This is a genomic window from Kitasatospora sp. NPDC058965, from assembly GCF_042741245.1.
In the GTDB taxonomy this organism is placed as follows: Bacteria; Actinomycetota; Actinomycetes; order Streptomycetales; family Streptomycetaceae; genus Kitasatospora.
The window spans coordinates 1-42,301 of the sequence record NZ_JBHYKG010000033.1 but is presented as its reverse complement, the minus strand read 5'-3'; the positions used below and the strand labels follow the sequence as shown (position 1 = coordinate 42,301).

The 42,301-nt window shown below is 74.2% G+C and carries 36 protein-coding genes; 27 read left to right on the top strand and 9 right to left on the bottom strand.

The window, feature by feature from the left end; all coding sequences use genetic code 11:
- Positions 1 to 117: 117 nt before the first annotated feature.
- The 4 genes from ACFW1A_RS08670 to ACFW1A_RS08655 all read right to left on the bottom strand — a co-directional run bounded on the left by ACFW1A_RS08670 (position 118) and on the right by ACFW1A_RS08655 (position 3,472).
- Positions 118 to 1,521, bottom strand: a complete 1,404-nt coding sequence (locus tag ACFW1A_RS08670; RefSeq protein WP_380406445.1) for an MFS transporter — start codon at positions 1,519 to 1,521, stop codon at positions 118 to 120.
- Positions 1,518 to 2,321 carry a glycerophosphodiester phosphodiesterase gene (locus ACFW1A_RS08665; protein WP_380406442.1) on the bottom strand — a complete coding sequence of 268 codons (804 nt, stop codon included), beginning with the start codon at positions 2,319 to 2,321 and terminating at the stop codon, positions 1,518 to 1,520. Before ACFW1A_RS08665 ends, ACFW1A_RS08670 begins: the two co-directional genes overlap by 4 nt.
- A 115-nt stretch (positions 2,322 to 2,436) precedes the next feature.
- Positions 2,437 to 2,778 carry a DUF5713 family protein gene (locus tag ACFW1A_RS08660; RefSeq protein ID WP_380406439.1) on the bottom strand — a complete coding sequence of 114 codons (342 nt, stop codon included), beginning with the start codon at positions 2,776 to 2,778 and terminating at the stop codon, positions 2,437 to 2,439.
- A gap of 34 nt (positions 2,779 to 2,812) precedes the next feature.
- Positions 2,813 to 3,472 (bottom strand): LysE family translocator, encoded by a 660-nt coding sequence (locus ACFW1A_RS08655; RefSeq protein WP_380406436.1) that lies wholly within the window; start codon positions 3,470 to 3,472, stop codon positions 2,813 to 2,815.
- A gap of 76 nt (positions 3,473 to 3,548) precedes the next feature.
- Between ACFW1A_RS08655 and ACFW1A_RS08650 the strand changes: the two genes are divergently transcribed.
- Both ACFW1A_RS08650 and ACFW1A_RS08645 read left to right on the top strand, forming a co-directional pair.
- Positions 3,549 to 4,895 (top strand): PLP-dependent aminotransferase family protein, encoded by a 1,347-nt coding sequence (locus ACFW1A_RS08650; protein ID WP_380406448.1) that lies wholly within the window; start codon positions 3,549 to 3,551, stop codon positions 4,893 to 4,895.
- A gap of 108 nt (positions 4,896 to 5,003) precedes the next feature.
- Positions 5,004 to 5,891 carry a DMT family transporter gene (locus ACFW1A_RS08645; protein ID WP_380406433.1) on the top strand — a complete coding sequence of 296 codons (888 nt, stop codon included), beginning with the start codon at positions 5,004 to 5,006 and terminating at the stop codon, positions 5,889 to 5,891.
- A 93-nt stretch (positions 5,892 to 5,984) separates the two neighbouring features.
- Here the strand turns inward: ACFW1A_RS08645 and ACFW1A_RS08640 are convergent, their stop codons facing one another.
- Positions 5,985 to 6,785, bottom strand: a complete 801-nt coding sequence (locus ACFW1A_RS08640; RefSeq protein WP_380406430.1) for a LuxR C-terminal-related transcriptional regulator — start codon at positions 6,783 to 6,785, stop codon at positions 5,985 to 5,987.
- A 328-nt stretch (positions 6,786 to 7,113) separates the two neighbouring features.
- On the opposite strand from ACFW1A_RS08640, the gene ACFW1A_RS08635 reads away from it, so the two are divergent.
- From ACFW1A_RS08635 to ACFW1A_RS08535, 21 genes are all read left to right on the top strand, one after another.
- Positions 7,114 to 7,305, top strand: coding sequence for a hypothetical protein (locus tag ACFW1A_RS08635; protein ID WP_380406427.1), 192 nt, complete (start codon positions 7,114 to 7,116; stop codon positions 7,303 to 7,305).
- A 46-nt stretch (positions 7,306 to 7,351) separates the two neighbouring features.
- A complete protein-coding gene (locus tag ACFW1A_RS08630; protein WP_380406425.1) occupies positions 7,352 to 8,137 on the top strand; it encodes a thioesterase II family protein in 786 nt (261 codons plus the stop codon).
- A 90-nt stretch (positions 8,138 to 8,227) separates the two neighbouring features.
- Positions 8,228 to 9,106, top strand: coding sequence for an isocitrate lyase/phosphoenolpyruvate mutase family protein (locus ACFW1A_RS08625; protein WP_380406422.1), 879 nt, complete (start codon positions 8,228 to 8,230; stop codon positions 9,104 to 9,106).
- Complete coding sequence (locus tag ACFW1A_RS08620; RefSeq protein ID WP_380406417.1) at positions 9,103 to 10,029, top strand: 3-oxoacyl-ACP synthase; 927 nt, start codon at positions 9,103 to 9,105, stop codon at positions 10,027 to 10,029. Before ACFW1A_RS08625 ends, ACFW1A_RS08620 begins: the two co-directional genes overlap by 4 nt.
- Before the next feature lie 125 nt (positions 10,030 to 10,154).
- A complete protein-coding gene (locus ACFW1A_RS08615; protein ID WP_380406412.1) occupies positions 10,155 to 12,338 on the top strand; it encodes an iron-containing redox enzyme family protein in 2,184 nt (727 codons plus the stop codon).
- Positions 12,339 to 12,348: 10 nt separating this feature from the next.
- Positions 12,349 to 13,527 carry an acyl-CoA dehydrogenase family protein gene (locus ACFW1A_RS08610; protein ID WP_380406408.1) on the top strand — a complete coding sequence of 393 codons (1,179 nt, stop codon included), beginning with the start codon at positions 12,349 to 12,351 and terminating at the stop codon, positions 13,525 to 13,527.
- Positions 13,528 to 13,552: 25 nt separating this feature from the next.
- On the top strand, positions 13,553 to 14,677 hold the full coding sequence (locus tag ACFW1A_RS08605; protein ID WP_380406405.1) for a cytochrome P450: 1,125 nt from the start codon (positions 13,553 to 13,555) through the stop codon (positions 14,675 to 14,677).
- Positions 14,678 to 14,747: 70 nt separating this feature from the next.
- Positions 14,748 to 15,806 (top strand): saccharopine dehydrogenase, encoded by a 1,059-nt coding sequence (locus ACFW1A_RS08600; protein ID WP_380406402.1) that lies wholly within the window; start codon positions 14,748 to 14,750, stop codon positions 15,804 to 15,806.
- Positions 15,799 to 16,983 (top strand): saccharopine dehydrogenase C-terminal domain-containing protein, encoded by a 1,185-nt coding sequence (locus tag ACFW1A_RS08595; RefSeq protein ID WP_380406400.1) that lies wholly within the window; start codon positions 15,799 to 15,801, stop codon positions 16,981 to 16,983. The genes ACFW1A_RS08600 and ACFW1A_RS08595 overlap by 8 nt, the downstream gene beginning before the upstream one ends.
- Entirely contained in the window at positions 16,980 to 18,296 is a 1,317-nt protein-coding gene (locus ACFW1A_RS08590) for an ATP-grasp domain-containing protein (protein WP_380406397.1), read from the top strand. The genes ACFW1A_RS08595 and ACFW1A_RS08590 overlap by 4 nt, the downstream gene beginning before the upstream one ends.
- Positions 18,286 to 19,539: an MFS transporter gene (locus ACFW1A_RS08585; RefSeq protein WP_380406395.1), complete on the top strand. Its 1,254-nt coding sequence runs from the start codon at positions 18,286 to 18,288 to the stop codon at positions 19,537 to 19,539. The genes ACFW1A_RS08590 and ACFW1A_RS08585 overlap by 11 nt, the downstream gene beginning before the upstream one ends.
- Before the next feature lie 154 nt (positions 19,540 to 19,693).
- A complete protein-coding gene (locus tag ACFW1A_RS08580; protein WP_380406392.1) occupies positions 19,694 to 21,010 on the top strand; it encodes a lysine N(6)-hydroxylase/L-ornithine N(5)-oxygenase family protein in 1,317 nt (438 codons plus the stop codon).
- A 5-nt stretch (positions 21,011 to 21,015) separates the two neighbouring features.
- Positions 21,016 to 22,044, top strand: coding sequence for an NAD(P)/FAD-dependent oxidoreductase (locus tag ACFW1A_RS08575; protein ID WP_380406389.1), 1,029 nt, complete (start codon positions 21,016 to 21,018; stop codon positions 22,042 to 22,044).
- Positions 22,041 to 24,320 carry a class I tRNA ligase family protein gene (locus ACFW1A_RS08570; protein WP_380406386.1) on the top strand — a complete coding sequence of 760 codons (2,280 nt, stop codon included), beginning with the start codon at positions 22,041 to 22,043 and terminating at the stop codon, positions 24,318 to 24,320. Before ACFW1A_RS08575 ends, ACFW1A_RS08570 begins: the two co-directional genes overlap by 4 nt.
- On the top strand, positions 24,317 to 27,652 hold the full coding sequence (locus ACFW1A_RS08565) for an amino acid adenylation domain-containing protein (RefSeq protein WP_380406383.1): 3,336 nt from the start codon (positions 24,317 to 24,319) through the stop codon (positions 27,650 to 27,652). The genes ACFW1A_RS08570 and ACFW1A_RS08565 overlap by 4 nt, the downstream gene beginning before the upstream one ends.
- Positions 27,649 to 29,148 carry an AMP-binding protein gene (locus tag ACFW1A_RS08560; protein ID WP_380406380.1) on the top strand — a complete coding sequence of 500 codons (1,500 nt, stop codon included), beginning with the start codon at positions 27,649 to 27,651 and terminating at the stop codon, positions 29,146 to 29,148. Before ACFW1A_RS08565 ends, ACFW1A_RS08560 begins: the two co-directional genes overlap by 4 nt.
- A complete protein-coding gene (locus ACFW1A_RS08555; protein WP_380406377.1) occupies positions 29,138 to 29,401 on the top strand; it encodes an acyl carrier protein in 264 nt (87 codons plus the stop codon). Before ACFW1A_RS08560 ends, ACFW1A_RS08555 begins: the two co-directional genes overlap by 11 nt.
- Positions 29,402 to 29,403: 2 nt before the next feature.
- On the top strand, positions 29,404 to 30,018 hold the full coding sequence (locus ACFW1A_RS08550) for a GNAT family N-acetyltransferase (RefSeq protein WP_380406374.1): 615 nt from the start codon (positions 29,404 to 29,406) through the stop codon (positions 30,016 to 30,018).
- Positions 30,015 to 31,064, top strand: a complete 1,050-nt coding sequence (locus tag ACFW1A_RS08545; protein ID WP_380406371.1) for a C45 family autoproteolytic acyltransferase/hydolase — start codon at positions 30,015 to 30,017, stop codon at positions 31,062 to 31,064. Before ACFW1A_RS08550 ends, ACFW1A_RS08545 begins: the two co-directional genes overlap by 4 nt.
- Positions 31,061 to 31,783: a 4'-phosphopantetheinyl transferase family protein gene (locus ACFW1A_RS08540; RefSeq protein ID WP_380406368.1), complete on the top strand. Its 723-nt coding sequence runs from the start codon at positions 31,061 to 31,063 to the stop codon at positions 31,781 to 31,783. Before ACFW1A_RS08545 ends, ACFW1A_RS08540 begins: the two co-directional genes overlap by 4 nt.
- Positions 31,776 to 32,369 carry a hypothetical protein gene (locus ACFW1A_RS08535; RefSeq protein ID WP_380406365.1) on the top strand — a complete coding sequence of 198 codons (594 nt, stop codon included), beginning with the start codon at positions 31,776 to 31,778 and terminating at the stop codon, positions 32,367 to 32,369. Before ACFW1A_RS08540 ends, ACFW1A_RS08535 begins: the two co-directional genes overlap by 8 nt.
- Before the next feature lie 155 nt (positions 32,370 to 32,524).
- Here ACFW1A_RS08535 and ACFW1A_RS08530 read toward each other — a convergent pair whose 3' ends face one another.
- Positions 32,525 to 34,564 (bottom strand): hypothetical protein, encoded by a 2,040-nt coding sequence (locus tag ACFW1A_RS08530; protein WP_380406362.1) that lies wholly within the window; start codon positions 34,562 to 34,564, stop codon positions 32,525 to 32,527.
- A gap of 93 nt (positions 34,565 to 34,657) precedes the next feature.
- Between ACFW1A_RS08530 and ACFW1A_RS08525 the strand changes: the two genes are divergently transcribed.
- Positions 34,658 to 34,951, top strand: a complete 294-nt coding sequence (locus ACFW1A_RS08525) for a dTMP kinase (protein ID WP_380406359.1) — start codon at positions 34,658 to 34,660, stop codon at positions 34,949 to 34,951.
- Positions 34,952 to 35,066: 115 nt separating this feature from the next.
- Here the strand turns inward: ACFW1A_RS08525 and ACFW1A_RS08520 are convergent, their stop codons facing one another.
- On the bottom strand, positions 35,067 to 35,939 hold the full coding sequence (locus tag ACFW1A_RS08520; RefSeq protein ID WP_380406356.1) for an LLM class F420-dependent oxidoreductase: 873 nt from the start codon (positions 35,937 to 35,939) through the stop codon (positions 35,067 to 35,069).
- 229 nt (positions 35,940 to 36,168) lie between these two features.
- Here ACFW1A_RS08520 and ACFW1A_RS08515 point away from each other — a divergent pair, with 229 nt between their 5' ends.
- From ACFW1A_RS08515 to ACFW1A_RS08505, 3 genes are all read left to right on the top strand, one after another.
- On the top strand, positions 36,169 to 37,311 hold the full coding sequence (locus tag ACFW1A_RS08515) for a HEAT repeat domain-containing protein (protein ID WP_380406353.1): 1,143 nt from the start codon (positions 36,169 to 36,171) through the stop codon (positions 37,309 to 37,311).
- 171 nt (positions 37,312 to 37,482) lie between these two features.
- A complete protein-coding gene (locus ACFW1A_RS08510) occupies positions 37,483 to 38,613 on the top strand; it encodes a serine hydrolase domain-containing protein (protein ID WP_380406351.1) in 1,131 nt (376 codons plus the stop codon).
- A 162-nt stretch (positions 38,614 to 38,775) separates the two neighbouring features.
- Positions 38,776 to 39,552 (top strand): MerR family transcriptional regulator, encoded by a 777-nt coding sequence (locus ACFW1A_RS08505; RefSeq protein WP_380406348.1) that lies wholly within the window; start codon positions 38,776 to 38,778, stop codon positions 39,550 to 39,552.
- Positions 39,553 to 39,667: 115 nt separating this feature from the next.
- On the opposite strand, the gene ACFW1A_RS08500 is transcribed toward ACFW1A_RS08505, so the two are convergent.
- Both ACFW1A_RS08500 and ACFW1A_RS08495 read right to left on the bottom strand, forming a co-directional pair.
- Complete coding sequence (locus ACFW1A_RS08500; protein WP_380406345.1) at positions 39,668 to 40,828, bottom strand: hypothetical protein; 1,161 nt, start codon at positions 40,826 to 40,828, stop codon at positions 39,668 to 39,670.
- A complete protein-coding gene (locus ACFW1A_RS08495) occupies positions 40,825 to 42,246 on the bottom strand; it encodes a hypothetical protein (protein WP_380406342.1) in 1,422 nt (473 codons plus the stop codon). The genes ACFW1A_RS08500 and ACFW1A_RS08495 overlap by 4 nt, the downstream gene beginning before the upstream one ends.
- Positions 42,247 to 42,301: the final 55 nt, after the last annotated feature.

The window sequence follows — 42,301 nt, the reverse complement described above, 5'->3', positions numbered from 1 at the left end:
ACGGGTTCCGGGGTGGGGGCTCCGCTCCGGCGTTGGCTTCGACCCCGTCGGGGGCCCCGCGGGGGGGCGACTTCTAAATGCCCGCCCCCCCCCGGGGGCGGCGGTCGGGTCGGGGTGTTACAGCCGCTCGGGGACCGGGTTGCCGACGGCCTCGATGGCGCGGCGGACCGGGACCTTCATCAGGACCACGAAGCCGATCACGAAGAAGACCAGCAGCGAGATGATCGCCAGGCGGTAGCTGCCGGTGAGCTGGTAGGCGAGGCCGAAGACCAGGGGGCCCATCCAGCTGGTGCCGCGGTCGCTGACCTTGTAGACGCTGAAGTACTCGGCCTCCTTGCCCGCCGGGATGAGGTGGGAGAAGAGCGAGCGGGAGAGGGCCTGGCTGCCGCCGAGGACGAGGCCGATCATGGCGGCCAGGGCGAAGAACCAGGCGGGCTGGTGGCCGGGCATCAGGTAGCCCAGGGCGAGCGTGATCACCCAGCCGACCAGGGAGCCGAGGACGGTGCGCTTGGCGCCGTAGCGGCGGGCGATCCGGCCGAGGAGGAGGGCGCCGCCGATGGCGACGATCTGGACCAGCAGCACCGCGGCGACCAGCGAGGTCTGGCTCATGCCGAGCTCCTCGCTGCCGTACAGGGAGGCCTGCGAGACCACGGTCTGGATGCCGTCGTTGTAGCAGAGGAAGGCGGCCAGGAAGAGCAGCGTGAGCGGGTACTGGCGCATGCCGCGCAGGGTCTGGCCGAGCTCGCGCAGGCTGCCGGCGGTGGGCCGGTCGGTCGTCGCGCGGTCGGTTGCCGCCGGGTCGGTCGCCGCCCGCTCGGGGGCCACGCCCGCCCGGGACGGGAGGCGGAACAGCGGGACCAGGGTGAACAGGGCCCACCAGAGGCCGGCCGAGGCCAGGCAGATCCGCACCGCCGTGCCGGAGGAGAGGCCGAGCGAGTCCGCCTTCTCGAACAGCGCCAGGTTGGCGATCAGCAGCAGTCCGCCGCCCGCGTAGCCGTAGGCCCAGCCCTTCGACGAGACGGCGTCGCGCTCGTCGGGGGCGGCGAGGCCGGGCAGGAAGGCGTAGGAGAGCGCGACCGACACCGCGTAGGCGATGTTGGCGACGATCAGCAGGCCGCCGCCGAGCAGGTAGTGGTCGCCGCCGAGGAAGAACATCCCCAGCGTGGCGAGCGCGCCGACGTAGGCGAAGCCGCACATCAGCTCCTTGTGCCGTCCGGTGCGGTCGGCGACGGTGCCGGTCACCAGCATCACGGCGACCGAGACCAGGACGGAGAGCGAGACGGTGTAGGGGAAGAACGATCCTGCGCGGATCGTCAGGCCCAGCGGGTGCACGTCGCCGGCCGCGTCGGCCGCGTTCTTGGCCACCGAGGTCAGGTACGGGCCGAGGAACACCGTCAGGACCGTGGCCGAGAAGGCGGCGTTGGCCCAGTCGTTGATGTACCAGCCGAACTGCATCCGGCGCAGGGCGCGGGTGTCGGTGGCGGCTGCCTGGTGCTCGGGCAGGTCGGTCGCGGTGCTCATGAGGGTCCTATCACCGTGCTGGAGCCGGTGCTGCTGTCGGTCCAGCAGCCGCGCTCGGTGAGGACGTCCTTTAGGACGTCGATGCGATCGGCCATGATGCCATCCACACCCAGGTCGAGGAGAGCCCCGATGCGTGTGGGGTCGTCCACAGTCCAGACGTGAACCTGCAGGCCGAGGCGGTGGGCGGCGCGGACGAAGGCCCGGTCGACGACCCGGACGCCGCGGTGGCGCTCGGGGACCTGGGCGCAGACCCCGGCCCACCCGGCTCGGCGGCCGGGGAGCAGCGGGCCGGCCAGTGAGCGCAGCCGGAGCCGGGCGACCTCGCGCGGGCCCAGCGAGGTGGCCAGCCGGGGGCCGGCGGCGGCGCGGACGGCGGCGAGCCGGGTGTCGGAGAAGCCGCCGACGCAGACCCGGTCCCAGGCGCCGGTGCGGCGCACGGCCTCGACCAGCGGCTGGACGGCCGGGGCCGCCTTCACGTCGATGTTGAAGCGGGCCGTGGGGAACGCGTCGAGCAGGTCCGTCAGCAGCGGGATCGGCTCGGTGCCGCCGATCCGGGCCTCGCGGACGGTGCGCCAGGGCAGCTCGGCGACCGCGCCGGCCCGGTCGGTGACCCGGTCCAGGCGGGTGTCGTGGAAGGCCACCAGCACGCCGTCGGCGGTGGCGTGCACGTCCGTCTCCAGGTAGCGGTAGCCGAGGTCGACCGCGGCCGCGAACGCCGCGAGCGAGTTCTCGGGGTGACCGAGATCACCTCCGCGGTGGGCGAAGGCGAGCGGGCCTCGGTGGTCGAGGAAGGGGTGCATCTCGGACTCCGGGGCGGTGGTGCGGGTGAGGGTGGCGACCTGGGGTCTGAGACAGCATAGGGGGTTCTGTCGCAGGACCGATAGGTGGTCGAGTCCGTCGCCGCGAGCGGGCCGCTCACCAGTCCCGGGTGGCGATCAGCTCCTCGGGGTCCGCGCCGGTGAAGCCGTAGGCCTTGGCGATGAACCAGAAGTCCTCGGCGATCTCCTCGCGGGCGACGGTCTCGATCTCGCTGCCGGCCTCCTCGAAGGCCTCCTGCAGCCGGTTGAACTCCTCGGTGGCGGCGTGGGTGAGCGGGTAGAGCGCCGCCAGGTCGGCGGGCTGCTCCGCCTCGATCCGCTCGCACAGGCGCAGCAGGACGGCGCGCCCCTGGTCGAGCACGTGGTCCGGGTAGTAGTCGTCCGCGTACAGGTGGCGCAGGAAGGCGTGGTGGGCGGTCCGGTGGTTGGTGAGTGGCATGGTGCAGATCCTGGAGTGCGCCACTGACAACCGGTCAGGCCGCAACCGCTTTCGCCCGGTCGGCCGCGATGTGCAGCGCCAGGCCGCCGAGCACGGTGCCCATGGCGTAGCGCTGGACGCGCAGCCAGGCGGGACGGCGGTGCAGGAAGGCGGCGATGCTGCCGGCGCTGAGCGCGATCAGGCCGTTGACGGTGACGGCCACCGCGATCTGGGTCAGGCCCAGCGCGAAGCTCTGGGCGGCGACGTGGCCGTGGGTGGGGAGCACGAACTGCGGGAGCAGCGAGACGTACATGATCGCGATCTTCGGGTTGAGCAGGCAGGTCAGCAGGCCCATCGCGAAGAGCTTGCGCGGCGGGTCGTGCGGCAGTTCGCGCGGGGCGAAGACCGCGGTGCCGCCGGGCCGGACGGCCTGCCAGGCGAGGTACAGCAGGTAGCCGGCGCCGGCCAGCTTGAGCGCGGTGTAGAGCAGCGGCACCACCGCGAAGACCGCGGCCACGCCCAGCGTCACCGCCGTGAGGTAGACCAGGAACCCGGTGGCCACGCCGGCCAGCGAGAGCAGTCCGGCCCGCCGGCCCTGGGCGATCGAGCGGGAGACCAGGTAGATCATGTTCGGCCCCGGCGTGAGGACCATGCCCAGCGCCACCGCGGCGACGCCGAGCACGGACCGGGGAGCCACGGAGGCGAGCGGGTTCATGCTGCTGAGGCTAGGTCAGCTCGTCAGCTCGGTGCAATGACGACTTTGCACTCGGTGCAATGATGGGGGCGTGCCAGTGGAGGACTACCGCAGGATCGCCGACGAGCTCGCCGCCGCCATCGGCGCCGGGAAGCTGCGCCCGGGGGAGCAGTTGCCCACCCAGCGGGCGTTCGCCCGCCGCCGCGGGGTGGCCGGCTCGACCGCCGCGCGGGTCTACCGGGAGCTGGTGCGGCGCGGCCTGGTGGTGGGCGAGGTGGGCCGCGGCACCTTCGTGCGGGCCGGGCAGGGCGATCCCGCCGGGGCGGTCCCGCTCGCCGAACCGGCGCCGGCCGGCGTCGACATGGAGCTCAACTACCCCGAGGTGCCGGAGCAGTCGGCCCTGCTGGCGGGTGCGCTGGCAGCGATGGTGCGCCCCGACGTGCTCGGGGCGGCGCTGCGGCCGGTGGGTGCCGCCGGCACCGCGGCCGCGCGCGCGGCGTTCGCGGCGCTGGCCGAGCGCGCGGGAGGGGTGCCGGTGCGGCCGGCGGACGTGCTGTTCGCCGGCAGCGGTCGGCAGGTCATCGCCGGGGCGCTGGCCGCCCTGGTGCCGCCGGGCGGGCGGCTGGGGGTGGAGGCGCTGACCTTCCCGGTGGCGAAGGCGGTGGCCCGGCGATTGGGGATCACCCCGGTGCCGCTGCCGATGGACGAACACGGCGTGCTGCCGGCGGCGTTGGCGGCCGCGCACCGCGCCGCCCCGCTGCGCGCCGTCTACCTCCAGCCGCGGCTGCACAACCCGCTGGGGGTCACCGCGGATCCGGCACGTTGCGCTGAACTGGCTGAAACTGTGCGGAAGTTGGACCTGCCGGTGGTGGAGGACGCGATCTGGGCGTTCCTCTGCCCGGGGAGCACCGCGTTCGCCGCGCTGGCTCCGGAACGCACCATCCTGGTGGACAGCCTCTCGAAGCGGCTCGCGCCCGGGCTCACCACCGGATTCGCCGTGCTGCCGCCGCAGTTGCGGGAGCCGGTGCGGGCCGCGCTGCGCGCGGGCGGCTGGGCGCCGAGCGGGTTCGCGCTGGAGGCGGCGGTGCGTTGGGCCGGTGACGGGACGCTGGCCGCGCTGGAGCGGGCCAAGCGGGCGGACGCGGCCCGGCGCCAACGGCTGGCCCGCCGGCTGCTGCCGGGGGCGGCGCTGCGCGGCGACCCGCGCTCGTACCACCTGTGGTGGGAACTCCCTTCGCCGTGGCGGGCGGAGGCCTTCGTGGCGGCCGCCGCGGCGGCGGGGATCGCGCTGCCGCCCGCCGCGGCGTTCGCGGTCGAGGCCCGGGCGACGCCGTCGGCGGTGCGGCTGGGCCTGGCCACCGCGCCGCTGCCGGAACTGGAACAGGCGTTGCGCACCTTGCGGCGAATCGCCTCGGGAGGCCCGAGTGAGCCCGGTGGCGGGTGACTCGATCCCGTGTGCGGGTGGCGAACGTGCTGGCCAGCCGCGGAACTTGCGGGTTTCGGAGCCGTCTGACGCCCGTTCGGCGGGCCCAAACCGCGCTAGCTTGGCGCCATGGATATCACCACGACGCAAGCAACGGTGAAGTTCGACGTCAGGGTGGTCGCGGCCGCCTCGACCACGGTGGTGCTCTGGGCCTCCGCCTTCGTCGCGATCCGGGACGCGGGCGGTGCGTTCGGCCCGGGATCGCTGGCACTGGGCCGGTTGCTGACCGGCGCGGTGGCGCTGCTGGTCCTGCTGCTGGTGCGCGGCGAGGGGCTGCCCCCGCGCGCCGCCTGGCCCGGGATCCTGACCTCCGGGGTGCTCTGGTTCGGGCTCTACATGGTCGCGCTCAACTGGGGCGAGAAGAAGGTCGACGCGGGCACCGCCGCGATGGTGGTCAACATCGGCCCGGTGCTGATCGCGCTGCTCGGCGGCTGGCTGCTGAAGGAGGGCTTCCCGCGCAACCTGCTGTCGGGCATGGCCGTCTCCCTCGTCGGCGCCGTCGTGGTGGGCGCCTCGATGTCCGGCGGCGGCAGCAGTTCGGTGCTCGGCATCGCGCTGTGCGTGCTGGCGGCGGCGGCCTACGCCTCGGGTGTCGTGAGCCAGAAGCCCGCGCTGCGGCACGCCTCGCCGCTGCAGACGACCGCGTTCGGCTGCCTGGTCGGTGCGGTGGCCTGCCTGCCGTTCAGCCCGCAACTGCTGGACCAGGTCGGGCACGCGCCGCTGCGGGCCACCCTGGACATGGTCTACCTCGGCCTGTTCCCGACCGCGCTGGCCTTCACCACCTGGGCCTACGCGCTCTCCCGCACCACCGCGGGCAAGATGGGCGCCACCACCTACGCGGTGCCGGCCCTGGTGGTCCTGATGTCCTGGGCCGTCCTCGGCGAGGTGCCCGGCTGGCTGACGCTGCTCGGCGGCGTGCTCTGCCTGGGCGGCGTGGCGGTCTCCCGGCGCCGCTGACGGCACCGCGCACCGGTCGCGCGGGGGTGGGGCTCCCGCGCGGCGCAAGGCCCGTCGTGCCCCGCCGGAGCACCCGGCGGGCGCCCTGCAGCCCTACAGCACCAGGGTGGTCTCGCTGCGGCCCAGCAGGTAGCCCAGGTGCAGCCGGTTCTTGGCACCCAGGCCGTCCTTGATGGCGGCCACGTGCGCCTGCAGCGAGCGCTCGCTGATGCCCAGCCGGCGGGCGATCACCTTGTCCGAGTGCCCCTCCACCAGCAGCCGCCGGATCGACTCGCGGATCGCCGGCACCACCTCGGGTGCGGCCTGGGCGGCGTGGATGGGGACGAACGGGAACGGCTCGGCCCGGTCCCAGGAGCGCTCGAAGACGTCGCTCAGGAAGCGCACCACGGACGGCTCGGTGATCATCGAGGCCACCGTGCGGTCCTCGTTGGCGGAGATGAACACGGTGCTGCGGTCGATCACGATCAGCCGGTCGAAGAACTCGGCCAGGGTGCGCACCTGGACGCCGTGGTCGGTCACCGTGCGGACGTAGCTCTTGGTGGCCTCGTCGAACCGCGTGGTGTGCTGGTAGAGGGTGCGCATGGCCACCCCGCCGGCGATCTGACGGCGCACCGACTCCAGCGCCTCGTCGAGCACCGCGCCGGGCCTGGGGCCGTCCGGCTGGGCGGTGAGGATCTCCCGCTCGGCGTCCTCCAGGGCGGTCTGGATGGTCCGGTTGATCTCCGGCAGCCCGTGCAGGTACACCACGCCCGGTGCGGCCGGCTCCCCGGGTAACGACGCCGGGGCCTCCTTCTCCTGGTTCTGCTGCTTGGCCAACTGGGCCAGGGCCAGCTTCAGGGCGGCCTCGACCAGGTTGTCGTCGAGGCCCTGGCCCTGCGCTGCCACCTCGGGCACGAACGCCCCCCCGGCGTTGCCCTGAGCGTCCGATTTGCCCGATCCTGCTCCCATATAGACCCCTCGGTTAACTGCAATGCGAAGACCCGAACCATCCTAGGTCTGGAGCCGTGAACCCAGCCAGGGGAAGGTTGGTTGTGCGGGCGGCGGAACTCCCCGGGGGAACACGAGGGAAACCCGCCGCAGCACACGAACTCAGCGATTGCGCAAGCGAATTGAGTTTCCCTCAGTTGATCCTCGCGCAACGCGACTAATTCCGGAATTGACGCCTGGTCAGCGCTGTCCGGAAAACCTTCCCCGATCAAAGCTTTCACGAAAGAGGTCTGCCATGCGCCAGTACGCCTCCGTCCGGATCATCGCCCCGCTCTTCCTCCTGCTGGCCCCGGTGGCCGGTGTGCTGGCCGGCAGCTCGCTGCTGCACGGCACCGCCGCCGTCGCGGTGCAGAACCGGGCCGACGTGGGCTGGAACAACAACCCGGTCGGCGGCACCCCCACCCCGGCCCCGACGCCCACCGCCTGACCCTCCCGGCCACCGCCGCCAGATCCGAAGAGAGCAGCCGTCTGCCATGTCCGACTCACCGTGGTTCGTCTCCCGCCCCACCGACAGCCGGGCCCCGCACCTGGTCTACTGCTTCCCGCACGCCGGCGGCAACGCCCGGTCCTTCCTGGGCTGGCAGCAGCACCTGGCGGCGGACGCCGAACTGGTCGGCGTCTGCGCCCCCGGGCGCGGCCTGCGGCTGGACGAGCCGAGCCCGGCCACCATCGCCGAGCTGGCCGAGGGCGCCGCCCGGGCCATCGCGGCCGCCGCCGACCGCCCGTTCCTGCTCTTCGGCCACAGCTTCGGCGCCGTGCTGGCCTTCGAGACGGCCCGCCGACTGCGCGAACTCCCCTTGCTGCGCCACCTGGTGGCGTCGGGATGTGCCGCTCCGCGGTTGCTGCCGAGTGAGCGGGTGCGGCAGACGGCCAGGCTGCGCGGCCAGGAGTTCACCGAGGCGGTCGCCTTCTTCGGCGGCCTGCCGCCCGAGGTGCTCGCCGAGCCCGAACTGCAGGACCTGCTGCTGCCGGGGCTGCGCGCCGACTTCCACCTCGTCTCCGGGTACCGCTACCAGCCGGGCGAGCCGCTGCCGATCGGCATCTCGCTGGTCAACGGCCGGGAGGACCCGCACGTCGGGCCGGCCGAACTGCGGCACTGGGAGCACGAGTCCGTGCTGCCGCTGCGCTACCACTGGGCCGACGGCGGCCACTTCTACTTCGGCTCCGACCCGGCGCCCGCGGTGGATCTGCTGCGCTCACTCATTCGTGCGGATTCCGGCGCGCCGACCGCGCGGGAGGAACACGTCGAACTTATCTAGTTGTGCCGCCGGAACCACGGGTGGCAACCCGTCCGGAACCGCAGCCGGGGAAACCCCCGCAACTCGCGTCACAACAGAGAGGATCCTGCGATGCAGTCGGCAGCCGCAGACCAGTACCACCGCGCCCGGGTATTCCGGGAACTCCACGAGCGGTCCGCCGCCTTCGTGATTCCGAATCCGTGGGACGCCGGATCCGCCAAGCTGCTGGCCGGCCTCGGCTTCCCGGCCCTGGCGACCACCAGCGGGGGCCTGGCCTTCTCGCTCGGCCGCCCCGACGGCGACAACCAGGTGAGCCGGGCCGAGGCGCTGGCCAACGCCGCGGACATCGTGGCCGCCACGCCGCTGCCGGTCGCCGCCGACCTGGAGAGCGGCTACGGGCCGACCCCCGAGGACGTCGCCGAGACCATCCGGCTGGCCGCCCGGGCGGGCCTGGTGGGCGGTTCGATCGAGGACGCCACCGGGGACCCGCAGGCGCCGGTGCTGGAGCCCGCCGCGGCCGCGGAGCGGGTCCGGGCGGCCGTCGAGGCCGCCCGCTCGCTCGACTTCCCCTTCACGGTCACGGCGCGGGCCGAGAACTTCCTCTACGGACGCCCGGACCTGAAGGACACCGTCGCCCGGCTGCAGGCCTACCAGGAGGCCGGTGCGGACGTGCTCTACGCCCCCGGCCTGCCGGACGCCGACGCCGTGCGGACGGTCTGCGCCGAGCTGGACCGTCCGGTCAACGTGCTGGCCGCGGCCGGCGGCCTGAACCTGACGGTCGCGCAGCTGGCCGAGCTCGGGGTGCGGCGGATCAGCCTGGGCTCCGCCCTGGTCCGCGCCGCCCTGGGCGGGCTGCTGGCCGCGGCGGAGGAGGTGCGCACCACGGGGACCTTCGGGTTCGCCGCGCGGGCGCTGCCGTACGCCAGGGCCAACGAGATCTTCACCGAGCTCGCCGACATCCATCGACCCCCGAAGGAAGAGACGTCATGAGTGTCCTGCAGGCCCCGCGGTACGTCCTGGGAGAGGAGGAGTTGGACCACACCGAGGTCGAGTGCCTGGCCGAACGGGCCGCCGAGCTGAAGATGGTGCCCAGGGCCGCGCTCTGGGGCTGGGGGTCGGTGCGCCGCACCGGCCGAGGCCTGGCGGAGCTGGCGATCGACAGCGGCTGCGCCACGCTGCGGGCGGCGGGGGTGGACCCGGCCGAGGTGGACGCGCTGATCCTGTGCTCCACCCGGTTCCCGGGCGGGCCGCGCACCCACGGCCGGTTCGTCGAGCGGATCCTGACCGGGACCGGCCTGGAGCGCGCGGCCTTCCTCGGGATCACGCTGAACCGCTGCACCAACCTGCTGGTCGCCCTCGACACCGCGCACGCCCTGGTGGCGTCCGGTCGGCACCGCCGGATCCTGGTGATCACCACGGACCGGATCGAGGACGAGAAGGAGCGGATGGAGAGCTTCGCGCTCTTCAGCGACGGGGCGGCGAGCTGCCTGGTCTCGGCCGGGGCAGCGGTCCCGGCCGGGGCCGGGGCGGGCTACCGGATCCGGTCCACCGCCAGTGCCCAGGAGGCGGTCGCGCTGGACTGGTCGCACGAGATCAGCGCCGACCTGGCCCGGGAGGCGAACGACCGCCTGCTGGCGCCGCACGGGCTGGCGGCGGACCGGGTGGACGGGCTGCTGCACGCCAACCTGTTCCTGCCGCTGGTCACCATGAAGGAGCGTCAGGCCGGCTTCACCGCACGCCAGCTGTACACCGCGAACATCACCCGGTTCGGGCACTGCTTCGCCGCGGACCCGCTGATCAACCTGGCCGACCAGGAACGCGCCGGTCTGCTGCGCGACGGCGGCCACTACCTGGCCGCGGTGAGCGTGCCGGGTTCGCGGGTCGCGGTCCTGCTCCAGCGCGACGGCGGCTGACCCGCCGCCGGTCCCCGCCCCGAGCCGTCCGCCCGCACCCTCCAGGAACCCCCTTCCGCCGCGCTGCCCGCCGTCCGTGGGTCGCCCCGGCGCGCCCTGCCACGCCACCGTCCGATGGAGTGCCCGTGTACGCCCACCAGACCCACGACCTCGACGACCTGACCACCTCGCTGCCCGCCGGCGGCTTCGAGTTCGGCCCCGCCGCCCGGGCCGAGGCCGACGCGGTGCTGGCCGCCGGCCCGGCCGCGACCTACCACCGACTGCTCGCCGACCAGGAGTCGCAGACCACCCTGCTGGTGGCCCGCCGGGTGCTGGCCGCCTTCCTCGCCGCCGCGGACCCCGGCACCGAGCCGGTCACCGCCGCCGCGCTCACCGCCCTGGTGGCCGGGGCCCGGGCGGAGTTCGCCCCGGCCGCGGCCCGGTTGACCGCCGGACCCGCCGACCGCGCCGTCGCGCTGCGCGGCCGGGCCCCGGTCGCGCTGCTGGCCGGCTGCTGGCTGGACACCGTCTCGCAGCCCGCCACCCAGCCCGCGCTGGTGGTGAACCGCCTCTACGCCCAGTACTTCGAGCTCAAGGGCGGGGGACGGCCGCAGCAGTCGGTGCTGCAGCGGCGGCGCCGCGCGCTGGAGGACGCCGGGGTGCTGCTGCCGCAGCCCGAGGAGGTGGACTTCCTCGCCCGGTCCCAGGCCCGCCCGCTGGCCGCGCTGCACGGCGCCTTCCTGCTGGCCCTGTCCCGGCTGCCCGCCGCCTTCCTGCCCGAGGTGGTCGGCGTCCAGTACGCCTTCCACGCGCTCGGCCTGGACGACCTGCTGGCCGGTGCCGGGCCGACCCTCGCGGTGGACGAACTGCTGCACGAGTACCTGGAGCTGACCGAACGTTCGGACACCGGGGAGCAGGACCGGCGGCGGCTGGCCGCGGCGGTCCGGCTGGTGGTCCGGATCGAGCGCGAACAGCTCGCCCTGCTCGCCGAACTGGTGTCCTACCGGGCCGGGCTGTCGGTGGACGCGCGGGCCGCCGAGATCGTCGAGCGGCACCGCCCGTTCGCCGGCCGCCAGCACAAGAACGTCAAGATCGGCGGCGAGCTGCTCTCCGAGACCTTCGCCGACCCGCAGTTCGACCTCGACGCCTTCATGGCCGAGTTCCGCGCCTCCCGCCAGCTGCGCCCGCTGCGCAGCGGCGGCTGCCCGTTCACCCGGGCGGTCAAGTTCGGCGGCCCGATGTTCGGCATCTTCGACGAGACCGAGGCCGCCGTCTTCAAGGAGTGGGCCGAGGCGGTCGCCGCCGGCGAGCCGGCCGGTGCCCCGCTGCGGCCCGACACCAGCGGCGACGAGCAGGCCGCGCACTGGCAGCGGGCCGTGCTCGCCGCCGCCCCGCAGGACGTGCGGTTCGCCGAGGCGGCCCCCGCCGACGACCGCGAGTTCTTCCACCGCCTGGTCAACATCGAGCAGTTCCCCAACACCCTGCCGCTGGCCGCGCAGACCGCCGACGAGGGCCTGGCGCGGGCCGAACTCCTCTTCAGCCACGGCGCGGGCGGCCGCTACACCGACGCCAGCTGGTTCGACTACACCCCCGAGGCGCTGCTGGAGCGGGTGGACCGGATCTACTGGGACAAGCTGGTCGGCCCGTACCGCGCGCTGCAGGAGCTGCCCGACCGGGACGAGGTGATCTTCCACCAGAAGACCTTCGCGCTCGGCAGCCTGATCGACGGCACCTGGGCCTACCGGATCGGCAACCTCGGGCGCTACCACCGGCAGAGCGACGCGATGCTCTTCTCGATCTACGCCGACGAGATGGGCCGCGGCGAGCTCGCCAAGAACCACATCACGCTGATCCGCCAGGTACTGGCCAGCATGGACGTCCACCTGCCGCACATCCGCTCGGCGGAGTTCCTGGACCAGGGCGAACTGCCGGACGAGCTCTACCGGTTCTCGATCCACCAGATCTGCCTGGCGCTGTTCCCGGACCGGCTGCACGGCGAGATCCTCGGCTACAACCTCGGGATCGAGATGTTCGGGCTCGGCGAGATGCGGCTGCACGAGGTGCAGAAGCTGCGCCGGCACAACCTGGACACCGCCTACGAGGAAGCGCACCTGTCGATCGACAACTTCTCGGCCGGGCACGCCCGCCAGTCCGCCGAGATCATCGTCTCCCACCTGGACGGGGTGCGCCGGGAGGCCGGCGAGGCGGCCGTGCGGCGCGAGTGGCGCCGGATCTGGCGCGGCTACGCCTCCTTCGCCTGGTTCGTGGAGCACCAGTTGGTCAACTCGCTGGCCACCGAGGCCGACACCGCCGACGACCTGGTCATCTGAGGAGCCCGCCGTGACCCCCAACGCCTTCGACCCGGAGATCCTCCGGCTGCCCTTCTACACCGACGACCACCGCGACCGGGCCCAGCGGCTGGGCCAGTGGTGCGAGGAGCGGGCCGCGCTCTGGACCGACCTGCGCACCGACGGCCCGGACAAGGCCGTGCGCCGGGCGCTGGCCGCGCTCGGCGAGGCCGGCTGGCTGGCCTTCCTGGACGCCGGGGAACCCGGCACCGACGGCGACTACCGCTCGGTCTGCCTGGCCCGCGAGGCGCTCGCCTACGCCGAGGACCTGGCCGACTTCGCCTTCGCGATCCAGGTGCTCTCGGCCACGCCGATCCTGCGGTACGGCAGCCCCGAGCAGCGGCGGCGCTACCTGCCGGGCCTGGCGGCCGGCACCCTGGCCGGCGCCTTCGCGGTCTCCGAGGAGCAGGCCGGCTCGGACGTGGCCGCGGTGGCGCTGACCGCCGAGCGGGACGGCGAGCAGTACGTGCTCAACGGCGGCAAGGCGTGGATCGCCAACGGCACGGTGGCGGACGTGGTCTGCGTGATCGCCCGGACCGGCGAGGGCCCGGGGCCGCTGGGGCTGACCGCCTTCCTGGTCCCCGGCGACACCCCGGGGCTGCGGGTGCGCGAGCCGATCGACGCGATCGCGCCGCGTCCCTTCGCCCACCTGGCGTTCGAGGACTGCCGGGTGCCCGCCGACGCGGTGCTCGGGCGGCCCGGGCGCGGCTTCGTGGTGGCGATGGACCTGCTGGAGCGGGCCCGGATGACGGTGGGCGCGGCCGCACTGGGCTTCGCCCGGCGGGCCGCCGACGCGGCCCAGGCCCGGGCCCGGCAACGCGCCATCTACGGCGGGGTGCTGTTCGACCTGCCCACGGTCAAGTTCGAACTGGCTTCCATGGAGGTCGAGTTGAACGCAGCCGCGCTCCTGGTCGGGCGGGCCGCCTGGGAGCTCGACCAGGGCCACCGGGGGTTCGGCAAGCACTCCAGCATCGCCAAGTTGCAGGCCACCGAGGCGGCGCAGCGGATCGTCGACCGGTGCGTGCAGCTGCACGGCGCCGCCGGACTGGTCGCCGGCAGCCTGCCCGAACGCCTGTACCGGCAGATCCGGGCGCTGCGTGTCTACGAGGGCGCCTCGGAGGTTCAACAGCTGACCATCGCCGGCGCGCTGGACGCGCGCCGGGCCCGCTGACGCACTGTCAAGGAGCACCACTGCCATGCAGACCCCGGCGAACCCGGTCGAGGCCGTCCGGCACCCCGACCCCTACCCCTACTACGCCCGGCTCACCGCGGAACGCCCGTTCGGCTGGGACGAGCAGCTGCAGGCCTGGGTGGCCGCCGACGCCGCCTCGGTGACCGCCGCGCTGGCGGCCGCCGAACTGCGGGTGCGCCCGCCGGCCGAGCCGGTGCCGACCGGGCTGCTCGGCACCGCCGCCGGTGCGGTCTTCGGCGACCTGGTCCGGATGACCGACGGCCCGGACCAGCAACGCCTCAAGCACGTGGTGCTGGACGCGCTCGGCGAGGCCGATCCGGCCGAGGCGGGCAAGCTGGCCGCCGAGCGGACCCGGCAGAGCCTGGAGCGGGCCGGCGGTCCCGGCTTCGAGGAGCTGATGTTCCAGGTGCCCGCCCGCGTGGTGGCCGCCCTGTGCGGGCTCGACGCCGGGCTGGAGCCGGAGGCCGCCCGGCTGGTGGGGGACTTCGTGCAGTGCATTCCCGCCGGTGCCACCGCGGAGCAGCAGCGGGCGGCCGCGGTGGCCGCCGCGCGGCTGCAGGAACTGCTCGGGCCGGGCCTGACCGGCGCCGAGCCGACCGGGCTGCTGGCCGCCCTGGTGCGGGCGGCCGGGCGGCACGACTGGCCGCAGGTGGCGCCGCTGCTGGCCAACGCCGTGGGGTTCCTCTCGCAGACCTACGACGCGACGGCCGGACTGATCGGGAACGCGCTGCTGGCGCTGCGCGAGCAGCCGGCCGGCGAGCTCACCGCGCTGGCCCGCGAGGTGGCCCGGCACGACGCGCCGATCCAGAACACCCGCCGGTTCGCGGCGCTGCCCTGGCGGTTCGGCACGGGGACCGTGCAGCCCGGTCAGGCCGTGCTGCTGGTGCTGGCCGCCGCCAACCGGGACCCCGCCGCCAACCCCGACCCGCACGCCTTCGACCCCGGGCGCACAGCGCCCCACTGCTTCACCTTCGGCGCCGGCCGGCACCGCTGCCCGGGCGCCGACCTCGCGGTGGCGATCACCGCGGGCGTGCTGGACGAACTGCTGGCGCACGGCTTCGAGGCGGCCGCCCTGCCCGCCGGGCCGCGCTACCGCGCCCTGGCGAACGCGCGCATCCCGCTGCTCTGAGCAGCCCTGCGCCGAGTTCGGTTCCCACCGCCTTACCCCCGCACGACCACATCCAGGAAGGACGAGACCGATGGCAGAGCAGCCGCGGCTGTGGATCCGGCACGAGGTGCGCGCCACCGAGCGCCGGGCCCCGCTGGTGCCGCAGGACGCACGCCGACTGGTGGAGCTGGGGTTCCAGCTGACCGTGGAGGACTCCCCGCAGCGGGTGTACCCGCTGGACGAGTACCTGGCCGCCGGGTGCCGGGGGGCCGAGGCCGGCTCCTGGACCACGGCCCCCGAGCCGGCCTACGTCCTCGGGCTCAAGGAGCTCCCGGACCTGCCGGAGGAGCTGACGCACCGCCACATCTTCTTCGGCCACGCCTACAAGGGCCAGCAGGGCAGCCGCGAGCTGCTCGCCAGGTTCGCCCGCGGCGGCGGCGAGCTGCTCGACCTGGAGTACCTGGTGGACGACGCCGGGCGCCGGCTGGCCGCCTTCGGCTACTGGGCCGGGTACGTGGGCGCCGCACTCGGCGTGCTGCAGGCCCGCGGCCGCCTCACCGCCCCGCTGCGCCCGCTGGCCAAGAGCGAGCTGGACCGGCAGCTGCGCCACTCGATCCGCGACGGCGCCCCGGACGCGCTGGTGATCGGCGCGCTCGGCCGGTGCGGGCGCGGCGCGGTGGACGCGCTGGAGGTGGCCGGGCTGGCCGCCACCTGCTGGGACCAGGCGGAGACCCGCGCGCTGGACCGCACCGTGCTGCTCCACCACGACCTGCTGGTCAACACGGTGCTGACGACCCGTCCGATCCCGCCGTTCCTGCGCCCCGCCGACCTCCCGGTCGCGGACCGGCGGCTGAGCCTGGTGGTCGACGTGACCTGCGACGTCACCTCGGACCTCAACGTGCTGCCGGTCTACCGCACCGTCACCGACTGGTCGGACCCGGTGCGCCGCCTGCACCAGGACCCGCCGCTCGACCTGATCGCCATCGACAACCTGCCCTCGCTGCTGCCGGCCGAGGCCAGCCGGGCCTTCTCCGCCGAACTGGTCGCCCAGCTGAGCACCCTGGCCGACCCGGCCGCGCCCTGGCGGCACTGCCGGGCCGACTTCCGGGCCGCCTGCCGCAGCCACGACCTGGAGGCCGTCCATGTCTGAGTCGTCCGCGTCCGACCGCTCGACCGCGATACGCACGGTGCACTGGATCGGCACCGGACTCTCCACCGGCCGCAGCGGCCTGGAGCTGCTGCTGGAGCACGGCGCCCGGGTCGTGCTCTGGGGCCGGACCGCGGCCAAGGCCGAACAGTGCCTGGCGGCCCGCGGCCTGGCCGGCCGGGCCGGGGCCCGCGCCTTCGACGCGGCGGCCCTGGCCGCCGCGCTGGCCCCCGGCGACGTGCTGGTCTCGATGCTCCCGGCCGCCCACCACCCCGGGCTGCTGCGGCTGGCACTGGCGCACGGCGCCCACTTCGCCTGCTCCAGCTACGTCTCGCCGGAGCTGGCGGAGCTGGCCGGCACGGCCACCGGGACGGTGGTGCTCACCGAGGCCGGCCTGGACCCGGGCATCGACCACCTGATGGCCCACCGCCTGGTCGAACTCGGCCGCGCCGCCGCCGGGGAGGCCGTCAGCACCGCCGACTTCACCTCCTACTGCGGCGGACTGCCCGCCGAGCTCAACGAGTTCCGCTACCGCTTCAGCTGGGCCCCGCTCGGGGTGCTCAACGCGCTGCGCTCGCCGGCCCGCTACCTGCGCGACTGGCAGCTGCGCACCGCGCCCCGCCCCTGGCAGGCCACCACCGACTACCCCGTGGCCGGCGAGCAGTTCGAGGTGTACCCGAACCGCGACAGCCTGCCCTTCGCCGAGCAGTACGGCTTCCCGCCGCACTGGCGCAAGCGCTCCTTCGTCCGCGGCACCCTGCGCCCGGCCGGCTGGCGGGCCGCCTGGTCCGAGGTGTTCGCCACCGTGGAGTCCGGCGACGACGCGCGGATCGCCGCGCTGGCGGGCGAGTTGGCCGAGCGCCACCCGATGCGCGAGACGGACCGCGACCGCGTGGTGCTCGCCGTGGCGCTGGACCTGAGCTGGGCCGAGGGCGCCTGGTCGGGCAGCTGCCTGCTCGACCTGCGCGGCGACGAGCGGGAGAGCGCCATGGCGCTGCTGGTCTCGCTGCCGCTGGCGTACGGCATCACCCGGATCCTCGACGGCGCCCTGGCCCCCGGCCTGCACCGGGCCGCCGAGGGCGCCCGGGAGGCCGGGCAATGGCTGGACTTCCTGGCCGCGCGCGGCATCACCACCGAGCTGCGCACCACCGAGAGCACGACGCAAGGAGCACTGCTGTGACCGACCGACGACCACCGGCCTTCGTGCTGACCGGAGCCTTCTGGGTGGTCTGCCGCAATCCGCGCTACCTGGAGGAGCTGGCCGCCCGCGGCCTGGCGATCCTGCTGATCACCCCGCGCGGCTGGCGCGAGCGCGCACTGGCCGCCCAGGCCGACCCGACCGGGCCGGCCGCCCTGATCGACGAGATCGCTTTCGTCGACGGGGAGTTGAACCAGGACGGCTCGTTCACCGCGGGCGTGCTGGCCCGGGCCGCCGACTGGCGGGCGCGCTACCGGATCGTCGGCGCCTACGCGGTGGGCGAGACCCTGGTGGAGCCCACCGGGCTGCTGGCCGACGCACTCGGCCTGCCCGGCCCCGGGCTGCGGGCCACCCGGGTCTGCCGCTCCAAGCCGCTGCAGCGCTGGTACCTGCCGGAGTTCGCGCCGGCCGGCACGGTGCTGCCGGCGGGTGAGCGGGCCGCCTTCGACCCGGCCTCGGTCGGGTACCCCGCGGTGGTCAAGCCCGCCGCCCGGCACTCCAGTTCGGGGGTCGTCACGGTCGGCGACGCGCAGGCGCTGGCCGCCCGGCTGGCCGACTACCCGGAGCACGAGACGCTGCTGGTGGAGCGGAAGGTGGTCGGCCAGGAGTACTCGGTGGAGAGCCTGGTGCAGGAGGGCAAGGTGCTCTTCGCCTCGGTCACCCGCAAGACCACCACCGAGTCGCACGCGGCGACCTTCGTCGAGCTGTCGCACTCGGTGCCCAGCGCCCCGGAGCCGGTGGACCGGGCGCTGCTGGAGGCCAACGCCGCGCTGCTGGCGGCGCTGGACTTCGGCAGCGGGATCGCGCACGCCGAGTGGCGGGTGGACGCCGCGGGCCGGCCGGTGCTGATGGAGGTGGCCGCCCGCACCCCGGGCGACGGCCTGCTGGCCCTGTACCGGCTGGCCACCGGCGAGCCGCTGGAGCCGGAGATCGTCCGGCTGGCGCTGGGCGAGCCGGCCGGCTACCCCGAGCCGCGCCGCTGGACCCGGCAGGTCTACCTGGAGCACCGGGACGGGGTCCTGGAGGACGTCCGGGTGGACTGGCCCGGCATCCGGCCGGTCTGGCTGGGCGAGGCCGGGATCTGGCCGGACCCGCAGGTCGGCGCCCCGGGCGAGCCGGGGGAGCTGCGCGCGGTGCTGGTGCTCAAGGAGCGCGGCAGCCGACTCGGTCCGCTGGAGAGCTCGGACGACCGCGCGGTCTGCTTCCTGATCGACGCCCCGTCACCCGCGGAGCTGGACGCGCTGGAGCAGCGGGTGCGCGCGGCGGTCACGATCGAGGTGCGCGATGTCGACTGACACCGTCCGCCCGGAGGCCGCGGCGCCGGCGGCGGTCGAGCCCGCCCCGGCGCGGGTCACCGTCTGGGCCACCTTCCGGGACGCGCCGCTCGCGGTGAAGACCGTGCTGGCGGGCGTGCTGGTGAACCGGCTCAGCGGCTTCCTCAACGTCTTCCTGGTGCTCTTCCTCGGCTCGAAGGGCTACTCCAAGCCGGAGACCGTGCTGGCGCTGGGCGTGTACGGCGGCGGCGCCGTGCTCGGGGTGCTGGTCGGCGGCTCGCTCGCGGACCGGCTGGGCGTGCGCAACGCCACCGTGGCCAGCATGAGCGCGACCGCGGCGCTCACCGCGGCCCTGCTCTACCTGCCGGGCTACGGCCTGCTGATGGCCGCCGTCGGCCTGGCCGGCCTCGGCGCCCAGGTCTTCCGGCCGGCCTCGGCCACCCTGCTCTCCGAACTCACGCCGGACGAGCGGCAGGTGATGGTCTTCGCGATGTACCGCTTCGGCCTCAACCTGGGCGCCACCGCCGCCCCGCTGGTCGGCTTCTGGCTCTACCACGCCGGCCACGACCGGTACGTGCTGCTCTTCTGGGGCGAGGCGCTGATCGCGCTGGCCTACGCGGTCCTCGCGCTGGCCACGCTGCCCGCCGCCACCCGCCGCAGCGCCACCGCGGCCGCCGTGCCGCAGGCGGGCGGCTACCGGGCCGTGCTGCGCGACCGCCGCTACCGGCGCTACCTGGCCGCCGCCTTCTGCCACGCCGTGGTCTACGTGCAGTACCTGTCCACCCTGCCGCTGTTCGTGCAGGACCGGCACCTGGCCATCGTCTGGTACACCGTCGCGGTCTCGCTCAACGGCTTCGTGGTGATCGCCTTCGAGCTGCTGGTCACCCGGCTCGCCCAGTCCTGGCCCGCGCGGATCACCATCGGCCTGGGGTTCGCCCTGGTCGGCGCCGGCGTGGCCTGCTACGCCCTGCCGATCGGCGCGGCCGCGATCGTGCTGGGCACGCTGGTCTGGTCGATCGGCGAGATCATCGGCGGCCCCACGGTGTTCGCCTACCCCGGCACCGCCGGACCCGAGCAGCTGAAGGGCCGCTACATCGGCAGCTTCCAGTTCGTGTTCGGCCTGGGCAGTGCGCTCGGCCCGATGCTGGGCGGCTGGTTGTTCATCCAGGCCGGCGTGCTGGTCTGGCCGCTGCTGGCACTCGGTTCGCTGGCGGCCACCGTGCTGGGCCTGGCCGCCGTGCGGCCCGCGCCCCGCGCGAGCTGACCCCGCGCTGGCCGACCCCGCGTGAGCTGACTCCCGCCCCCGCACGAGCCGACCCTTTCCCCCACCCCGACTTCCCTGACGCCCCGTTGGGCGGGCAGTGCGCTGTGCCCGCTTCTCCACCTCCGCCGTCCGAGACCAAAGAGAGGCCCGCAACATGTCCCACACCCACCCCGCCGAGGCCCACTACACCTGCCTGGGTGTCGGCGCCGGTCCCGCCAACCTGAGCCTGGCGTCGCTGCTGCACAGCGAGCCCGAGGTCAGCAACCTCTTCCTCGACCGCAAGGAGAAGTTCGGCTGGCACGACGGGCAGCAGATGCCCGGCTCCACCCTGCAGGTCTCGCTCTACAAGGACCTGGTCAGCCTGACCGACCCGACCAACCCGTTCTCCTTCCTCGCCTACCTGCACGAGCACGGCCGGATCTACCACTTCCTCAACGCCCAGTTCACCGACGTGCCCCGGCAGGAGTTCCGCAACTACCTGGACTGGGCGAGCCGGCGCAACCCGAACGTGCGGTTCGGCGAGGAGGTCCGGGCGGTCGACTTCGACGGCGCGCGGTTCGTGGTGGACACCGACCGGCGCCGGCTGACGGCGGACAACCTGGTGCTCGGGGTGGGCAACCGGCCCTGGGTGCCGCCGCAGGCCGCCGGACTGATCGGACCGACCCAGTTCCACGTCAGCGAGTTCCTGGACCGGGCCCAGCACCTGGGCGGCAAGCGGGTCGCGGTGATCGGCGGCGGCCAGTCCGGCGCCGAGGCCTTCCTGGAGCTCATCTCCCGCTCGGGCAGCGAGCTGCCGCGCCGGGTCTCCTGGATCTCCCGCCGGCGCAACTACTTCCCGATCGACGACTCGCCCTTCACCAACGACTTCTACATGCCGGGCCACGCCGAGTACTTCTACCGGCTGGCGCCGGCGGCCCGGGAGCGGTTCAACGCCGAGCACATCCTGACCAGCGACGGGGTCTCCGAGGCCACCCTGCGCGAGATCTACCAGCGGATCTACGTCCACCGGTTCATCGAGGGCGCCGAGGACCTGGTGGCGCTGGCCCCCAACCGGACCATGGAGTCGGTCCGGGCGGCCGAGGGCGGCGGCTGGACCGTCGAGGTGCGCCACAACGACCAGCGCCAGGGCACCGAGCGGTTCGACGCCGACGTGATCGTCTGGGCCACCGGCTTCCGCCCGGCCGCCACCGACTTCCTCGCCCCGATCGCGGGCCGCCTGGAGCGCGAGGGCGAGGAGCTGCGGATCGACCAGGACTACGCGGTCCGCTGGGACGGTCCGGCCGACCGGAACATCTTCGTGCAGAACGCGGCCAAGCAGCAGCGCGGCCTCGCCGACCCCAACCTCAGCCTGAACGCCTGGCGCAGCCGCCGGATCGTCGACCGGATCCGCGGGCTGCGCAGCAACGAGCCGCTGGAGTCCTTCATCGACTGGTCGGCCAAGGTCGGGGCCGACTCCGGCTGGGGGGTGTAGCGGCGATGAGCGAGGTGGACATCGCGGTCGTGGGCGGCGGCATCATCGGCTGCCTGACCGCGCGCGAGCTGCTCGCCCGGCGCTCGGAGCGCACGGTGGCGGTGCTGGACCGGGACTCGGTCGGCTCCGGCGCCAGCCGCCGCTCGGCCGGCCTGCACTTCCCGCGCGGCGCCACCGGCCGGGTGCGCGGCATGGCCGCCTACAGTCAGCAGTACTACGCCGAACTGACCTCGCACCGACCGGAACTGCCGATCCACCAGGTCGGCATGGACGTGGTCGGTGCGGAGCAGGCGGTGCGCCAGAGCTACCTGGCCAGCGCCCGGCCGACCCGGGCCACCGCGGGCGTCTGGCAGGTCGAGGGCGGCCAGTACGCGGACGTGGCGGGCCTGACCGGCCGGCTCTTCACCGAGCTGCGCGCCGGCGCGGCGGTGCACGAGGGCACCGGGGTCGCCGCGATCGAGCTCGGCCCCGAGCGGATCGGCCTCGCGCTCAGCAGCGGCGGCGAACTGACGGCCCGTCAGGTGGTGCTGGCGCCCGGTCCGTGGATCGCGGCCCCGGCCTGGCGCGAGCTGGTCGCCCCACTGGGGGTGCGGGTGAAGAAGGTCGTCGCGCTGCACATCGACCTGGTGCCCGCGCCGACCGACCGGGTGGTGGTCTTCCAGGCGGAGGACGCCTTCCTGCTCCCGCTGCACGACCGCGGGCACTGGCTGTTCAGCTACACCTGCCAGGAGTGGGGCGTGGACCCGGACGGCCTGGGCGAGGGGCTCTCCGACCAGGACCTCGGCGACGCGCTGGCGGTGCTGCGCGCGGTGGCCCCCGAGTACGCGGCGCACTGCGCCTCCGGGCGGGTCTTCTGCGACGCCTACAGCGGCACCGGCGAGCCGATCGTCCGCCCGCTGCCCGCCGACCCGCGCGTGGTCTTCGCCGGCGCGGCCAACGGCTCCGGCTACCGGCTGGCCCCCGCGATCGCCGCGCAGGCCGCCGACCTGATCGACCTTCCGTTTCTCACCAGTATGACCAGGAGTCACGCATGATACTCAGCAGCTACGACGAAGGCGTGCTGCACGAGGCCTTCGGTATCGACATGAGCAGCATCGAGGGCATCGCGGGCAGCCAGGGTGCGGGCGCCGGCTGGGGCCGGGTGGCCCCGGGCGTCAGCTCCGAGCTGCACCGGCACGACGAGACCGAGTTCTTCGTGATCGTCGCCGGCCGCGGCGAGTTCGAGGTCGGCGGGGAGCGCCACCCGGCGGTGCCGGGCACGGTGGCCCTGTTCGAGCCCTTCGAGACCCACGTGCTGCACAACACCGGCGCCGAGGACCTGGTGTTCGTCACCCAGTACTGGCGCGACGCCGAGCGCGCGGCGCGGGCGGCCGCGGCCCCGGCCGGCACCGGCTTCGGGGACCGCCCGGTCTTCGTCTTCTCCACCCCGCCCACCCCGAACGGGGACCTGCACCTGGGCCACCTGTCCGGCCCGTACCTGGGGGCCGACGCCTTCGTCCGGTTCCAGCGGATGAACGGCGCCCGGGCCTGGCACCTGACCGGCAGCGACGACTTCCAGAGCTACGTGGTCGGCGCCGCCGAGCGCGACGGGAGCACCCCGGCCGAGACCGCCGCGCACTTCAGCGCGGAGATCGCGGCCACCCTGGAGCTGATGGACATCCCGCTGGACCAGTACACGGTGACCAACGCGGACGCCGAGTACCCGGACGGGCTGCGGGAGTTCTTCACCCGGATGGTCGACTCCGGCAAGGTCGCCCCCAAGGCCGCGCCCGCCCTGTTCGACGGCGAGACCGGCGGCTACCTGTACGAGGTGGACGTCAAGGGCAGCTGCCCGACCTGCGGCGGCGGCACCAGCGGCAACATCTGCGAGGAGTGCGGCGAGCCCAACCTGGTGGTCGACCTGGGCGCGCCGCGCTCGGCCCGCTCGCAGGCCGAGCCGCGGACCGGCACCGCGACCCGCTTCTCGCTGCCGCTGCACGAGTTCGAGGCCGAGATCGCCGCCCACCACCGGCTGGGCCGGGTCCCGGTGCGGCTGCGCGACCTGGCGCGGCGGCTGTTCGCCCGCCCGGAGCTGGACATCCCGGTCAGCCACCCGGCCGACTGGGGCGTGCGCCCGGCCGAGGAGGCCGGCGCCGACCAGGTGATCTGGGTCTGGCCGGAGATGTCCTACGGCTTCCTGCACGGCATCCAGGCGCTCGGACGCCGGCTGGACCAGGACTGGCGGGCCGCCGAGCCCGGCGCGGACTGGAAGATCGTCCACTTCTTCGGCTACGACAACAGCTTCTACCACGGCGTGCTCTACCCGGCGCTGTACCGGGTCGCGTTCCCCGACTGGACCCCCGACATCGACTACCACGTCAACGAGTTCTACCTGCTGGAGGGCGCCAAGTTCTCCACCAGCCGGCGGCACGCGATCTGGGGCAAGGAGATCCTCACCGCCGACACGGTGGACGCGGTGCGCTTCTTCCTCAGCCTGACCCGCCCCGAGGGCCGGCGCACCAACTTCCGCCGCGAGGAGTACCAGCGGGTGCTGACCGAGACCCTGGTCGGCACCTGGGAGCAGTGGCTGACCGACCTGGGCAGCCGGGTCCGCAAGGGCTACGACGGAGCGGCGCCGGACGCCGGCAACTGGACCCCGGAGCAGACCGCGTTCCTGGCCCGGCTCGGTGCCCGGCTGACCGCGGTGACCGGGGCGCTCGGCCAGGCCGGGTTCTCGCTCAACCAGGCCGCCGCCGAGCTGGACGGCATCGTGCGCGACACGGTGCGGTTCGCCGAGCTGGAGAGCCTGACCGCGGACGACGCCCGCTGGCGGGCCGAGGCCCGGACCGCGGTGGCGCTGGAGCTGGCGGCCGCCAAGCTGCTGGCCCGGGTGGCGGCGCCGGTGATGCCGCGCTTCGCCGCCCGGCTGTCGGCCGCGCTCGGGCTGGGGGAGCCGGCGCAGTGGCCGACCGCGGTCGAGCTGCTGGCACCGGGCACCGAGGTCTCCCTGGCGGACGCGGTGTTCTTCCGCCCCGCGGCCGTCGCGGCGGCCCCGAGCGCCCCGGCCGTCGCGGCCGCCCCCGCGCACCTGGAGCTGCTCACCGACCTGGTCACCGAGGCGCTGCAGCTGGCCGAGCGGCCGGCCGCCGACGCCACCCTGATCGACCTCGGCATCAGCTCGCTGCAGGCGGTCCAGCTGCAGTACCAGCTGCTCACCGCGCTGGACGTGGACGTGCTGGTGGACGAGCTGCTCGGCGAGCACGACCTGACCGCGCTGGCCGGGCTGATCGGCGAGCGGGCCGGCGCGGCGGTTGCGGAGGCCGCGGCATGAACGCCGAACTCGTCGAACTGGTCCAGGACATCGAGGAGCGGGGCCTGTCCGTCTCGGTGACCGGCGGCGACCTGCGACTGCAGGGCATGCGCGACCGGATGGACCCCGAACTGGTCGGCCGCATCAAGCGGTTGAAGGCCGAGCTGATCCAGCACCTGAGCGCGGCCACCCCGCACGAGAGCGGCAGCTTCCCGCTCACCCCGCTGCAGCACGCCTACCTGCTGGGCCGCGGCGGCGTGTTCGAGATCTCCACCGCCAGTCACGTCTACCACGAGATCGAGGGGCACTGGGACGTCGGCCGGCTGGAGGCGGCGCTGAACGCGGTGATCCGCCGGCACGACGCGCTGCGGGCCCGGTTCACCGAGGACGGCCGCCAGGTGGTCGAGCCCTCGGTCGCCCCGGTGCTGATCGAGCGGCTCGACCTGCGCGGGCAGAGCCCCGAGCAGCAACTGCGCACTCGGGCGGTGCTGCGCGAGGAGCGCTCGCACCGGGTGCTGCCCGCCGACCGGGCACCGCTGCTGGCGGTGGAGGTGACCGAGCTGTCCGACCGGGCGATGGTGCTGCACGTCAGCCACGACGGCCTGGTGATGGACGGGATCAGCTCCTTCCTCTTCTTCCGCGAGTGGTGGCGCGCCTACCAGGGCGAGTTGGCCGCCGCCGGCACCGAACTGCCGCTGGAGGACTACGTCTCGGCGCTGGCGGTGGCGGCGGTCAAGGCGCCCGCCGCCCGCTCCCGGGCCTACTGGTCCGGCCGGCTGGACGAGTTGGCGGCCCACCCCGACCTGCCGGTGGCGGTGAGCCCGGCCGCGATCACCCGGCCGCGGTTCGTCCAGCGCCAGGTGCGGTTGGACGCCGCGCAGTGGGCCGCGTTCAAGCGCCGGGCCGCCGCGGTGGGCCTGACCCCGTCCGGTGCGCTGCTGGCCGCCTACGGCGAGGTGCTCTCCCGCTGGGGCGCCGGCGAGCGGTTCACCATGACCACCACGGTGGCCAACCGCCCGCCGGTGCACCACCGGATCGCCGAGGCCGTCGGCCAGTTCTCCGACACCCTGCTGGTGGAGATCGAGGTCGACCGCAGCAGGCCCTTCGTGGCCCGGGCCCAGGCGCTGCAGCGGCGGCTGCGCACCGACCTGGACCACCGGCACCAGTCCGGCATCGAGGTGCTGCGCGAGCTCGGCCGGCGGCGCGGCAGCGCCGAGGCGCGGATGCCGTTCACCTTCAACAGTGCGATCGGCTACACCGAGGAGGTGGACGGGTCGGCCTTCGAGCTGTTCGGCCCCGAGGTGTTCAGCGTCAGCCAGACCCCGCAGATCTGGCTGAACGCCTTCGCGATGGAGCAGCACCAGGGCCTGGTGATCCAGCTCGACGGCCTGGACGAGCTCTTCCCGGCCGGTCTGCTGGAGGCCCTGACCCAGGGCTACCAGAGCCTGCTGGAGCAGCTGCTGGAGGAGCGGAGCTGGGCCCGCACCGGCTTCGACCTGCTCCCCGGCGACCAGCTGCGGCGCCGCCGCGCGGCCAACGACACCGCGGTGGAGCTGCCCGAGGTGCTGCTCCAGGACGCCTTCGCCGAGCGGGCGATCAGCTGCCCGGACAACCCGGCCCTGATCACCTCCGGCCTCCGGATGAGCTACGGCGAGCTGCACCGCCGGGCGGCGCTGACCGCCGCCTGGCTGCGCTCGCACGGGGTCGGGCGCAACGAGCTGGTCGGCCTGGTGATGCGGCGCGGGCCGGAGCAGATCATCGGCATCCTGGCGACCGTGCTGGCCGGCGCCGCCTACCTGCCGGTGGACGCCGCGCTGCCCGAGGAGCGCCGCCGGTACATGCTGGCGGACGGCGAGGTCCGCTGCGTGCTGACCAACGTGGCGGACGCCGACCAGGACGGCCGCGCCGTCCTGCGGCTGGACGCCGCCGCCCCCGCGCCGGCCGGCCCGCCCGCGCTGCTGGAACCGCTGCCCGGCGCCGACCCGGACGACCTGGCCTACGTGCTCTACACCTCCGGCACCACCGGCGCGCCCAAGGGCGTGATGGTCACCCACCGCAACGTGGCCAACGTGGTGGCCGACTGCTACACCCGGTTCGGCATCCACCAGGACGACCGGTTCTTCGCGATCAGCGCCTTCAACTTCGACCTCTCGGTCTGGGACGTGTTCGGCGCGCTGACCGCCGGCGCCGCGCTGGTGATGCCCGACGCCGACCGGGCGGTCGACCCCGCGCACTGGCTGCGGATGTGCGAGCTGGGCGGGGTGACGGTGTGGAACTCGGTGCCCGCCATCGTCGGCCTGATGCACGACCAGGCGCTGGCCGAGGGGACGGCGCCGCCGGCCCTGCGGCTGGTGATGATGAGCGGGGACCGGCTGCCCCCGGCGCTGCCGGCCGCACTGCGCCGCCTGGTCCCGGGCCTGGAGGTGGTCTCGCTCGGCGGACCGACCGAGACCACGGTGTGGAACATCCTGCACCCGGTCGAGGAGTGGGAGGACGGCTCCGAGTCCATCCCCTACGGCCGCCCGAACGCCAACAACCGCGCCTACGTGCTGGACGCGGACGGCCAGGACGCGCCGGACTGGGTGACCGGCGAGATCTGCGGCGCCGGCACCGGGGTGGCCAAGGGCTACTGGCGCAACGAGGAGCGCACCGCGGAGAAGTTCGCCCACGACGAGCGGCTGGGCGAACGGCTCTACCGCACCGGCGACCTGGGCCGCTACCTGCCCAGCGGCGAGATCCAGATCCTGGGCCGCAGCGACTTCCAGATCAAGGTCAACGGCTACCGGATCGAGGCCGGCGAGGTGGAGACCCGGCTGGCCGCACTGCCAGCGGTCCGGCAGGCCGTGGTGGTCCGCCAGGAGGGCAGCCGCGGCGACCGGCTGGTGGCCCACCTGGTGCCCGCCGGCACGGACCGGCCCGACGTGCTGACGATCCGTCAGGAGCTGCGGGAGGCCCTGCCCGAGTACATGGTGCCGGCCGCCGTGGTGTGGCACGAGGAGCTGCCGCTCACCCGCAACGGCAAGGTGGACCGGGGCGAGCTGATCCGCCGGGCACCCGCCGCGGAGCCGACCGGGCAGCCGGCCGCACCGGTGGTCGACGACGGCGAGGCCGGCCCCACCGAGACCGAGCTCACCGGCATCTGGGCGCAGATCCTGCACCGCCCGGCGGTCGGCCCGCACGACAACCTGTACGCGCTGGGAGGCGACTCGATCAGCGCCGCGCGGATCCTCACCGCGGTCCGCAAGCGGTTCGGGGTGGGCATCCAACTCGGCCAGCTGGCCGCGCTGGAGACGGTGCGACTGATGGCCGCGCACGTGGACGCGGCCGTGGCGGCGAAGGAGGCGGGGCGGTGATCGTCAACCGGATCACGGCGAACGCGCCGACCGGCGGGCGGATCTCGTTCGCCCGGCTGGACGGCACCGAGACCCTGGAGCTGGCCGAACTGCACCACCGGGCCGGGCGGTTGGCGAGCTCGCTGGCCGAGCTGGGGATCGGCCCGGGCGACCGGATCGGAATCCTGGCGGCCAACAGCCCGCAGTGGGTGCTGCTGGACCTGGCGGCGCTCTGGCTGGGCGCCGAGACGGCCGGCTTCGAGCCCGGCAAGTTCGAGCCCGACCAGCGGCTGATCACCCGGTACGGCCTGCGGCTGCTGTTCACCGACCGCCCCGCCGAGGCGGCCGCCGCGCTGCCGCTGGCCGAGGTGGACCGGCTGGTGGAGAAGGCCGACTCGGCACCCGAACCGTGGCACTGGGAGCCCGGCCGGGTGACCACGGTCAAGTTCACCTCCGGCAGCACCGGCGAGCCCAAGGGCCTGGGCGCCACGGCCGGTTCGATCGACAGCTCGCTGCGCGCCGTCCAGGACATGTTCCACCACCGGGCGGGCGACGACCTGTTCGTCTTCCTCCCGCTGTCGCTGCTGCAACAGCGGTACTGGATCTACTCCGCGCTGCGGCACGGCCACGACGTGACCGTCTCCACCTACGAGGCGGCCTTCGCCACCATGCGCCGGGCCCGGCCGACGGTGGTGATGGGCGTGCCGGCCTTCTTCGAGACCGCCCGGCGGCACATCGAGGCCCGGGCGGCCCGGTCCGGCAAGCCGGTCGGCGAGCAGGCCGCCCAGCTCTTCGGCGACCGGGTCCGCTACCTGTGGACCGGCTCCGCGCCGGCGGCCCCCGCGACGCTGCGCTTCTTCAACGAGGCCGGGCTGCCGATCTTCGAGGGCTACGGCCTGAACGAGACCTGCATCGTGGCCAAGAACCACCCCGGCGCCTCCCGCGAGGGCAGCGTGGGCCGGGTGGTGCCCGGCAAGGAGGTGCTGCTGGACGCCGACGGCGTGATCAGCGTGCGCAGCGACCACCCCGTCAACGACCACTACGCCTACGCCGCCCCGGGCGACAGCGAGAAGGTGTTCCGGCCCGGCGGCATCGTGCGCACCGGCGACCTGGGCCTGATCGACAAGGACGGCTACCTCTACATCCTCGGCCGCGCGGACGACGTGATCGTGCTGGAGAACGGCAAGAAGATCGTGGTCCGGCCGATCGAGGAGCGACTGACCGCCGGACCCGCCATCACCGAGGCGGTGCTCTTCTGCCCGCGGCAGACCGAACTGGTCGCCGTGGTCCGCCCCGCGCACTACCCGCCCGACGAGGCCGCGATCGCGGACGCGCTCGCCGACGCCAACGCGGCGCTCGGCAAGGACGAGCGGATCGCCCGCGCGATCGTCGCCACCGAGCCGTTCACCGTCGAGAACGGCCTGCTCACCTCGCAGTTCAAACCCCGGCGCCCGCAGATCCGGGCCGCCTACGCAGCTGACCTCGCCAACCCGCAGGAGGGTATCCATGCACGCTGAGACCGAGACCGCCGCCCGGGAGAACCTGGTACTGGTCCTGACCAGTCCGGTCGAGCCGGAGGAGATCGACCCCGACGCCGACCTGGCCGGCCGCTACGGCCTGACCTCCCTCAACAAGGTGCTCTTCCTCACCTCGCTGTGCGACGAGACCGGCACCGAGCTGTCCCGCTTCACCGAGCACGACCTGGCCCGGATGACCACGCTGCGCGAGGTCGTCGACGCCGTCGCCCCGTCGACCGTCGAGGCGGTGTGACCATGGGAACCTGGGCCGTTGACGCACCGGTGGTGCTGGAGAACGAGTTCGTGCGGCTGAGCCCGCTGACCGCCGCCGACCGGGACGGGCTGCGCGCGATCGCGCTGGCACCGGACATCTGGCGGTACTTCGTGACCCGGATCGACACCCCGGAGGACTACGAGGCCTTCTTCGACGCCACCCTGGCCGACCACCAGGCCTGCCGGCGGGCGGTGTTCGTGATCACCGACAAGCGGACCGGCCGGGTGGCCGGGTCGATGAGCTTCGGCAACATGGCCGAGGCGGACGGGCGGCTGGAGATCGGCTGGTCCTGGCTGGGCCTGGACTTCCAGGGCAAGGGGGTCAACCGCTGGGCCAAGTACCTGCTGCTGCAGCACGCCTTCGAGGGGATCGGCGCCCTGCGCGTCGAGTTCAAGACCGACGAGCTGAACAAGCAGGCCCGGCGCGGGCTGCTGAACATCGGCGCCCGCGAGGAGGGCACGCTGCGCAGCTTCAACCCGATGCCGGACGGCCGGCGGCGCAACGCCGTCTTCTACAGCGTGCTGCGCGACGAGTGGCCCGAGGTGCGCGAGCAGCTGGCCAGCGGCCCGCGCGTGGTCCGACAGGAGGGGGCATGACCGCGCGACTGCTGCTGGCGGGCACCGCGTTCGACCGCGGGGAGCAGCACGGGCGGGCGCTGGCGGGTGAGTTGCGCGCCTTCCTGGACGACGGGCTGGCCCGGCTCAACCACCTGACGGCCACCCCGCTGACCCTGGACGGGCTGCGGCCGCGGATCGACGCCTACCGGGCGGCGGTCGCGGCCGCCGCCCCGGCCCTGGCGGCCGAGGTCGAGGGCCTGGCCGCCGGGGCCGGGATCCGCCCGGCCGAGGCCTGGCTGCTCCAGCTGCGCCGGGAGATCATGGGCTACCAGAAGGTGCCGACGGCCGGCGACTGCACCACCTACGCGCGGGCCGGCGGCCCGTACGCCGGGCACCCGGTGCTGGCCCAGACCGTGGACCTGAACGGGAACCTGGACGACGCGATCAGCGTGCTGGACGTGTCGCCGGCCGGCTCCGCCCGGCGCTCGCTGGTGCTCTCCTTCGCCGGACTGCTCGGGTACCTCGGGCTGAACAGCGACGGGCTGGCGATCGGGCTCAACCTGGTGCTCGGCGGGGACTGGCGGCCCGGACTGCCGCCCTACCTGGCGATCCGCCACCTGCTGGACACGGCGGGCAGCGTGACCCAGGCGCTGGAGCTGCTGCGCGGGATGCGGCTGGCCAGCTCCCGCTCGCTGACCCTGTGCGACCGGGAACGGGCCGTCTGCGTCGAGGTCCTGGGCGACGAGCTGCGGGTGCGGGAGGGGTACGAGACCGCGCACACCAACCACTTCCTGGACCCGGAGCTGGCGCGCGGCGACGAGCTGAACGTCTTCGCCCGCAACTCCTCGGTGCGCCGCCTCAAGGAGGCGCAGGCCGGGCTCGCCGAGCTCGACCCGGCGGCGGGACCGGAGGAGCACTTCGCCCTGCTCGCCCGGCCGCCGATCTGCGTGCCCGACGAGGGCGACATCCGGCGCGAGCGCACCGTGGCCGCCGTGGTGCTGCTGCCGGCGCGCGGCGAACTGCACCTGCGGCCCGGCGACCCGTCCCGATCGGCCACGCAGGTCTTCGGCCTGCGTCCGACGTGACGGCCCGGGGCGCCGGGGTGGAGGCCTGGCTGGCCGACCTGGCGGCCGACGCCGAACCCCTGTCACCGGCGCACTACGCCGCGGACCTGACCGAGGAGGAGCGAAGCCGGGCGGCCGGCTACCTGAACGGCGAGGACGCCCGGCTCTTCCTGCGCTCCCGACTGGCCGTCAGGCGGCTGCTCGCCTCGCACCTGGGCGAGGCCCCGGGCGCGGTGCGGCTGGGGCGGACCAGGGGCGGCAAGCCGTACCTGCCGGACCACCCGGAGCTGAAGGTGAGCTGGTCGCGGTCCGAGGACCTGCTGCTGCTCGGCATCTCGGACCAGGGCGCGCTGGGGGTGGACCTGGAGCGGATCCGGCTCATCCCGTCCGCCACCCAGGTGCTGGCCTCGCTCTACCCGGCGCTGCCCCCGCAGGCCGAGCGGGCGGGCCCGGAGTTCTTCTTCTCCGCCTGGACCCTGCTGGAGGCCGCCGTGAAGGCCACCGGACGGGGGCTGGCCGAGGGGGTGGGGGACGTGACGCTCTCCTTCCCCGCCCGCGGGGGCGCCGCGCTGCTGGGGATCGCCCGGACCGGGTGCGAACCGTGGGCGGCGAGCACGGCGCTGCTGGAGGCGCCGGCGACGACCGACGCCCGCCTGATGGCCTCGTTCGTGACGCGGGGTCAGCTGGGGCGGATCTGGCTGCGGCGCTGGCCGCCGGAGGGGAGTGCGGGCGATGGCTGAGACGGCGGTGCTGCACGTGGTGGCCCCGCTGCTGACGCTGCAGCAGTTGCGGGAGCGGCTGGCCCCGGTGGCCGGCGACCCGCGGTTCACGGTCGCCGTGCGGGACGGGTGGGACGGGCCGCAGGCGTGGGTCGGCTGCCCGGCCGACCCGGGAGCGGCGGGGGAGGTCGAGCGGGCGCTGCGGGGGCCAGCCGGCGGCCCGGCCGGGGCGGTGGCGGCAGGCTTCGGTGCGGTGCCGACGGCGGGAGAGGGCGGAGCGGCGAGCGGGCCGTTCCCGGCAGCGGCGGGGCTCCCGTTCGAGGCCGCGGCCGGGCTCGCCCTCGCCGCCTGGCAGGAACTGCTGCTGCGCCGCCCCGCGCAGGAACGCAGCCGCTACGGCTTCGCCCTGCACGCGGAACCGGTCCTCCCCGACGGGTGGCTGCTCCGGTCCTGGGACAACCCCGCACTCGGCCCGGTGCAGTTCACGGTCCGGCCGGGCCCCCGGTTGGCCGTCGCCGCGCCGGGGCGGACCGGCCGCGAGGAGGCCGCCGCGCTCCTCGCCGAGTGGACCCTGCTGCTGGCCCGGTCCTCGGTCACCCCCGGATAGCCCGGCCCTCGGTGGCGGGGGCGCGGCCGTCCCGACGGCCTGCGCCCCCTCACCGGCCTCTTCCTCGCGGTCCGTCCCGTCGCCGCCCTCGGCGAGCACGGCCACGCATGCGAACCGGGCGGGACCGTCCTCGTCGCCACGAGCGTCTCGCCGGCCTACGACCGGGTGGTGCCGGTCGGGTCCGCTCCGTCCGGCGCACGGAGGAACCTGGTGCGGATCAAGCGCGCCCGGGCCTCGGGCAGCGCGAGCAGGGCGGGCCTGGTGCGGCCCTGGGGGTCGACGCTTGCCAGGTTCCTGAGGAGCTCGGCGGCGTGTTTGACGGATCGGTCGGTGAGGGCGGAGGCCAGCACCTCCTGGGCCTGGCCGTCGTGGTCGGCCGCCAGCAGGCGGGAGAGCAGTTCGAGGATCTCCGAGTCCTTCCGCGTGCCGGCGCCACTCAGGACGGCGGATGCCTGCGCCGGGCGGTGCCGCGCGACCAGCGTGGTGACCAGTTCGGCCGCTTCGGGGATCGGCCTCCTGGTGCCGATCACCTCCAGCACGACCCGCGCCTGCCCCTCGTACCCTTCGGCGGTCAGCTGGTCCGCCACGGCAAGCCCTTCCGGAGCGGGCCAGGAGCGGACCATGTAGCTCAGGATTCCCAGGGACGGCTGGTCGTGTCCGGAGGCCCTCAGCTGTGCGGAGATCTCGACCACGTCCTCCCTCGGCCGCTTCCTGAATGCGCTGTCTTCGGTGAGGAACGACACCGGAAGGTCGTGGTCGCTCAGATGGCTGACCAGCTCCACCAGTTCGTGGGCCGGTCGGGTCGTCGACCCCTGCAGCAGGAGCTTGTAGCTGAGGCCCGACCAGTCCCACGCGACGGAGGAAGCGAGGCCGCACAGTTCGGCGACGGTGAGCTCCTGGCCCGCTCGGTGCAGGAACGCGCCGAGTTCTGCGTGCCGGTGGGCTGCCTCCAGGACCTGGGCGATCTGTCTGCACTCCGCTGCCGAGCTCGGGATCTCCCGGGAGGCTCTGAGCGCGCGGCGAGTGGCGCGCCACTCGGGGAACACCCGGTAGAGGGCGAGCAGCGAACCGATGACGTGGTTGTCCGTCAGGAGTGCGCCGATGGTGGGCTTGTCCGGGTTGTCCGGCGTGGGGTCCGGCCGTGTGCGGGCGAGGTCCGTGGCCGGAGCGCCATCGAGGTGAACGAGGGCGCTGCGGGCGTCCTGGGCGAGTTGGTCGACGGCCTCGTTCACCCGGGCGGCCTTGTCGAGTGCCACCGCGATGTCGTCGAGGAAGGCGGTGTCGCTCTCGTCGGAGGCCTGCAGGGCGAGCACGTCCGCTTCGGCGTCGGCCGGGCCGCCGTCCGACGCGAGCCCGTGGGCCTCGGCTCTCAGCCGGCCGATCTCGCGATGGGCCCGGTCGATGGTGTGGAGCATCTCGCGCTGCTTGGCCTCGGCCCGCTCCTTCTCCCGGACGGCTCGCTGCCTGTGCGCCTCGGCCTGTCCGAGGCGGCGGCGCACTTCCTGCTCCTCGTCGCCCAGCGGCGCCGGATGGTCGCGCAGCTGCTCCACCCGGCGGGAGAGTTCGCCGATGCGCAGGTTGAGCCGTCCGATCATCTGCAGGAGCAGGATGACCAGCTGACCGGCGTTGGCCTCGGCCTGCCGGCTGGCGGCGAGGGCCTGCTGGGCGTGGATGAGCCGGTCCTGCACGTCGATGGTCTGCTGCTGGGCCAGGACCAGCGCGTCGGTTCCGGCCGCGACCGCCGCAGTGCCCGGGACCGGGGTGGGCGCGCTGCGCAACCTGTCCCACAACGGCCTGGCCTGCTCCGAGCGGTGGGCAGCGGTCTCGGAGTCGGGGGAGCAGATGTCAGCGACGGCCTCGACGAAGTCCCACCTCGGGGTCCTGCCGGCCAGCCAGTCGGAGACGGTGGACCGGGACGGCACCTTGTGGTCGGTGAAGTGATCCGGCGTGAGCGCCGCGAGGAGCCCGTCGAGGGTGAGGCCGGCGCTCCGCAGCCACGCCCGCAGGAGTTCGGCGATGGCGTTCGCCTCGGCGCTGGTGCCCTTCAACGGCCCCCAGGGCCGCCCGCCCACCGATCCGCTCCGGTGACTGTTCAGGGCCCCTCCCTGCTCTCGTCTCAGCTCCCACGGGCCGGTGGTCGGCCCGTTTGTCCGGCGCCGGTCCGGTGGACAATCCCGACGCCTGGCCGTTGTCATCCCATCAGAGGGATCGTGATGGCGTCACCGGTTCGGCGGCATTGCCCGTGGGCGATGTGTCGCAGGCCGACTTCACTCGTCCCGGAGAGGCACATGTCCACCTTCCCCTTCACCCTGGGCAGCCGGTCGCTGGGGCCGCTGCAGCGGGTTCTGCTGGTCGCCCTGACGGTCCCGGCCCTGGCAGCGGTGACCGTGGCCACGGTGCCGGCGCTGGTGGTGCTGCCGTTCCTACCGGGTGGCACCGACCGGGCTGTTCGCCTGATCCGTGCTCACGTGGCGTACGCACGGACGTTGCTGACGCACAGCGGGCCACCCCCGGCAGAGCAGTCCCGCGTCCGGCCCGCGAGGATCAGCGCGGCACGCGCGACCGGAGAGCGACGGCGTTGAGGCGCTCCAGCCCCAGTCCTGCCCGTGCGACCAGTTCCCCGTCCGGCCGGGCCCGGGCGTCCTGCGTCATGGGGAGGCAACAGCGGTGGCTGCTGCTCCCGGCTCGCCGAAGCGCTCAGCCGATCGACGTGAGCTGCGGCAGCACGTCCTGTCCCACCCGCTGCGCGAACTCGACCGGGTCCCGGTCCGGCATCACCTGCAGTTCCGTGACGCCGAGGCGCGCGTACTGCTCCGCCTGGGCGAGGAACGCCTCCGGGGCGTCCAGCGGTGGCAGCAGCGCCAGGACCGTCTTCGTGATCGCGTCGTAGTCGCGGCCCACGTCGTCGCAGTGCGCGCGCAGGACGTCGAGCTTGCGCGCGACGTCCTCGGGGCCGGAGCCGAAGAGGTTGCACGCGTCCGCGTAACGCGCCACGAGCAGCAGGGTCTTCTTCTCGCCGCCGCCGCCGATCATGACGGGCGGGTGCGGGCGGGTCAGCGGTGCCGGTACGCAGAGGGTCTCCGCCAACCGGTAGTGCCGTCCCTCGTACGGCCCGTTGTCCTCGCTCCACATCTGCCGGCAGATCTGCAGCGTCTCCTCGAGCCGCTCGAAGCGCTCGGCCACCGGCACCACGGGCACACCGAGCCCGCGCTGCTCCCGCTCGTACCACGACGCACCGATCCCGAGCCGGGCGCGACCGCCGGAGAGCACGTCGAGGGTGGTGACGATCTTCGCCAGCAGCCCGGGGTGCCGGTACATCACGCCCGTGACGAGCAGGCCGAGCGTCATGCGCCCGGTCAGCGCCGCCACGTACCCGAGCGAGGTGTAGCCCTCCAGCATCGGCTCGTCGGCCGCGGAGTTCGGCGTCTCCATCTGGAAGTAGTGGTCCATGACCGTGAACGAGGCGAAGCCCGCCTGCTCCGCGACGCGCGCCGTCCCGCCCAGGGTGGCCGCGATCCGCGCCGGCTCGACGGGCCTGGAGTAGTTCCAGTAGTGCAGCCCCAACTCCACGGGGCACCTCCTCGGACACGACGGCGGGCGGCAGACCGCTCAGGGCCGCTGACCAGGCTAACGGCGGGAGGCACGGGCAGTGGATCAGGACGCGCCCGTCCTGCGAGCAGTGTCGGGTCACCGCACGGCGACGGTCTGCAGCACGAACGCCCCGTCCGCCACCGGCTCGGCCTCGTGCGCGCCCCGGAAGTCGTAAGCTTGCACGCCGGTGGCTTACGGGGGGAGACCGGTGGAGTACGCGTACGACGACCTGAACCAGTGGGAGGCGCACAGGGCCGTCGCGACGCTCCCGGTGGCCGACCTGCTCGCGCTGTACCCGCGCGCGCTGCGCGGCCGGAATTCGCGGATGGCCAATGCTCTGAGCAGGCGTCTGATCGAGCTGCGCGAACCTCGGGCCGTCGACCTGGCCCTCGCGGCTCTGACACCGCCCCATTCTCCGTGGCGCTACTGCGCGGTAGCGGTCCTGGCCGCGCTCGGCGGCCCGGAGGTGGTGCCCGCCCTGGTGACGACGCTGCCCGGACCGGGGAGGAACGACCTCGCGGGGCATCCCGACGTGGTGGTCGCACTGGGCCGGATCGGCGGTCCGGCCGCTGCCGAGGGGCTCCTGCCGGTGGCCGACTGGCTGGTGCGCCACGCCGACCACCCCCGGCGCTCCGAGTTCTACGTCGAGCGGGTGGCATGGGCGCTGTGCCGCCTCGGGACCCCCGAGTGCGTCGACGCGGCACTCGCCCTGACCGGGACCATGCGCGCCCTGTGGAACGAGCCCACCCTCCGCGCACTGGTCCCGGTGGCGGACCGGCGCTTCGTGCCGTTCTTCCTGGAGCTGTGCGCCGGACCGCAGCGCTCGGTCGGCCTGGCCGGGCTGGAGCGGGTCGCCACCAAACGCGCCCTCGCCGCCCTGCTGTGCGTCTACCGCTCCCCGGACACCGACCGGCGGCAGCACCGCAGCGCCACGCGGGCGCTGGCCTCGCTCGGTAGCGACGTCTACTGGGACCTGGGTCCCAGCCGGTGGCGGACCGAGGGGAACGGGGCCAGGTGCCGGCGCGCGTTCGCCTGGGTGCTGGGCCAGGCAGGCAAGGCGTACACCTCGGGCGCGACCCGCTACCCCGAGGCGCTCCTCGGTGACCAGGACGCCTCGGTCCGGGCCCAGGCGGCCACGTCGCTCGGGCTGATCGGGGATCCGCGGGCGCTGCACGGCCTCCTGGCCGTCCTCGACGATCCGTCACACCGGGTCCGGGCCCGGGCAGCCGGTGCGATCGCGCGGATCGGCGCCGACCGCTCGTCCGCGGAACCGTTGGCGCGGGTGGCCGAGGGAGACCCGGTGCGCTGCGTCCGGGACGCTGCGGCTGCTGCGCTGCGGACCGTGTCCTGAGGACGTTTCGCGGCCGGTCGGCAGTTCGCGTTCGCCTGCTCGGCGGCCGTGCCCTCGCGACCGCCGTCGCACTGTGAGTCGGAACACAGTTGAGGTTGACCTCGGGTCAGGCTGGAGGCTCGCTGCAACGGCCCGACACCGACGCGGGCCCGGCAGACCTGAAGGAGCACCATGTCCCCCTCCCTTCCCGGCCGGCAGCAGGACCGCCCGGAGCTGCAGAAGGCGATCGAGGAGATCGTCGAGTCCGGCCTCCTCGGGGTGCAGCTGCGGGTGAACGACGAGCAGGGCGAGTGGGTCGGCAGCGCCGGGGCCCGCGAGCTCGGCCGGAGCGCAAGGCCGCTGACCGACGGGCACTTCCGCATCGGCAGCAGTACCAAGAGCTTCATCGCGACCGCGGTGCTCCTGCTGGTGGCCGAGGGCAGGCTCGGCCTGGACGCCCCGGTCGCCGACCACCTGTCCGGGTTCGGGCTGGACCGGCGGATCACCGTGCGGATGCTGCTGCAGCACACCAGCGGGATCTTCAGCCACACCGGCGAGCTCAACGAGGACGGGACGATCGCGCCGGGGGTCCCGTGGCGGGGCAAGGAGTGGGTGGACAAGCGGTTCCACACCTACCTGCCCGAGGACCTGGTGCGGCTGTCGCTGTCCAGGCCGGCGCGGTTCGCGCCGGGGTCGGGCTGGAGCTACTCCAACACCAACTACGTCCTGGCCCGGATGGTGATTGAGAGCGTCACCGGCCGGTCGTTCGCCGAGGAGCTCCAGCGGCTGGTCCTGCGGCCGCTGGGGATGACCGGCACGGTGGCCCCGGGCGCCTCGCCGGAGATCCCCGAGCCCCACAACCACGGCTACTACCGCTACCGGGAGACGGGGCAGGAGAGGACGGTCGACGTCACCCGCCACAACCCCTCCTGGGTCGCGGCCGGCGGCGACATGATCTCGACCACCGAGGACCTGCACACCTACTTCTCCGCCCTGATGGGCGGCCGGCTCCTGCCGGCCGGACTGCTCGCCGAGATGCGCACCCCGGAGGCCACGATCGGCTACGGGCTGGGGGTGTTCGCCCAGGACCTCGGCCCGGGGGCCGGCACCGTCTTCCACCACAACGGGGCCACCATCGGCTCGGCCGCGCTGATGTACGGCACGTCCGACGGCAGCACGACCATGACCGCCGGACTGACCTACGTGGACGACGCCGACATGTCCGTGGCGCCGGCCTTCCGGACCGCCCAACAGCGGCTCGTCAGCGAGGTGTTCGGCGGCGGGCAGGCCGGTCCGACGCGGCCGACGCGGCCGACGCGCTGAGTGCCCGGGCCCGTAGGCTTCGAGGGGCGGACCTTCGGGTCGTGCGGCAGACGGCACGCGAACCGGGGCAGAGCCGGGCCGGACGGGCCCGGTGCGGCCCCTTCCCCTGCTCGGCCACGCTGTGCGACGTGGCCGAGCCCGAGCACGAGGCAGGCTGAGCGGATGACGAGCGGGGTCACGATCGGACAGGCGGCAGCGTTCGTCGGCGTCACGGTGAAGACGGTGCGGCACTACCACCAGCAGGGGCTGGTCGACGAGCCGCAGCGCGATTCCTCCGGCTACCGGCGTTACGGGTCAACGGAGTTGCTTCGGCTGGTGCAGGTCCGAACCCTTGCCGCCGCCGGGGTGCCGCTGGCCGGGATCGGGCCGCTGCTCGACGCGGACGCCGACCGGTTCGCCGACTCCCTCACCGTCGTTGCCCGGCAGCTCACCGAACGGATCGCGGACCTGACCGCGCGCCTCGCCACCCTGCACCGGCTCGCCGAAGGCGACCGGGCCCTGTTGCCCGAGCGCGCCTGCACGATCCTGGACCGGATGGCCGGCCTCGGCTTCGGCCCCGACTACGTGGCCGCGCAGCGCGAAGCCCTGGTGCTGGCGCGGGTGCTGGTGCCGGACGGCTTCGACGGCTTCCTGACCCAGCTCGAACACCGGATGGACGACCCCGAGGCCGTCGATCTGGCCAAACGCGGGCAGGAGGCGGAGACCTGGGACCCGGACGACCCGAGGATCGAAGAACTCGCGACCGCCATGGCCGATCACTTCCTCGCCAACCCCGAACTGCTGGGGGACCCCACCAGCCGGCGGGCCTGGACCAAGGCCCCCATCCAGTACCGGCTGATCAACGACCACCGCGGGGACCAGGCACCGGTCTCGGCCCGCCTGACCGCGCTCACCGAGGCCAGGCTCCGCTCCGCCGGCATACCCCTGCCACGCCGATGACCGGGGCCGGGCGGCAGGCGGATGGGCAACGGTGTCGGGACCCTGGAGGGCCGCCGCCGCGTCCTGGAAGCCCGCCGCCCCCTGGACGGCCCGCCCGCGCACCTCGGAAAACGGCCTACCGGCCTTCCCGGGCCGCCTTCCGGTAGCCGTCCAGCACGTCCTGGCGCAGCAGCAGCCCGAAGCCGGCCGACTCCAGGCGCAGGCCCAGCTGAGCGGTCGTCACGCCGAGCGCCTGGGCCGTCCGGCCCAGGTGCCAGTCGTGGGCGGCGAGTCGGTCGAGCAGGTGGGCCCGGCGGATCTGCTTCTCGGAGAGTCGGAAGGTCTTGAGGTAGGCCAGTCGGCCGTCCGCCGTGGTGATGGTCTCCCCGATGTGGCTCTCGTGCTTGGGGAGCAGCGGGGGCAGCAGCCGGGAGAGGGTGAACGGCCCCATCCGGTAGATCCGTTGCGCGGTGTACTCGGCCGTCAGCAGGCCGCCGGCGAGGAGCGTGTCGTGGTCCGCGCGCCACCGGCGGGCCTCACTCTCCGCGGCCGTGCGCAGGTCGGCCAGCGAGCCGATGCCGGGACCGGGGATCCGCGCGCCGAAGTCCGCCACCGGCGGCATCAGCACCCCGTAGTGGTAGACGACGTCCCCGTACAGGTCCTGCACCAGGCTCGGGTGCAGCGCCCGGTAGTCCGCCGGGTGCGGCACCACGAAGGCGCCCGCCAGCGCGTCCGCCAGGTAGAGCAGCACCCCGCACTGGTCCGGGTGGATCTCGAACACCCGCAGCGCGTCGGCCAGTCCGGCGACCTCCTCGCCCCGGTAGGCGGACTCCGCGCGCGGCGACAGCCCCTGGCGCAGCGCCCGCTGCGACCATTCGGACCAGGCCGTCGTGGGCCCGCCGAAGTGCAGCGCCAAGTAGCCCTCCAGGGCCAGGTGCTGCGGCAGGAACCGGAGCCGTCCGGGCCCCTCCCGGCGGGCCAGCCGCCGGTGGCCGCGGATCGGCAGCCGCACCGAGACCGCGGCCGGCAGGTCGGGCTTCGGCGGGGTCAGCTGGGTGCCGTAGGCGGCGGCCGGCGAGCCGTCACCCGTCCAGTCCGCCACGAACCCGTGCGGCACGTAGGCGGTGTACGTGGTGCCGTCGGTGAGCGAGACCGCGCCGAACTCCTCGCCGGGGAAGAGCCGCCGGTGCAGCCGCAGGTCGGTGATCGGCTCGGCGCGCAGCAGCGGCACCAGCCGCACCGCGCCCCACACCTGCGCGGGACCGGTGGTCAGGCCGGCCAGGTCGATCCGGGTCATGCCCCCTCCTCCAGGAACGCCGCCGTGCGGGCCGCCAGGTGCTCCCGCAGCTCCGCCAGTCCGGTGCGGCCCTCGGCGAACGCCGCCAGCTCCACCAGGGCCGGCAGGTCCTCGGCGTTGCGCAGCCCGGCCGTGGGCACCCCGGGCGCGAGCCGTCGGACGTCGAAGTCGGCCGCGTCGTACACCGGGTTGAGGTGCACCACCGGCGTGGCGCCCTGCGGATCCAGCCGGGTGCGCCAGACCCGCAGCACCTCGGCGGCCAGCCCGGGCGGTGCGTTGTCCCAGCCGTCGGAGACGATCACCAGCCGGTCCGGTGCCCAGTCCAGCGCGTCCAGGATGCGCAGGCCCAGCGGGGTCGGTCCGCTCGGGTGGGCGAGCAGTGCGTCGGTGCGACCGGAGGTCCAGAAGCCGCGGTACTGCTCGCCCAGCGCGCCGAGCAGGTAGTGGCTCGCCAGCGCTGCGGCCAGCGGGCGGCGGCGCTTCTGGCCGGAGCCGTAGCTGGAGAAGCTGTCGTCCAGCACCGCCGCCACCCGTCCCCACGTCCCTTGCTGCCGACCGGCGGTGCGCCGCGCGGCGGAGCGCAGGGCGGCGTCCAGCTCGACCCGCCGGGCCGCCCGGTCGGGCACCGGCCGGCCCAGCACGTAGGAGGCGAGGCGGGTCAGCGGCATCCGCCCCAGGTCCGCCGCCGGTGCCGCTCCCGCGCCGCGGGCCGACTCCTGCAGCCGCAGCCGCTCCAGCGTGGTGAGGCGCGGATCGATCTTCGCGAGGAAGTCGCCGCGCGGCAGCCCGTGCTTGGCCGCGAAGCCCTCGGCCACGGTGAACGGCAGCTGGTAGAGGGCCGACTGCTCGTAGTGGGCGCGGCGCCAGGCGTCCAGCAGCGGCTCGCGGTACGCGGCCGGATGCTTCGAGTGGAACAGGAAGGACCCCAACTCCGGGTGCGGCGGCGTCAGGTGGGAGTGCCGTAGGGCGCCCTTCAGGCCGGCCCGGTACTTCACCGCGTCCAGCGCCGGATCGGGGCGCGCGGCCAGCCAGTCGCGCATGATCGCGCGGGTGCGGCGGTTGTTGACCCGGGCCCGGCGCAGTTCGCCGAAGAGCCGGTACACCCGCTGCGGCGGCAGCTGCGCAAGCCGACGGGCGATCAGCCGGCCCTCCAGGCGCCGCTGTTCCGCGCTCGCCGCGTCGGCCGTGGTGAGCAGGTTCAACACGATCCGCGCCGCGTTGTGGTCGTTGATGTCCAGCGCCAGCGTGGCCGTGTACAGGTCGCGGTAGTTGCCGAGCAGGTAGGCGTGCAGGAAGTCGAGCGAGAGGCTCTGCTCGGCTGCCGACGCGCGGAACTCGCGCTGCCCGGTGGCGGTGATCGCGGCGTTGACGAAGAGGAGCACGTCCTCGGCGGCGATCAGGTCCTCGTAGGTCTCCATCCCCGTCCCCCTGGTTCTCCTGGGTGGCCGGCCGGGGTGGTGGGGGCACGAGCTG

Excerpts from the sequence above, each read along its gene's own strand:
- ACFW1A_RS08670 (WP_380406445.1), bottom strand. The coding sequence starts at position 1,521 with ATGAGCACCGCGACCGACCTGCCCGAGCACCAGGCAGCCGCCACCGAC.
- ACFW1A_RS08665 (WP_380406442.1), bottom strand. The coding sequence starts at position 2,321 with ATGCACCCCTTCCTCGACCACCGAGGCCCGCTCGCCTTCGCCCACCGC.
- ACFW1A_RS08660 (WP_380406439.1), bottom strand. The coding sequence starts at position 2,778 with ATGCCACTCACCAACCACCGGACCGCCCACCACGCCTTCCTGCGCCAC.
- ACFW1A_RS08655 (WP_380406436.1), bottom strand. The coding sequence starts at position 3,472 with ATGAACCCGCTCGCCTCCGTGGCTCCCCGGTCCGTGCTCGGCGTCGCC.
- ACFW1A_RS08645 (WP_380406433.1), top strand. The coding sequence starts at position 5,004 with ATGGATATCACCACGACGCAAGCAACGGTGAAGTTCGACGTCAGGGTG.
- ACFW1A_RS08635 (WP_380406427.1), top strand. The coding sequence starts at position 7,114 with ATGCGCCAGTACGCCTCCGTCCGGATCATCGCCCCGCTCTTCCTCCTG.
- ACFW1A_RS08630 (WP_380406425.1), top strand. The coding sequence starts at position 7,352 with ATGTCCGACTCACCGTGGTTCGTCTCCCGCCCCACCGACAGCCGGGCC.
- ACFW1A_RS08625 (WP_380406422.1), top strand. The coding sequence starts at position 8,228 with ATGCAGTCGGCAGCCGCAGACCAGTACCACCGCGCCCGGGTATTCCGG.
- ACFW1A_RS08620 (WP_380406417.1), top strand. The coding sequence starts at position 9,103 with ATGAGTGTCCTGCAGGCCCCGCGGTACGTCCTGGGAGAGGAGGAGTTG.
- ACFW1A_RS08605 (WP_380406405.1), top strand. The coding sequence starts at position 13,553 with ATGCAGACCCCGGCGAACCCGGTCGAGGCCGTCCGGCACCCCGACCCC.
- ACFW1A_RS08600 (WP_380406402.1), top strand. The coding sequence starts at position 14,748 with ATGGCAGAGCAGCCGCGGCTGTGGATCCGGCACGAGGTGCGCGCCACC.
- ACFW1A_RS08595 (WP_380406400.1), top strand. The coding sequence starts at position 15,799 with ATGTCTGAGTCGTCCGCGTCCGACCGCTCGACCGCGATACGCACGGTG.
- ACFW1A_RS08585 (WP_380406395.1), top strand. The coding sequence starts at position 18,286 with ATGTCGACTGACACCGTCCGCCCGGAGGCCGCGGCGCCGGCGGCGGTC.
- ACFW1A_RS08580 (WP_380406392.1), top strand. The coding sequence starts at position 19,694 with ATGTCCCACACCCACCCCGCCGAGGCCCACTACACCTGCCTGGGTGTC.
- ACFW1A_RS08575 (WP_380406389.1), top strand. The coding sequence starts at position 21,016 with ATGAGCGAGGTGGACATCGCGGTCGTGGGCGGCGGCATCATCGGCTGC.
- ACFW1A_RS08570 (WP_380406386.1), top strand. The coding sequence starts at position 22,041 with ATGATACTCAGCAGCTACGACGAAGGCGTGCTGCACGAGGCCTTCGGT.
- ACFW1A_RS08565 (WP_380406383.1), top strand. The coding sequence starts at position 24,317 with ATGAACGCCGAACTCGTCGAACTGGTCCAGGACATCGAGGAGCGGGGC.
- ACFW1A_RS08555 (WP_380406377.1), top strand. The coding sequence starts at position 29,138 with ATGCACGCTGAGACCGAGACCGCCGCCCGGGAGAACCTGGTACTGGTC.
- ACFW1A_RS08550 (WP_380406374.1), top strand. The coding sequence starts at position 29,404 with ATGGGAACCTGGGCCGTTGACGCACCGGTGGTGCTGGAGAACGAGTTC.
- ACFW1A_RS08545 (WP_380406371.1), top strand. The coding sequence starts at position 30,015 with ATGACCGCGCGACTGCTGCTGGCGGGCACCGCGTTCGACCGCGGGGAG.
- ACFW1A_RS08535 (WP_380406365.1), top strand. The coding sequence starts at position 31,776 with ATGGCTGAGACGGCGGTGCTGCACGTGGTGGCCCCGCTGCTGACGCTG.
- ACFW1A_RS08530 (WP_380406362.1), bottom strand. The coding sequence starts at position 34,564 with ATGACAACGGCCAGGCGTCGGGATTGTCCACCGGACCGGCGCCGGACA.
- ACFW1A_RS08525 (WP_380406359.1), top strand. The coding sequence starts at position 34,658 with ATGTCCACCTTCCCCTTCACCCTGGGCAGCCGGTCGCTGGGGCCGCTG.
- ACFW1A_RS08510 (WP_380406351.1), top strand. The coding sequence starts at position 37,483 with ATGTCCCCCTCCCTTCCCGGCCGGCAGCAGGACCGCCCGGAGCTGCAG.
- ACFW1A_RS08505 (WP_380406348.1), top strand. The coding sequence starts at position 38,776 with ATGACGAGCGGGGTCACGATCGGACAGGCGGCAGCGTTCGTCGGCGTC.
- ACFW1A_RS08500 (WP_380406345.1), bottom strand. The coding sequence starts at position 40,828 with ATGACCCGGATCGACCTGGCCGGCCTGACCACCGGTCCCGCGCAGGTG.
- ACFW1A_RS08495 (WP_380406342.1), bottom strand. The coding sequence starts at position 42,246 with ATGGAGACCTACGAGGACCTGATCGCCGCCGAGGACGTGCTCCTCTTC.